The sequence below is a fragment of the Mycobacterium sp. genome (assembly GCF_052144515.1).
Lineage (GTDB): Bacteria > Actinomycetota > Actinomycetes > Mycobacteriales > Mycobacteriaceae > Mycobacterium.
Window position 1 is genome coordinate 1 of the sequence record NZ_JBKQQD010000053.1, and the last position, 46536, is coordinate 46536.

Annotated in this window: 49 protein-coding genes, 1 tRNA gene, 1 other RNA gene and 1 pseudogene; 26 read left to right on the top strand and 26 right to left on the bottom strand. The window is 65.6% G+C overall.

All coding sequences use genetic code 11. The features are described from left to right. The first annotated feature begins 245 nt into the window (after positions 1 to 245). Both ACLP9N_RS02610 and ACLP9N_RS02615 read left to right on the top strand, forming a co-directional pair. Positions 246 to 854 (top strand): hypothetical protein, encoded by a 609-nt coding sequence (locus ACLP9N_RS02610; RefSeq protein WP_442405931.1) that lies wholly within the window; start codon positions 246 to 248, stop codon positions 852 to 854. 58 nt (positions 855 to 912) lie between these two features. Further along, positions 913 to 1500 carry a TIGR03086 family metal-binding protein gene (locus ACLP9N_RS02615; RefSeq protein WP_442405932.1) on the top strand — a complete coding sequence of 196 codons (588 nt, stop codon included), beginning with the start codon at positions 913 to 915 and terminating at the stop codon, positions 1498 to 1500. A gap of 456 nt (positions 1501 to 1956) precedes the next feature. Here ACLP9N_RS02615 and ACLP9N_RS02620 read toward each other — a convergent pair. From ACLP9N_RS02620 to ACLP9N_RS02635, 4 genes and pseudogenes are all read right to left on the bottom strand, one after another. Beyond that, positions 1957 to 2733, bottom strand: a pseudogene (locus ACLP9N_RS02620) (class I SAM-dependent methyltransferase). Between the two features lie 136 nt (positions 2734 to 2869). Continuing rightward, positions 2870 to 3262 carry a DoxX family protein gene (locus tag ACLP9N_RS02625; RefSeq protein WP_442405933.1) on the bottom strand — a complete coding sequence of 131 codons (393 nt, stop codon included), beginning with the start codon at positions 3260 to 3262 and terminating at the stop codon, positions 2870 to 2872. Positions 3263 to 3311: 49 nt separating this feature from the next. Next, positions 3312 to 4688 carry a PE-PPE domain-containing protein gene (locus ACLP9N_RS02630; protein ID WP_442405934.1) on the bottom strand — a complete coding sequence of 459 codons (1377 nt, stop codon included), beginning with the start codon at positions 4686 to 4688 and terminating at the stop codon, positions 3312 to 3314. A gap of 678 nt (positions 4689 to 5366) precedes the next feature. Next, entirely contained in the window at positions 5367 to 5549 is a 183-nt protein-coding gene (locus tag ACLP9N_RS02635) for a hypothetical protein (RefSeq protein ID WP_442405935.1), read from the bottom strand. Between the two features lie 79 nt (positions 5550 to 5628). Here ACLP9N_RS02635 and ACLP9N_RS02640 point away from each other — a divergent pair, with 79 nt between their 5' ends. Then, positions 5629 to 5970 carry an RNA polymerase-binding protein RbpA gene (locus ACLP9N_RS02640; RefSeq protein ID WP_442405936.1) on the top strand — a complete coding sequence of 114 codons (342 nt, stop codon included), beginning with the start codon at positions 5629 to 5631 and terminating at the stop codon, positions 5968 to 5970. A gap of 231 nt (positions 5971 to 6201) precedes the next feature. On the opposite strand, the gene ACLP9N_RS02645 is transcribed toward ACLP9N_RS02640, so the two are convergent. The 5 genes from ACLP9N_RS02645 to ACLP9N_RS02665 all read right to left on the bottom strand — a co-directional run bounded on the left by ACLP9N_RS02645 (position 6202) and on the right by ACLP9N_RS02665 (position 11303). Beyond that, a complete protein-coding gene (locus ACLP9N_RS02645; protein WP_442405973.1) occupies positions 6202 to 7296 on the bottom strand; it encodes a DUF4185 domain-containing protein in 1095 nt (364 codons plus the stop codon). Between the two features lie 55 nt (positions 7297 to 7351). Further along, positions 7352 to 8398, bottom strand: a complete 1047-nt coding sequence (locus tag ACLP9N_RS02650; protein WP_442405937.1) for an aspartate-semialdehyde dehydrogenase — start codon at positions 8396 to 8398, stop codon at positions 7352 to 7354. A 2-nt stretch (positions 8399 to 8400) separates the two neighbouring features. Next, positions 8401 to 9666 (bottom strand): aspartate kinase, encoded by a 1266-nt coding sequence (locus ACLP9N_RS02655; protein ID WP_442405938.1) that lies wholly within the window; start codon positions 9664 to 9666, stop codon positions 8401 to 8403. A gap of 142 nt (positions 9667 to 9808) precedes the next feature. Next, positions 9809 to 10651, bottom strand: a complete 843-nt coding sequence (locus tag ACLP9N_RS02660) for a C1 family peptidase (RefSeq protein WP_442405939.1) — start codon at positions 10649 to 10651, stop codon at positions 9809 to 9811. 298 nt (positions 10652 to 10949) lie between these two features. Further along, positions 10950 to 11303, bottom strand: coding sequence for a VOC family protein (locus ACLP9N_RS02665; RefSeq protein WP_442405940.1), 354 nt, complete (start codon positions 11301 to 11303; stop codon positions 10950 to 10952). Between the two features lie 232 nt (positions 11304 to 11535). Between ACLP9N_RS02665 and leuA the strand changes: the two genes are divergently transcribed. Continuing rightward, complete coding sequence (leuA, locus tag ACLP9N_RS02670) at positions 11536 to 13350, top strand: 2-isopropylmalate synthase (protein WP_442405941.1); 1815 nt, start codon at positions 11536 to 11538, stop codon at positions 13348 to 13350. A gap of 17 nt (positions 13351 to 13367) precedes the next feature. On the opposite strand, the gene ACLP9N_RS02675 is transcribed toward leuA, so the two are convergent. Genes ACLP9N_RS02675 through ACLP9N_RS02685 form a run of 3 tightly spaced genes read right to left on the bottom strand, consistent with a single transcriptional unit; the run spans position 13368 to position 15448 of the window. Further along, positions 13368 to 13931: a TetR/AcrR family transcriptional regulator gene (locus ACLP9N_RS02675; RefSeq protein WP_442405942.1), complete on the bottom strand. Its 564-nt coding sequence runs from the start codon at positions 13929 to 13931 to the stop codon at positions 13368 to 13370. A gap of 22 nt (positions 13932 to 13953) precedes the next feature. Then, positions 13954 to 14421, bottom strand: a complete 468-nt coding sequence (locus tag ACLP9N_RS02680) for a hypothetical protein (RefSeq protein WP_442405943.1) — start codon at positions 14419 to 14421, stop codon at positions 13954 to 13956. Positions 14422 to 14446: 25 nt separating this feature from the next. Beyond that, the gene (locus tag ACLP9N_RS02685; RefSeq protein WP_442405944.1) at positions 14447 to 15448 is read right to left on the bottom strand and encodes a DEDDh family exonuclease; all 1002 of its coding nucleotides are present in this window, start codon (positions 15446 to 15448) and stop codon (positions 14447 to 14449) included. Positions 15449 to 15653: 205 nt separating this feature from the next. On the opposite strand from ACLP9N_RS02685, the gene ACLP9N_RS02690 reads away from it, so the two are divergent. From ACLP9N_RS02690 to ACLP9N_RS02700, 3 genes are all read left to right on the top strand, one after another. After that, positions 15654 to 16907 (top strand): MurT ligase domain-containing protein, encoded by a 1254-nt coding sequence (locus ACLP9N_RS02690; RefSeq protein WP_442405945.1) that lies wholly within the window; start codon positions 15654 to 15656, stop codon positions 16905 to 16907. After that, on the top strand, positions 16900 to 17622 hold the full coding sequence (locus ACLP9N_RS02695) for a type 1 glutamine amidotransferase (protein ID WP_442405946.1): 723 nt from the start codon (positions 16900 to 16902) through the stop codon (positions 17620 to 17622). The genes ACLP9N_RS02690 and ACLP9N_RS02695 overlap by 8 nt, the downstream gene beginning before the upstream one ends. 98 nt (positions 17623 to 17720) lie before the next feature. Beyond that, complete coding sequence (locus tag ACLP9N_RS02700) at positions 17721 to 18383, top strand: C39 family peptidase (protein ID WP_442405947.1); 663 nt, start codon at positions 17721 to 17723, stop codon at positions 18381 to 18383. A 34-nt stretch (positions 18384 to 18417) separates the two neighbouring features. On the opposite strand, the gene recR is transcribed toward ACLP9N_RS02700, so the two are convergent. Both recR and ACLP9N_RS02710 read right to left on the bottom strand, forming a co-directional pair. Further along, on the bottom strand, positions 18418 to 19029 hold the full coding sequence (recR, locus tag ACLP9N_RS02705; RefSeq protein ID WP_085232642.1) for a recombination mediator RecR: 612 nt from the start codon (positions 19027 to 19029) through the stop codon (positions 18418 to 18420). A 12-nt stretch (positions 19030 to 19041) separates the two neighbouring features. Further along, positions 19042 to 19392, bottom strand: a complete 351-nt coding sequence (locus tag ACLP9N_RS02710) for a YbaB/EbfC family nucleoid-associated protein (protein ID WP_442405948.1) — start codon at positions 19390 to 19392, stop codon at positions 19042 to 19044. Positions 19393 to 19526: 134 nt separating this feature from the next. Here ACLP9N_RS02710 and ACLP9N_RS02715 point away from each other — a divergent pair, with 134 nt between their 5' ends. Next, on the top strand, positions 19527 to 20252 hold the full coding sequence (locus ACLP9N_RS02715; RefSeq protein WP_442405974.1) for an Rv3717 family N-acetylmuramoyl-L-alanine amidase: 726 nt from the start codon (positions 19527 to 19529) through the stop codon (positions 20250 to 20252). Positions 20253 to 20280: 28 nt separating this feature from the next. On the opposite strand, the gene ACLP9N_RS02720 is transcribed toward ACLP9N_RS02715, so the two are convergent. Further along, a complete protein-coding gene (locus ACLP9N_RS02720; RefSeq protein ID WP_442405949.1) occupies positions 20281 to 20718 on the bottom strand; it encodes an SRPBCC family protein in 438 nt (145 codons plus the stop codon). Positions 20719 to 20798: 80 nt separating this feature from the next. On the opposite strand from ACLP9N_RS02720, the gene ACLP9N_RS02725 reads away from it, so the two are divergent. Both ACLP9N_RS02725 and ACLP9N_RS02730 read left to right on the top strand, forming a co-directional pair. After that, positions 20799 to 22196: an FAD-binding oxidoreductase gene (locus ACLP9N_RS02725; RefSeq protein WP_442405975.1), complete on the top strand. Its 1398-nt coding sequence runs from the start codon at positions 20799 to 20801 to the stop codon at positions 22194 to 22196. Beyond that, positions 22193 to 23500 carry a class I SAM-dependent methyltransferase gene (locus ACLP9N_RS02730; RefSeq protein ID WP_442405950.1) on the top strand — a complete coding sequence of 436 codons (1308 nt, stop codon included), beginning with the start codon at positions 22193 to 22195 and terminating at the stop codon, positions 23498 to 23500. Before ACLP9N_RS02725 ends, ACLP9N_RS02730 begins: the two co-directional genes overlap by 4 nt. A 5-nt stretch (positions 23501 to 23505) precedes the next feature. Here ACLP9N_RS02730 and ACLP9N_RS02735 read toward each other — a convergent pair whose 3' ends face one another. The 3 genes from ACLP9N_RS02735 to ffs form a co-directional block, all read right to left on the bottom strand. Next, entirely contained in the window at positions 23506 to 25353 is a 1848-nt protein-coding gene (locus tag ACLP9N_RS02735) for a DNA polymerase III subunits gamma/tau (protein ID WP_442405951.1), read from the bottom strand. A 115-nt stretch (positions 25354 to 25468) separates the two neighbouring features. Continuing rightward, positions 25469 to 26746, bottom strand: coding sequence for an aminotransferase class I/II-fold pyridoxal phosphate-dependent enzyme (locus ACLP9N_RS02740; RefSeq protein WP_442405976.1), 1278 nt, complete (start codon positions 26744 to 26746; stop codon positions 25469 to 25471). Positions 26747 to 26775: 29 nt separating this feature from the next. After that, positions 26776 to 26870, bottom strand: an RNA gene (gene ffs, locus ACLP9N_RS02745) — signal recognition particle sRNA small type. 78 nt (positions 26871 to 26948) lie between these two features. On the opposite strand from ffs, the gene ACLP9N_RS02750 reads away from it, so the two are divergent. Continuing rightward, positions 26949 to 27034 (top strand) — tRNA-Ser (locus ACLP9N_RS02750). 93 nt (positions 27035 to 27127) lie between these two features. Next, on the top strand, positions 27128 to 27967 hold the full coding sequence (locus ACLP9N_RS02755; protein WP_442405952.1) for a hypothetical protein: 840 nt from the start codon (positions 27128 to 27130) through the stop codon (positions 27965 to 27967). 6 nt (positions 27968 to 27973) lie between these two features. Here the strand turns inward: ACLP9N_RS02755 and ACLP9N_RS02760 are convergent, their stop codons facing one another. The 3 genes from ACLP9N_RS02760 to ACLP9N_RS02770 all read right to left on the bottom strand — a co-directional run bounded on the left by ACLP9N_RS02760 (position 27974) and on the right by ACLP9N_RS02770 (position 29157). Then, complete coding sequence (locus tag ACLP9N_RS02760; protein ID WP_442405953.1) at positions 27974 to 28528, bottom strand: enoyl-CoA hydratase-related protein; 555 nt, start codon at positions 28526 to 28528, stop codon at positions 27974 to 27976. Next, complete coding sequence (locus ACLP9N_RS02765; RefSeq protein WP_442405954.1) at positions 28492 to 28674, bottom strand: hypothetical protein; 183 nt, start codon at positions 28672 to 28674, stop codon at positions 28492 to 28494. Before ACLP9N_RS02765 ends, ACLP9N_RS02760 begins: the two co-directional genes overlap by 37 nt. A gap of 102 nt (positions 28675 to 28776) precedes the next feature. Further along, positions 28777 to 29157, bottom strand: coding sequence for a hypothetical protein (locus ACLP9N_RS02770; protein WP_442405955.1), 381 nt, complete (start codon positions 29155 to 29157; stop codon positions 28777 to 28779). A 173-nt stretch (positions 29158 to 29330) separates the two neighbouring features. On the opposite strand from ACLP9N_RS02770, the gene ACLP9N_RS02775 reads away from it, so the two are divergent. From ACLP9N_RS02775 to ACLP9N_RS02785, 3 genes are all read left to right on the top strand, one after another. Further along, complete coding sequence (locus ACLP9N_RS02775; protein ID WP_442405977.1) at positions 29331 to 29765, top strand: lipoprotein LpqH; 435 nt, start codon at positions 29331 to 29333, stop codon at positions 29763 to 29765. An 83-nt stretch (positions 29766 to 29848) separates the two neighbouring features. Further along, positions 29849 to 31603, top strand: a complete 1755-nt coding sequence (locus ACLP9N_RS02780) for a hypothetical protein (protein WP_442405956.1) — start codon at positions 29849 to 29851, stop codon at positions 31601 to 31603. Then, positions 31600 to 32970 (top strand): CHAT domain-containing protein, encoded by a 1371-nt coding sequence (locus ACLP9N_RS02785; protein WP_442405957.1) that lies wholly within the window; start codon positions 31600 to 31602, stop codon positions 32968 to 32970. Before ACLP9N_RS02780 ends, ACLP9N_RS02785 begins: the two co-directional genes overlap by 4 nt. A 12-nt stretch (positions 32971 to 32982) precedes the next feature. Here ACLP9N_RS02785 and ACLP9N_RS02790 read toward each other — a convergent pair whose 3' ends face one another. Continuing rightward, the gene (locus tag ACLP9N_RS02790) at positions 32983 to 33399 is read right to left on the bottom strand and encodes a hypothetical protein (RefSeq protein WP_442405958.1); all 417 of its coding nucleotides are present in this window, start codon (positions 33397 to 33399) and stop codon (positions 32983 to 32985) included. An 83-nt stretch (positions 33400 to 33482) separates the two neighbouring features. Here ACLP9N_RS02790 and ACLP9N_RS02795 point away from each other — a divergent pair, with 83 nt between their 5' ends. From ACLP9N_RS02795 to ACLP9N_RS02810, 4 genes are read left to right on the top strand one after another with little or no spacing between them, the layout of a single operon-like run. Next, positions 33483 to 34814, top strand: coding sequence for a hypothetical protein (locus ACLP9N_RS02795; RefSeq protein WP_442405959.1), 1332 nt, complete (start codon positions 33483 to 33485; stop codon positions 34812 to 34814). Further along, positions 34811 to 35956, top strand: a complete 1146-nt coding sequence (locus tag ACLP9N_RS02800; protein ID WP_442405960.1) for a hypothetical protein — start codon at positions 34811 to 34813, stop codon at positions 35954 to 35956. Before ACLP9N_RS02795 ends, ACLP9N_RS02800 begins: the two co-directional genes overlap by 4 nt. Before the next feature lie 30 nt (positions 35957 to 35986). Continuing rightward, positions 35987 to 37045 carry an NAD(P)H-dependent amine dehydrogenase family protein gene (locus ACLP9N_RS02805; protein ID WP_442405961.1) on the top strand — a complete coding sequence of 353 codons (1059 nt, stop codon included), beginning with the start codon at positions 35987 to 35989 and terminating at the stop codon, positions 37043 to 37045. Positions 37046 to 37083: 38 nt separating this feature from the next. After that, positions 37084 to 37719, top strand: coding sequence for a cutinase family protein (locus ACLP9N_RS02810; RefSeq protein WP_442405962.1), 636 nt, complete (start codon positions 37084 to 37086; stop codon positions 37717 to 37719). 3 nt (positions 37720 to 37722) lie between these two features. On the opposite strand, the gene ACLP9N_RS02815 is transcribed toward ACLP9N_RS02810, so the two are convergent. Further along, positions 37723 to 39027 carry a serine hydrolase domain-containing protein gene (locus ACLP9N_RS02815; protein ID WP_442405963.1) on the bottom strand — a complete coding sequence of 435 codons (1305 nt, stop codon included), beginning with the start codon at positions 39025 to 39027 and terminating at the stop codon, positions 37723 to 37725. A 93-nt stretch (positions 39028 to 39120) separates the two neighbouring features. Between ACLP9N_RS02815 and ACLP9N_RS02820 the strand changes: the two genes are divergently transcribed. From ACLP9N_RS02820 to ACLP9N_RS02835, 4 genes are all read left to right on the top strand, one after another. After that, on the top strand, positions 39121 to 39351 hold the full coding sequence (locus tag ACLP9N_RS02820; protein WP_442405964.1) for a CsbD family protein: 231 nt from the start codon (positions 39121 to 39123) through the stop codon (positions 39349 to 39351). Beyond that, positions 39348 to 39521, top strand: coding sequence for a CsbD family protein (locus ACLP9N_RS02825; protein WP_442405965.1), 174 nt, complete (start codon positions 39348 to 39350; stop codon positions 39519 to 39521). Before ACLP9N_RS02820 ends, ACLP9N_RS02825 begins: the two co-directional genes overlap by 4 nt. Positions 39522 to 39794: 273 nt before the next feature. Continuing rightward, the gene (locus tag ACLP9N_RS02830) at positions 39795 to 40445 is read left to right on the top strand and encodes a cutinase family protein (protein WP_442405978.1); all 651 of its coding nucleotides are present in this window, start codon (positions 39795 to 39797) and stop codon (positions 40443 to 40445) included. Positions 40446 to 40505: 60 nt separating this feature from the next. Beyond that, positions 40506 to 41492 (top strand): NAD-dependent epimerase/dehydratase family protein, encoded by a 987-nt coding sequence (locus tag ACLP9N_RS02835; RefSeq protein WP_442405966.1) that lies wholly within the window; start codon positions 40506 to 40508, stop codon positions 41490 to 41492. A 208-nt stretch (positions 41493 to 41700) separates the two neighbouring features. On the opposite strand, the gene ACLP9N_RS02840 is transcribed toward ACLP9N_RS02835, so the two are convergent. Continuing rightward, entirely contained in the window at positions 41701 to 42075 is a 375-nt protein-coding gene (locus ACLP9N_RS02840; protein ID WP_442405967.1) for a hypothetical protein, read from the bottom strand. 142 nt (positions 42076 to 42217) lie between these two features. Further along, the gene (locus ACLP9N_RS02845) at positions 42218 to 42922 is read right to left on the bottom strand and encodes a sensor domain-containing protein (RefSeq protein WP_442405968.1); all 705 of its coding nucleotides are present in this window, start codon (positions 42920 to 42922) and stop codon (positions 42218 to 42220) included. 308 nt (positions 42923 to 43230) lie between these two features. Between ACLP9N_RS02845 and ACLP9N_RS02850 the strand changes: the two genes are divergently transcribed. Next, on the top strand, positions 43231 to 43515 hold the full coding sequence (locus ACLP9N_RS02850; protein ID WP_442405969.1) for a GlsB/YeaQ/YmgE family stress response membrane protein: 285 nt from the start codon (positions 43231 to 43233) through the stop codon (positions 43513 to 43515). Between the two features lie 103 nt (positions 43516 to 43618). Here the strand turns inward: ACLP9N_RS02850 and ACLP9N_RS02855 are convergent, their stop codons facing one another. Continuing rightward, the gene (locus ACLP9N_RS02855) at positions 43619 to 44005 is read right to left on the bottom strand and encodes a PPOX class F420-dependent oxidoreductase (protein ID WP_442405970.1); all 387 of its coding nucleotides are present in this window, start codon (positions 44003 to 44005) and stop codon (positions 43619 to 43621) included. 439 nt (positions 44006 to 44444) lie between these two features. Between ACLP9N_RS02855 and ACLP9N_RS02860 the strand changes: the two genes are divergently transcribed. Together ACLP9N_RS02860 and ACLP9N_RS02865 are read left to right on the top strand one after the other, a co-directional pair. Beyond that, positions 44445 to 45848, top strand: coding sequence for a wax ester/triacylglycerol synthase family O-acyltransferase (locus ACLP9N_RS02860; RefSeq protein ID WP_442405971.1), 1404 nt, complete (start codon positions 44445 to 44447; stop codon positions 45846 to 45848). A gap of 136 nt (positions 45849 to 45984) precedes the next feature. Continuing rightward, on the top strand, positions 45985 to 46536 hold a 552-nt coding region (locus tag ACLP9N_RS02865; RefSeq protein WP_442405972.1), incomplete at its 3' end, for an alcohol dehydrogenase catalytic domain-containing protein.

The window sequence follows — 46536 nt, forward strand, 5'->3', positions numbered from 1 at the left end:
CACGACGTTGAAGTGCGCTCACGGCGACGAAATGCCGAAATCCCCACCCTGACCGCACAATGAAACCGACCATGCCGCGCAGCACCGGTGGACCCGCCGAGCCATTTACCGACCCAGGCTCCTAGGGACTTGCGACCCTAGATCGGCGGGCGGTCCGAAGCGAAAAGTGGTGCTCGGATCCGCAGGCCGGTGTCACTGCGGCCAGCAGGCAGTCTTGGCCCGGAGAGTTACCAGGAGGTCGCACCATGACGAGCCGAACGCCGTTAATCCGTTTTCTACGTATACTTTTGACGCTGCCTGCTATCGTGGCCGGCGCTGTGGCGGCATTGTATCTACTCTTACTCGGCTGGGGGATGCTGATGCAGGTGAGATGGCTCAGTGATCGGACGCGCCAGCTCACCAAGCGGGCGAATCCGTATTTGCGCAAGGTCGCCGGAACCCGGCTGGGAATGCTTTATTTCAATCTCAGCACACTGCACCACGTCGGTCGGCGTAGTGGCCGAGCTTATGTGACGCCGCTGAGTGCCTACCCGCTCGGTGATGGGTTCGTGCTTGCGGCGGCATACCCCTATGTTGACTGGCTCGAAAACGTCTTAGCTGCCGGCAATTGCACCCTCACGTGGAACGGCAAAGAGTATGCGCTCGAAAGGCCTGAATTGTTGCTACGGGCACAGGCAATGGAGGCCTATCCGCTGCTGGTGAAGCCATTTCTCGCAGGCGCCGCTGGGCAGAACAAGTTCGTTTGGCTCCATCGCGCGGGTACGCAAGAAGGCAAACCGGCGCAAGCTGATTCAGCCGTGGCGGAAACGCCTGCGTTTACTGGTGCGCAGCAAACGCGCAGGCCCCGTGGGTGATTCGGGAGAAGCTTGGACCGCGGTAAGGCCGGAAAAGTCGGAGACCTACGATGCGCTCATGAACGACACGACCGCACGGATCGGCGTGATGGCCGCCGAGGCGATCGACCTGCTCATCGACGCTGTGGACCATACGCCACGCGAAAGCTGGGACCAGCCTTCCAACCTCGAGGGTTGGAGCGTGCGTGACCTGATGGGTCACGCCACCGGTAGCGCAGCGAAGATCGTGACACTACTCGAGGACGGGAAGGTGTGGGGTGGCCCCTCCCAACCGGCCGACTGGGTATGCGACGACCCGGCGGCACGGCTTCGTGAGCTGGCTGCGCGGCTGCAGGACGCGCTGCCTGGGGCCGATTTCGATGCGATGCGGCCGTCGCCGGAGGGTGAGGTTCCGCTGCACCGGGCGCTTACCTATCCTGTCTCGGACTTGGCGCTGCACAGCTGGGACGTGCAGTGGTCACGAGGTTGGCTAATCGAGCTGCCCGATGACCTGCTGGCGTTGTGCCGTGGGCTTGTGGAGTCGCTGCCGGAGGGCATGCTGCGGCGACCTGGCGGCTTCGGCCCGGCCCGATCCGCGCCAGAGGGCTCGACGCCAACTGCCCGGCTTATGGCCTATCTCGGGCGCTCAGTCGCCAGCCAGGGCTAAGTGCTGGCTGCCAATGGCAAGGACCTCCGCGAAACCAAAACGAACCGGAGTAGCGATCGTTTGCGGGTATTGCTTCTTCGCGGGGCTGTCCGAGATATGGGTTGGAATCACCGGCAACTGGATGGGATTGCTATCCCAGCCGCTGAAACCTTCCTTCCGGACTGGCCTCGTTGGAACTTTCTACGTTGCCGCAGCCATATCGCTGCTGTCGAATAGAAGAACCGGCACGCTTCTGGGCATCGTCTTCGTCCTACTCGAGGTACTTGGGCGCGTTCACCTCGTACGGATCGGCCTGTACCCGTCGAGGGGCCCGGACTTAGCAAAAATGGTTGTCGGCGGTGCAATTGCAATCCTGATCGTCGTCTACTTGGTTACTCAGTGGAGAAAATCAGATGCGGGGCAAAGTCCCAACGCGCCGCGTAGAGGTGCTGACTAGGCCTATATTTCAGCCCGGGCTCAGAATGCGTAGCGGTGGAGCTGTGACACCGTCCGCAGCGTCGGGACAGCCAGCATGACTTTTCCGAGCGCCCGGTAGATGCCACTCGGCAGTTGTTTGAACGCATCGGTTTCGAAGACAGCGATCGCATCCAGCAGCCGTACACCTGGAACAGCCTGCAGAATGTCGTTGGGCTCGTTGACTGCCCAGTGCAGCGTCGACCCTGTTCGTCGGATGACGGGGTTGATTTTCTGGAGCCTGATTCCAAGCCAGTTGCAGACGTCGAAATGCAGCTCGCCTGAACGGAATTGCTCGACCACGCGGCGTAGCAGCGCGATGCCGTCGTCTCTGGTCAGGTAGTAGGTGAGGCCTTCGGCGATGAGCAGTACTGGACGCCCCGCTGGGATGGCGCTCAGCCATGCCGGATCTGTGACGGAGGCCGCGACGGGGTGGTAGTGCTCACGGGCGGGATACAGTTGCTCCACCAGCGCGATGACTTCGGGCTGGTCGACGTCGTACTACTCGACATCGGGGCCGGGGTCGAGCCGGAGGACGCGATCGTCCAGTCCGCAGCCGAGGTGCAGCACCACCGCGCGGTGGCGCCGTGCGAGGAATTGGCGCGCCCAATTGTCGAATTGCATGCTGCGGACGGTGCCCGCGGAAGCATTGCGTGCTGTGACGCCGGTTTTGCGCCAGTCGTAGTCGATGCGGCTTACCAACTCCTTGGCGAAGGTGTCACCGAGGACTGTTGTGCCGGCGTCTGCGTCCAACGCCCTCGCGTGCAACGTCGCGAGCATCGTTTCCGGTGCTCCGGTGAAATCGATGCGGATCTTCGCCGCGTCAGGCACAAGCGTCAGGCTAACGGTCTGGTGCCTCGCCTGTAGCCCAATGTCACAACGTTAAATCCACTGTCCAGTGGGCACCGATTGCGCGCTAACTGTTGCGCCTGACCTTGAGCGCTGTGGTGATCATCGGAATCTGCAGGGGCAACCGGGCCAGGGCGACAACACGCATCGGCCAGGGCTTGTCCCACCACAACCGGACCATGTTGACGTTTGCCGGGAAGACTCCGACGAACAGCGCGGCGGCCACCAGCGCGCCGAATCGCCGGGTGCCTCGGGCCAGGAGCAGCGCTCCGATGCCTACCTCGGCGACTCCCGATCCGTACGTGTAGAGCCGCGGGCTTCCGGGCAGCTCGGCAGGGACGATCGTGTCGAACGGCTGGGGCGCCAAGAAGTGCGTGGTGCCCACGCCGAGCAACAGCGCCGCGATTCGGTATGCGGCTTTCTGGTTGGCGTCACGCTGAGCTACGGATGTGGTGGTCATGGCTACATTGTGTCGTGGGCCGGTTGCCGCGCTCACGCGGCATTGGTAGTTACCACACCAGGTGGCCTTGGCTGAAGTAAGGGCCACCGTTCGGGTCGAACTGTGAATAGCCCTCGTTGACGATAGGCGTAAGCAGGCTATTCAGGGCACCGACGATCGGGGACGGAACACCCATTTGCTGAAGTGGTATCAGCATTGGGAGCGTCGCGGTTGGGATCATGTACGTGGTCGTGGTGCCGCCCAGCGAGTCCGTCACGGAGGACACCTCCACCGCCTGCGACGGCGAGGCCAACCCGGTAGGTGTGTGTAAGTGGTTCGCGCCCGCCATCGCATTCAGGTCGGCCAGCAGGTGCCAGGGACGGTCGGGAGGATCAGCCCAGCCGTCGTATTGGCGGTACACGACATCGGTGTTGTATTGGCTCACCGGCGCATCATGCACGGTATATCCGGCGCCGGGGATAGTAACGCCGGCGTGGAAGTAGGTGTCGGCCAGGCCGCGCTGAGGGTTGGCGAACTCGACGAACGTCACCATGTTTGGTGGTGGCGCGTTCGGGGCGGTGGCCAAATAGGCTTCCTCGGCGTCGATGACGACCGTGCCCTCCGACAGACCTGTCACAACCACCGGTTGTCCGGTGGCCACGGCGCCGAGGATGTCGGCGTTCAATGCCTGCTGACCGATGGCGACGGACTGGTTGGCGGTGGGCGCGGTAAGGCCGCTGGCCACGCCGGCGGTGGCTGGGTAGTTAACCACCTCTGGGGTCGTGGCGGGGAACCAGTTCTCGCCAATCGCGGCGTTAATCGCCGCGTACTGCTGAGGTGTCTCATGTCCGGTGAGGAGCCCCGGAGCAGCACCGGGCACGGTGATGCGCGTCCCACTGGATGAGGCCGAACCCTGAGCGGGCAAGCTTTGCGGCAGCAGCTGCCACTTCATCAGTTGCCCTTCGGCCGCCGAAGCCGTCGCGTGGTAACCCACCATCGCGGCCACATCCTGGGCCCACATTTGCTCGTACTCGGCCTCGATCGCTGCGATGGCCGAAGCGTTCTGCCCGAACAGGTTCGACCCCGCCAGCGACACCAATTGCGCGCGATTGGTCGCGACCGCCGCCGGATCCACCGTCTCGGCAAATGCCGCTTGGAACGCCTCGGCCATCACCCCGGCTTGGGTGGCCGCCTCCTCGGCCCGGGTCGCCGCAGCCACGAGCCACGCGACATAGCTGGCGGCCGCGTCCACCATCGCCGCCGACGACGGACCCTGCCACCACCCACCCGACAAGCCCGTGGTCACCGACGCGAACGAGGCCGCTGCTGACCGCAGCTCGGCCGCCAACCCATCCCAGCCCGCCGCCGCCGCAAACGTCGAACTCGACCCCACACCGGCATACAGCCGCAGCGAATTGACCTCGGGCGGCAATACCAGAAAATCCATCGCAGCGCCCCTTTCCTGCGGGCCCTCGACAACCACTGCGAACAACGGCCTGGGAGGATGTCCCGAGTTCCGTGGAACTTCGGTGGCGGCCCAGTGAGCATCAGGCTGCGCTTACCAACCTGATCATCATGCCACAGCCGCAGTCAGCGATTTCAGACTCCGGCGAGCCATTAGCTCTTAACCTTTTCTAAAACGCACATGACTGAGGACCGGACCAATATAGACCAACTCCATCCATCCTATAGATTCTCGAACAACAGAACCGCATAGGCAGCGGCTTCGAACAGCACGGCCACGAGCCTTACCCACTCGTTCCGAGCCAACCTCGCAAGCTTTTCGCGATTATGTCCTTCTTTGTTCAATCGCAGGTGAGCGGGAATCTGGACCGCAAATCCCCACGCGAAGGATACGATTAACCCAAGCAGCGCTAGTTCAACCCAGATTCGCTGACTTGCCGTAGCGATCCAATAGAGAACCGGCGTTGCGGCAATCTTGAGAAGGGCAATTGGCACAATCTCAACTATTCCGCGCTCTTCAAGCCGATGGATCGCGTCGAAATCGTCACCCTTTGTCAGCAGGAACGGCCGGATACACGGTGCGCAGCAGAGACCATTCGTAACCAAGACCGACGAATGCCGCGAACGCGCCCGCTGTGAGGCACAGCGCCAGCATCTAGACTCACCTCGATTCCAGGATTACCGCACCGCCTCGCGGCGGCCATGTGTCTGTCTCGATACCCATGAGCCATGAGACCACCCGCTCGTCGCAGTCGACAATCCGCAGCGTCCCGGTGAAGCCGCGGTAGACGTTCGGCACGCCGTCTGTGCCTGTCGGGCCGAGGCACCAGTCCTCGACGCGCACGACGCCAGCGGGCAGGGGGCATGGCCGGGGCGTAACCTGCACAGATATGCGGTGATACGTGCAATGAGGAGTGTTGATGATGGCTGATCGCGCCATGAGGGGCAGTCGCCTCGGAGCCGTGAGCTACGAGACTGACCGCAACCATGACCTGGCGCCGCGTCAGATCGCGCGGTACCGCACCGAGAACGGCGAGGAGTTCGAGGTCCCCTTCGCCGACGATGCTGATATCCCCGGTACCTGGCTGTGCCGCAACGGCATGGAGGGCACCCTGATCGAGGGTGGTGACTTGGCCGAACCCAAGAAGGTCAAGGTGCCGCGCACACCCTGGGACATGCTGCGGGAACGCCGCTCGATCGAGGAACTCGAGGAACTGCTCAAGGAACGCCTCGAGATCATCAAGTCAGGCCGCCGCGGCAGCTAGTTTAGCTCTGGGTGTTTTCATTTAGGGATTGCCGAGGCACCTGGAAACTTCGCCGGATATTTTCTGTGCCGGCGCGTGGCGCCGACTGATTACGTCGCGGAGATCCCGTTTGTGGGCATCCGCGACTCACCTTGGACACCTACAGCCACCTGTGGCCGGATGCGAACGACCGGACTCGCGAGGCCGCCGCGGGGCTGGTCGAGCAGGCGCTCGCCGAAATATGGCCTCTGATCAGGGCTTGAACGGGTTGACGGCGAACTGGATTACCCGGTACGGCGCGCTCACCCGGACCCGGGTGTCCCATTGGCTGACGAAAATTCGCAGCTCATCGAGGGTAGAGCCGGGCGAAATGTACCCGCCATACGGCTGTGCGAGCCGGTTGTCATACGGCGGCGGCAGGCTTTCCGCCGGATCGGGCCACTCGTCGTGCTCTACCACCGTGGTCATCGGGGCATCGCCCAGCGATGTCGGATCGTTGGCGACGCGCACCTCCATATTGCCCGTGTCGGCGTTGAAATAGGACAGCACCGTCTTGCCGTCGATCTGGCGGATGCACATTTCGCCAACCTTGTCCGGCCAGAGTGGCGTTGGTGGCTTGTTCCAACCGCCGCCGGGTCCAGCCGCCCAGCCCTGCCACCGGGACCGGTCGGTGAACGCTTGCGGGGTGGCCCGGTACAACACCACCGGATCTCTGCGGGTGAAGCTGTTGGCGACGATGTACACCCACCCGGTCGGCGAATCGGGGGTAGGGATCGGGTCGTAGTACCCGCTGATCTGGGTCTGCGAGCCATTCTGGTAGGAAGCGGCACGCCGAGACCCCGCAACGGTCTGCCAAGCGGCGCGCGCCGGTTCGGCTAGCACCAGCCGCGAGTTCTGCGGCTCCAGGTTTTTCGTCGTAGTCACCATCAAATAGTTGTGCCGGTTGATCTCCACCACTCCGGCGGGCAGCTGCGAGTCCCCTGGCGGGGTGGGGTCGGCGAGCAGCGGTTTGCCGATTCCCGTGACTCCGGTGTAGCGCACCCCGGACGGGTCGTCGACCGACGACGTGTCGACGTGCAACGCGACCGGCGAGTACCAGCCACCGAACCCGACACCCTGGCCGGCGAAGCTGTCACCGCAGACCTGCAGCAGCTCGGTGGGGAAATCGACGAACTCACACAGATCGGTGGCGCCGATGCCGTAGTCACCGGTGGGCGTTCCGGTCCCGGCCGTCGGCCCGATCCGCAACACCTGACCCGGCGCCAGCGGCTGCAGGATCGGCTCGGGGACGGGCGCCGGCGGATCGGCGCGGGCAACCGAAAGGCACTGCGGCGCAAGCAAACACAGAACCGACGCAGCAAGTATCGAGCGCTGCGCGGTCCGGGCGGATCTCACCCGCGGGTCACAGTTGAGCGGCCAGCAGCTCAGCGATCTGGATGGTGTTCAACGCCGCCCCCTTACGCAGGTTGTCGCCCGAGACGAACAGCGCCAAACCACGCCCGTCCGGTACCCCCGGGTCGCGCCGGATCCGGCCGACCAGCGATTCGTCCACGCCGGCGGCGGCCAGCGGGGTCGGCAGATCAACCAGCTTCACGCCGGGCGCCCCGTCGAGCAGTTCACGGGCCCGCTCCGGCGACAGCGGCCGGGCGAACTCGGCGTTGATCGACAGCGAGTGCCCGGTGAATACCGGAACCCGCACACAGGTGCCGCTGACCTGCAGGTCGGGGATGCCGAGGATCTTGCGGCTCTCGAAGCGCAGCTTCTGGTCCTCGTCGGTTTCCCCGGAACCGTCGTCCACCAGCGATCCGGCCAGCGGCAACACGTTGAACGCGATCGGCGCGACATAGGTCTTGGGCTGCGGGAAGTCCAGCGCGCCGCCGTCGTGCACCAACTGTTCGGCATCGTCGATGACCGCACGCGCCTGCTCGGCCAACTCGGCCACCCCGGCCAGGCCACTACCCGAGACCGCCTGGTAGCTCGAGACCACCAACCGGACCAGCTGGGCGTCGTCGTGCAACACCTTGAGCACCGGCATCGCGGCCATGGTGGTGCAGTTCGGGTTGGCGATGATTCCCTTGGGCCGGTTGGCGGCATCGCGGGTGTAGTTCACCTCCGAGACCACCAGCGGCACGTCCGGGTCCTTGCGCCACGCCGACGAATTGTCGATCACCGTCACCCCGGCCGCGGCGAACCGCGGCGCCTGCACCAGCGACATCGTCTTACCGGCAGAGAACAGCGCGATGTCCAGGCCGGTCGGGTCGGCGGTAGCGGCGTCTTCGACCTCGATCTCCTGGCCGCGGAACGGGAGCTTGCGGCCCTGCGAGCGGGCGGAGGCGAAGAACCGCACCGAAGTCGCCGGGAAGTCGCGCTCATCGAGCAGCGTCCGCATGACCTGGCCCACCTGCCCGGTGGCGCCTACTACGCCTATCGACACGCTATTTGCGCCCATATCTATCTACCCGTCCCCGCATACACCGTCGCTTCTTCCTCGCCGCCGAGGCCAAACGCTTCATGTAACGCAACGACGGCCTTGTCTAGTTCAGTGTCGCGGCACAGCACCGAGATGCGGATCTCGGAGGTGGAGATCAGCTCGATGTTGACGCCGACGGCGGACAGCGCCTCACAGAAGGTCGCGGTGACCCCGGGGTGGCTGCGCATGCCCGCCCCGATCAGCGACACCTTGCCGATGTGGTCGTCGTAGAGCAGCTGGGTGAATCCGATCTCATCCTGCAGCGAGTCCAGCTTGGCCACCGCGGTCGGCCCGCTATCGCGCGAGCAAGTGAAGGTGATGTCGGTCTTGCCGCTTTCGACCTTGGACACGTTCTGCAGCACCATGTCGATGTTCACGTCGGCGTCGGCAACAGCGCGGAAGACCTTGGCCGCATACCCGGGAGTGTCAGGGATGCCGACGACGGTGACTTTGGCCTCGCTGCGGTCGTGTGCGACTCCGGTCAAAAGGGGGCTTTCCATGGTTATGTCCTTGATCGATCCGACGACGACAGTGCCCAATTTGTCCGAATAAGACGAACGGACATGCACGGGAATGTTGTAGCGCCGCGCGTATTCCACGCACCGCAGCATCAATACCCTGGCGCCGCAGGCGGCCATCTCGAGCATCTCCTCGAAGGTGACCGTCTCCAGCTTGCGCGCGTTGAGCACAATCCGCGGGTCCGCGCTGAAGATCCCGTCGACGTCGGTGTAGATCTCGCAGACGTCGGCACCCAGCGCCGCGGCCAGGGCGACCGCGGTGGTGTCGGAGCCACCCCGGCCCAGCGTGGTGACGTCCCGGGTGTCCTGGCTGACGCCCTGGAATCCGGCGACCAGAACGATGCGACCTTCCTCGAGCGCGGCTTGCAGCCGTCCCGGTGTGACCTCGATGATCTTCGCGTTGCCGTGCGTGCCGGTGGTGATCACGCCGGCTTGCGAGCCGGTGAACGAGCGGGCCTGCGCGCCCAGCGATTCGATCGCCATGGCCACCAGCGCATTGGAGATGCGCTCACCGGCGGTCAACAGCATGTCGAGTTCGCGCGGCGGCGGGGCCGGGCATACCTGCTGAGCCAAGTCCAGCAGGTCGTCGGTGGTGTCGCCCATCGCCGAGACCACCACGACGACGTCGTTGCCCTGCTTCTTGGTCTCGACGATGCGTTCGGCGACGCGGCGGATCCGGTCGGCGTCGGCCACCGAGGATCCGCCGTATTTCTGCACGACGAGCGCCACTGTTGCTCTTTCGGGTGCGGAGGGTATTAGGTCGACAACAGAATACGTGTGACGAGCACACGCACGTCGACGAGCCAACCGGTGCGCGCGTGCGATCAGCCGGTCAGCCCCGCAGCGGAGACAACCGCCCAGAGCATCCCGTCTATGAGGAAACCAGCTGAATCGCCCAGAAATCACTGGCCAGATGCGCCCCGTTGATGGGTGAGCTGTTCGAGCTGGCCTGTGACCCCGTCATGTACTGATAGGGCATGTAGAAGTAGTCTTGGTCGCCCCACGACGCTCCCCACGAGTTGCGAACGATCACCTGGTTGGTGGAATCGTTGTAACCGACCGCGACAACCGCGTGGCCGCCGACCGTGGATTCACCCGGTTCGGGCATCGGCAACACGCCCGATTGAGCGACGGCCGGCGACTCGAAGCTCTGGTAGACGGTAAACCCAAACACAACCGACAGATTCGAGGCGATCGCGTCCTTCAAGTCGCCCAGCGTCTGGACCGCCTCGTACTGCACCGCCTTGTCCGTCTCCGCGGCGACGAAGCAATGCTTCGGCGGCTTCACTGCGAACATCCCGATGTCGTACGGCCACAGCGTTTCCGGGCACACGCCGTCGGAATTGACCACCTTGATGCCGTCCCTGATGACGGCACCCGAGTCGCTGGACACGGTGCCTTCCAGCGCGCGTTCGTTGTAGTAGACGAACAACCGCGACGGGATGAAGTCGGATAAGCCCTGCCGATCCCGCTCGTACTCCATTGCGCCGGCGATGGCATTTCCGGTGCACGATCCGAGCTGACCGTGGTCGTAGACCGGCGGCATCGACGGGCGCAGGTCGCACTCGGTGGGTAGCGGTCCCGTGAGTCTGGCCGCATAGAGCTTGTCCCGGGCATCCGGTAGCTGCGGTCGCCAGCCGTAACCACGAACGTGGCCCCAGTCATGTGCCAGCCCATGGCTTGTGACGCGGGTGGGCTCTTGCAGAACGGTCATTGGACCCTCCGATCTCTGTGGTGGGTCGACCGTGCGACCGCCAACCGCGGGTTAGCATGCGTGGTGCGTTCCTAATTTCTCTCCGAGTGGCGCGCGTCCCTATGAGTAGTGCCACTGGGCCGGGTCGCACCTTCGATTCCGCTTTGTCCCGTGCAGGCGAGGAACCGACGGCAGGTTGAGAGGGCGGACGCCGTTCGAAGTGGCGTAGCACCGCTGAGCGAATAGGTCACCGCCGCAGCATATGTCGAGCGGCGATAGCCGTCTTAATGTCGAAGAGGCCCCGTTGATGGCAGTGCGTTCACCGGGCCAGCGGGCTGTAGAAGACCAAGCCGTTGCCCTTGTTGTCGTAGACCACGGCACGACGCTCGTGTGTGTCGTCGTACGGGCCTTTCACGATGCCGCCGCCAGTGGCCTCAACGGCCTTGGCAGCGCCGTCGACGTCAGCGATCTTGATGCCGACGACGACCTGCCCGGGTATGGGATGGTCCACCGCGGTCGCCAACGCGAGAGTGACAGCCCCACCGTCGAGGGCCGCGAAGTGCGCCCCGTCGCGGAACTTCAGCGGCATCCCCAGGGTTTCGCTGTAGAACCGGATCGATTCGTCCAGGTCGTCGGTCGACAAGACGATCATTCGTACTTCGTGCTCGCTCACTGGCGCCTCCTTTGGCTAAATCGCTTCCACATTAGGCCGCACCCGGGAGGCCCGTGTGACGTATGTGACCGCCGTTTTGGCACCGGGCTCAAGCACGGTAAAGTGCACAAACGTGCAGCGGGTGCTCCTCCTCGGACGCCGCGACGGGGTCTGATCCAGACCGGCTTCCCGTCGCGGGTGTTCGCGATGCGCCGGTCTGAGGTCCCTTCTGATATTCCCCGGAGCAACTACCGTGAACAACTTTCCTGAATCCGCAAGCCCCGACGCCTATACCTCCGCGCGGACCATCGTCAAACCCGCCGGCCCACCCGGGCCCGGCCAACCCACGTGGAATCCCCAGCGCGGCACCTCGATGCCGGTCGGCCGCTACCGACCGTTCGCAGAGGAAGTGGAGCCCATCCGGGTGCCCGACCGGACCTGGCCCGACCGCGTCATCGATAAAGCTCCCCTGTGGTGCGCGGTCGACCTGCGTGACGGCAACCAGGCGCTGATCGACCCGATGAGCCCGGCCCGCAAGCGCCGCATGTTCGACCTGCTGGTTCGCATGGGCTATAAGGAGATCGAGGTCGGGTTCCCGTCGGCCAGCCAGACCGACTTCGACTTCGTCCGCGAGATCATCACTGAGGGCGCGATCCCCGACGACGTCACCATCCAGGTACTGACCCAGTGCCGCCCGGAACTGATCGAGCGCACATTCGAGGCGTGCCAGGGCGCGGCGCGGGCCATTGTGCACTTCTACAACTCGACGTCAATCCTGCAGCGCCGCGTGGTTTTTCGCGCCGACCGGGCCGCGGTGCAGGTCATTGCGACCGACGGCGCGCGCAAGTGCGTCGAGGAGGCGGCCAAGCATCCGGAAACGCAGTGGCGGTTCGAGTATTCGCCGGAGTCCTACACGGGCACCGAGCTGGAGTATGCCAAGCAGGTGTGCGACGCCGTCGGCGAGATCATCGCCCCGACGCCGGACAACCCGATCATCTTCAACCTGCCCGCCACCGTCGAGATGGCCACGCCCAACGTGTACGCCGATTCGATCGAGTGGATGAGTCGCAACCTGGCCACCCGGGAGTCGGTGATCCTGAGCCTGCATCCACACAATGACCGCGGAACCGCCGTCGCCGCAGCCGAGTTGGGCTATCAGGCGGGCGCCGACCGGATCGAGGGCTGCCTGTTCGGCAATGGCGAGCGCACCGGCAACGTGTGCCTGGTGACGCTGGGGCTGAACTTGTTCTCCCGCGGCGTGGATCCGCAAATCGACTTCTCCAACATCGACGAGATCCGGCGCACGGTGGAGTACTGCAACCAGCTGCCGGTGCACGAACGTCATCCCTACGGCGGCGACCTGGTCTACACCGCGTTCTCCGGCAGCCACCAGGACGCCATCAACAAGGGCCTGGACCAGATGAAGGTTGATGCGGACGCCGCGGACTCCGACGTCGAGGACATGCTCTGGCAGGTGCCGTACCTGCCGATCGACCCCAAGGACGTCGGGCGCACCTACGAGGCGGTGATCCGGGTCAACTCGCAGTCCGGCAAGGGCGGGGTGGCCTACATCATGAAGGCCGACCACGGCCTGGCCTTGCCGCGACGGCTGCAGATCGAGTTCTCCCAGGTGATCCAGAAGATCGCCGACGGCGAAGGCGGCGAGGTCTCACCCAAGGAGATGTGGGAGGCGTTCTCCGAGGAGTACCTGGCGCCAATCCTGCCGCTGGAACGGATCAAGCAGCGCGTCGATGCCTCCGAGGAGGACACCGGCACCACCAGCATCACCGCGACCGTGAAGATAAACGGCGTGGAGACCGAGATCAAGGGCTCCGCCAACGGCCCACTGGCCGCTTTCGTCGACGCGCTGGGAACCGTCGGGTTCGACTTATCCGTCCTGGACTACTCCGAGCACGCCATGAGTGCCGGCGAAGAGGCCCAGGCCGCGGCGTACGTCGAAGCGTCCGTCCATGGGCGGACGGTCTGGGGTGTCGGTATCGCGCCGTCAATCACCGTCGCGTCGCTGCGCGCCGTGGTGTCGGCTGTCAACCGCGCTTCCCGAAACTAGGGGCGCGGCTGACGGCGTTAGGTGTCTAAGAACGCGCGCACCAGGCGGTCGACCAGCCCGGCTGCGTCATGGGTGCCAGGGATCGTGAACTTGCTGAATACATAGCCGTTGAGCAGGCGGCTCAGCTCGTCCATTTGCTCTGCCGTTGGGGTGAAGCCCCCCGCCTCGAAGATGAGCGTGGCGGACGTCACCGCGGCGCTTTGCAGCTCCTTCAGGAATGGCTGCAGCTCGGGCCGGCGCGTGCCCTCCATGAACAGCTCGAACCGGGCCAGCGTGTACCGGCGCGTCTGATCATCGGGGTCGGAAAGCATCCGCGTCATCAGCGCTTTGACGCCGTCCTGGGTGAGCGGCCCGACTAGCGCCTGCAATGCCTGGACGCGCCGCCAATGCAGATCGACGGTGCGGGCGGCCGTGGCTTCGAGCAAGGCCTGGCGCGTCCGGAAGTAATTCGATGTGGTGCCGGCGGGCACACCCGCCCGGTCGTCGACCTGGCGATGCGTCAGACCCCCGACGCCCACGTCGGCGAGGATGCCGATCGCGGCGTCGAGGATTTGGGCGCGACGTTCGGGGTTCGGGGGCATTTGTCTTTCTAAGATCGTCCTATCAGTCCTGGTAGCGCAGTCGCCAGAACATCGTCAGGAACACCGGATACACCGCGATCAGCAACAGGTAACTGAACCACATCGGAAACCACGTGACGAACGAAAGGTCCTTGACCACATAGTCAAGGTAGATGTGTAGCGGCACGCTGGCCGCGATGTAGACGAGCGACGCGGTAAACAGCGCCCGATGCCGCTTGTTGGCGAACCGTATGCGCCGCCACACCAGGATGCCGGTGATGGCCGCATACGTCATCGGGACGAGCAGGATCCGGTCCGTCGTAAACGTCACCACGTGTCGCACGGCTAGAGCGTCGCCGAAGATCACCCGGTAGGTGTGCATGACGACGCCGATCGAAATGGTTAGCATCGCTGCCTGGCGGAAGTAGTAGCCGTGCCGACGGAACCCGGACCACCAGGCGCCTTTGTCTACTACATCTGTAGTGGTCACCATCGCGCATGACAGTACCACTACAGATATAGTGATTCAAGGGTGGTCAGAAAAGTGCGAGCTGGTCGTCGACTGAGGTGACGTCGACGAACTCCTCCATGCCGGTGCCGCCGACCACCCGACGAACGCAGTCCATGAACTGCGCGTCGGACACCACCGGTACCCCCAATTGCCGGGCCAGGTAGCCCTTGCCCTGCTCGGCGGCGGGTTCGTTGCAGATCACCAGCGAGGTCTCGCGGTCGACGACATCGGTATAGGCCAGCCCGGCGTGCAGGATCCGCTCGACGAGCTCCTCGTGGGTCCGTGCCACCTCGGCCGCCAGGGCCACCCGCATGCCCTGGATCAGCGGCCGGCCGCGGAGATAGGGCCCCGGGTTGAGATAGGGACAGGGCATTCGGGACGCCAGCACCTTCAACGGTCGCAGTTCATCATGGGTCACCCGGCCGTTGGGCCAGCAGCGCCGCGTCACCGGATGCACCGGCAGCCAGACGTCACGTTCGCGCGCCCCCTGCAGGGCCGCTGCCAGCACCCCGGTCAACACCATTGCGTCGTCGAAGGCATCGTGCGGCCGTTGCTGGATCACGCCCCAATGGGCGGCGAGCGTCTCCAGCCGCAGATTGTCGACGCCGAGGTCCAGCCGCCGGGCCAGCTCGACGGTGCACATGACGGTGTCGACGGGGAGTTCGGCTCCGGCGATCTCGGCCTCCGCGGCCAGGAATGCGTAGTCGAACGCGACGTTGTGCGCCACGAGCGTGCGGCCGCGCAGTACCTCGACCACGTCACCGACGATGTCGGCGAATTGCGGCTGATCTTCGAGCATGGCGGCCGTCAGGCCGTGCACGTGGGTGGGACCCGGGTCCACGCCAGGATTGAGCAGGCTGACCACGGATTGCGCTACTCGACCGGCGGCGTCGAGGCCGAGTGCGGCAACGCTAATTATTCGGGCCTGACCTGGCCGAAAGCCCGAGGTCTCGACATCGATGACGGCCCATCCCCCATCCGGCTCGCTGGCCGGCCGCCCCCAAGACTTCGGGTTCACGGCGTTCATACGCAGAGGATGGCACGTCAGACCGACATCGCCTGTTCGCTCACGCCTCGTGTCGGCACTTAATCAGATCGCCTTGAACTCGACGAGGGCGACCCGCTGCACCCGGCAAAAAGCGCCGCGCTTGCGATCGCCCTTAACTCGACGAGGGCGACCCGCTGCACCCGGCAAAAAGCGCCGCGCTTGCGATCGCCCTTAAACTGCCCGGGTGGTTACCACCCGTGCGCGTCTAGCCCTGGCCGCCGGGGCGAGCGCACGCTGGGCGTCGCGTGTCACCGGACGCGGGGCCGGGGCCATGATCGGCGGCCTGGTCGCGATGACGCTGGATCGCACGATTCTGCGTCAGCTCGGGGCGGGCCGGCGCACCGTCGTCGTCACTGGAACCAACGGCAAGTCCACCACCACCCGGATGACCGCGGCCGCGCTGAGCACGCTGGGACGGGTGGCCACCAACGCCGAGGGCGCCAACATGGATGCCGGCCTGGTGGCCGCGCTGGCCGCTCACCGCGACGCGGGGCTGGCCGCCCTGGAAGTCGACGAGATGCATGTGCCGCACGTCTTGGACGCGGTAGACGCCGACGTCGTCGTCCTGCTCAACCTGTCGCGCGACCAGCTGGACCGGGTCGGTGAGATCAACGTCATTGAACGCGCGCTGCGGGCCGGCCTGGCCGGGCACCCCCAGACGGTCGTGGTCGCCAACTGCGACGACGTGCTGATGACCTCGGCCGCCTACGACAGCCCGAACGTGGTGTGGGTGGCCGCGGGCGGTGCGTGGGCGAACGACTCGGTCAGCTGCCCACGCAGCGGCGAGGTGATCGTCCGCGACCCCCCCTTTAACGAAGGCCACTGGTATTCCACCGGCGCCGACTTCAAGCGGCCCAGTCCGCACTGGTGGTTCGACGACGACAACCTCTACGGACCCGACGGGCTGGCCCTGCCGATGGGGCTGGCATTGCCCGGCTCGGTGAACCGCGGCAATGCCGCCCAAGCCGTGGCCGCCGCCGTCGCGCTGGGCGCCGATCCAGGGAAAGCAGTAGCTGCGGTTTCCGGCGTCGACGAGGTCGCCGGGCGCTATCGGACCGTGCGTATCGGCGCGCACCAAGTGCGGATGCTGCTGGCCAAGAATCCGGCCGGCTGGCAGGAGGCGCTGTCGATGGTGGACAAAGACGCGGCCGGGGTGGTCATCTCGGTTAACGGGCAGGTACCCGACGGCGAGGACCTGTCCTGGCTGTGGGATGTGCGCTTCGAGCACTTCGAAGACACCGCCTCGAAGACGCCCCTAGTTGCCGCCGGCGAACGCGGCACCGACCTGGCGGTGCGCCTGGGGTATGCCGGCGTCGGGCACACCCTGGTGCACGACACCGTGGCGGCCATCGCATCCTGCCCGCCCGGGCGGGTTGAGGTCGTCGCCAATTACACCGCTTTCCTTCAGCTGCAGCGCAGATTGGCGCGGCATGGCTGACTCGACTTCAACGGTGCGGATCGGGCTGGTGCTGCCCGACGTGATGGGCACTTACGGCGACGGCGGCAACGCTGTGGTGCTGCGCCAGCGGCTACTGCTGCGGGGCATCACCGCGGAGATCGTCGAGATCACGCTGGCCGACCCGGTCCCGGAGTCGTTGGACCTGTACACGCTGGGCGGCGCGGAGGACTACGCGCAGCGGCTGGCCACCAGGCATCTGATCAAGCATCCGGGACTCCAGCGAGCGGCGGAGCGCGGTGCGCCGGTGCTGGCGATCTGCGCGGCCGTCCAGGTGCTGGGGCACTGGTACGAGACGTCGGCGGGCGAACGGGTCGAGGGCGTGGGCCTGCTGGATGCGACCACGTCACCGCAGGATGCGCGCACGATCGGCGAGCTGGTCAGCAAGCCGTTGCTGGCCGGGCTGACCCAACGCCTCACCGGTTTCGAGAACCACCGTGGCGGCACCGTGCTCGGCCCCGCGGCGGCGCCGCTGGGTGCCGTGGTCAGGGGCGCGGGTAACCGCCGCGACCCCCCCGGCAATGGCTTTGACGGAGCGGTTCAGGGCAGCGTGGTCGCGACCTACATGCACGGGCCATGTCTGGCCCGCAACCCAGAGCTCGCTGACCTGCTGCTCAGCAAGGTGGTGGGTGAGCTAGCGCCGCTGCAGCTGCCCGAGGTGGAGCTGCTGCGCCGCGAGCGACTCGCGGCGCGCTGAGTCGCCTTCAAGAATCCTTTGAGAATCCGTAAAGGGCTATCGCTGAGTCTTTTCTCAATACACCCACGCGCCGCACGCTGGCAGAGAGAATGGACCTGATGACTAACACGTCAAACACCAGGGTCACCGCGGCGGCGCGCATCGCCGGGCTCGCGGTCGCCCTGAGCGTCGCCGGGGTCGGATTCGCCGGCGCGGCCCAAGCCGCTCCGGCCGCTCCCGCCCCGCACATCAACGCCGAGGGGATGCACGGCGACCCGGCTGCCGCCGCGCCGTATTGGCGCTACCAGCAACAGGATTACGACTGCGGCGAGATGGCGGTGGCCGATGTGGTCGGCGAGATCACCGGCAACCAGCCCACCGAGGACGAGGTCACCGCCGCGGCTGAAAACGTCCCGAGCGTGAACCACTCCGGACCGATCTACCGCCCGGCCAGCAGGACTAGCAACAACGACCTGCCAGTGCTGATGGCGCACTACGGGATTCAGGCCTCCGCGGTCCAGACCAACACCGACTCGCTCATCCAAGATCTGGATCAAGGGCGCAAGGTGATCGTCGGACTCAACGACAAAATCATCTGGAACAAACCCGGTGACCGCAGTGTGGAAAACCACTTCGTGGTTGTCACCGGCATCGACACCAGGACCGGCGTGGTGCATCTCAACGACACCGGTTCCTCAGCCGGCCGCGACGAGCAGGTGTCCATGGCCAACTTTGAACAAGCGTGGGGTACCAGCAACAACCTCGCCGTCGTGACCAAATAAAAGACGCGGACGCCCACACGGCGTCAGAGCCCCGTTAGACCATCGCGCGGCGGCCGCTGAGCGCGCGGCCCAACGTCAATTCGTCGGCGAACTCCAGGTCCCCGCCCATCGGCAGCCCGGACGCGATCCGCGTGACGGTCAGGCCGGGGATGTCGCGCAGCATCCGGACCAGGTAGGTGGCGGTCGCCTCGCCCTCGGTATTGGGGTCGGTGGCGATGATCACCTCGGTGATGTCGACGTCGTCGACGCGCTCACCGATGCGGCTCAGCAGCTCGCGGATCCGCAGTTGATCGGGACCGACTCCGGACAGCGGGTCAAGCGCACCACCCAGGACGTGATAGCGGCCGCGGAATTCGCGGGTGCGCTCGACGGCCTGGACATCTTTCGGCTCCTCGACGACGCACACCTGCGAGCCGTCCCGGCGCGGATCGGCGCAGATCCGGCAGCGCTCCTCGTCGGAGACGTTGCCGCACACGGCGCAGAACCGCACGCCGTCGCGGACCTTTGCCAGCACGGCGGTCAGCCGGTCGATATCCGGCGGTTCGACCGACAGCAGGTGGAACGCAATACGCTGCGCGCTCTTGGGTCCGATACCGGGCAGCTTGCCAAGCTCGTCGATCAGATCCTGGACGGGTCCCTCAAACATGTTGGGTAGGAGTCATAACCCCGGCGCCGGAGGTGGCGGGGGCCCCGGGGGCTGAGGAGGCGCCAGCGCGCCGGTCAGTGCCCCCAGCTGTTCCTGCGCCATTTTGGTGACCTGCCTCGAAGCATCGGCCATCGCGCCGACGATCAAGTCCTGCAAGGTCTCGACGTCGTCGGGGTTGGCGACCTTGGGATCGATCGTCACACCGACCACCTCGCCGCTGCCTTTGACGAGGACCTTGACCAGGCCCCCGCCGGCTTCACCATGCACCTCGGCATTCGCGAGTTGCTGCTGAGTTTCCAGTAGCTTCCGCTGCATCTGCTGCGCCTGGGCGAGCAGCGCCGACATATCGCCTCCGGGTTGCATGACAGTCCCCTCGCGTTTTGATACCGACTTCGTCTCGCCTGTGGATATCGGGCGATTCGAGACACCCAGCGTAGACCGCGTAACGTTACCTTGGCGCAGTGAGCGTACGAGTCAGCCTACGTGTCAGGATCAGGATGGTCGTTGGCGTACTCGTCGCAGCCTCAACAGCAACCATGCCCGCCGCGACCGCAACCCCCTCCAATATCGCCGGCATGGTCGTGTTCATCGATCCCGGCCACAACGGGGCCAACGACGCATCCATCAGCCGTCAGGTGCCCACCGGTCGCGGCGGCACCAAGGACTGCCAGGCCAGCGGAACGTCGACCAACGACGGGTATCAAGAGCACACGTTCACCTGGGACACCGCGCTGCGTGTCCGCGCTGCGCTGAACGCCCTGGGTGTACGGACCGCCATGTCACGCGGCAACGACAACGCGCTGGGACCGTGTGTCGACGAGCGCGCCAACATGGCCAACGCGTTGCGCCCCAACGCGATCCTGAGTATTCACGCCGACGGCGGGCCCGCAACGGGGCGAGGGTTCCACGTCAACTACTCGGCCCCACCGCTTAACGCAGCGCAGGCCGGACCGTCTATCCAGTACGCGAGGATCATGCGCGACCAGATGCAGGCCTCGGGCATTCCGCCTGCGAATTACATCGGCCAGGATGGCCTGTATGGCCGCGCAGACTTGGCCGGTCTGAACCTCGCGCAGTATCCGTCGATTCTGGTCGAGTGCGGCAACATGAAGAATCCCGTGGATTCGGCGTTGATGGAGTCCGCTGACGGGAGGCAGAAATACGCCGACGCGCTGGTTCGCGGTGTCGCGAGCTTTCTGGCCAGCCAGGGCCAGGCGCGCTAGCGCGCAGACGCAAAGTGTGCTCAGCGGCCTAGCTTTCCAGTTCCTTCTTGAGGTTGGCTAGCACCTCGGCCTGGATCTTCTTCAGCCCCAGCGGAGCAAAGGTCTTCTCGAAGAAGCCACCGATGCCGCCCGCGCCGGTCCACGAGGTCTTCATGGTGACGCTGGATCCGGGGCCAGCCGGAGCCACCGTCCAGTTGGTCACCATGGAAGAGTTCGCGTCCTTCTCGATGACGGTGTGGCCGCCGACGTCGACGTTGACCTGCACGTCGCGGACACGTGATTTGGTCGCCTGCAGCTTCCACTTGGCAACCGTGCCCGCCCCCTGCCCACCCTGCAGCACTTCGTATTCGCTGTACTGCGGCGACAGAATTTTCGGCCGGACCTTCTGGTAGTCGGCCACCGCGTCGAGTGTGGCCGCGGGCTCGACGTTGATCAATATCGTGCTGGCCGCGCTCACCTGTCCCATCAGGCGCTACTCCTCCGTCGTTGATGTGCGGTGTCGCCCGTGCGTAGATGCAGGGGGCGTTATCCGGGACTAGGGTATATCTGGTGCCTGTCCAAGCTTCTGCACTGGCCATACACACGGCGGGCGTCGAGCGGTTGTTGGCGAGCTATCGATCCATCCCCGCTACGGCGGCCGTCCGCCTCGCCAAGCCCACCTCAAACCTGTTTCGCGCCCGCACCAAACGCGATGCGCCCGGCCTGGACACCTCGGGGTTGACGAATGTCATCAACGTCGATCCCGAAGCCCGCACCGCCGACGTGGCCGGCATGTGCACCTACGCAGACCTGGTGGCCGCGACTCTGCCGTATGGACTTTCACCACTGGTGGTTCCGCAGTTGAAGACCATCACCCTCGGCGGTGCGGTCACCGGCCTGGGGATCGAGTCGGCGTCGTTTCGCAACGGTCTGCCACACGAATCGGTGCTGGAGATGGATATCCTCACCGGCGCTGGGGAATTGATCACCGCGACTGCCGACCAACACGCAGATCTGTTCCGCGCCTTCCCCAATTCGTATGGGACGCTGGGGTATTCAACCAGGTTACGGATAGCGCTGGAGCCTGTCGCGCCTTTTGTAGCGTTGCGGCACATTCGATTCCACTCGTTGACCGAGCTGATCGCGGCGATGGAACGCATCATCGACACCGGCGGACGCGACGGCGTCCCAGTGCACTACCTCGACGGTGTGGTGTTCAGTGCCGACGAGAGCTATTTGTGCGTCGGCACGCGCACCACGACCCCGGGACCGGTCAGCGACTACACCGGGCAACGCATCTATTACCGGTCGATCCAGCACGACGGGGGCAGCCCCGGTGTTGAAGGCGTCAAGGAAGACCGGCTGACGATCCATGACTACCTCTGGCGCTGGGACACAGATTGGTTCTGGTGCTCACGCGCGTTCGGCGCACAGAACCCGCGACTGCGGCGCTGGTGGCCGCGCCGCTACCGACGCAGCAGCGTCTACTCGAAGCTAATAGCCGCAGACCAGCGCTTCGGCATCGCCGACCGGATCGAGAGGCGAAACGGCCGGCCGCCGCGTGAGCGGGTGGTGCAGGATGTCGAGGTGCCAGTCGAGCGAACCGGCGAGTTCTTGCAGTGGTTCTTAGACAACGTGCCAATCGAGCCAATCTGGTTGTGCCCGTTACGACTTCGCGATCATGAGGGCTGGCCGCTGTATCCGATTCGGCCGGACCGCACGTACGTCAACATCGGGTTCTGGTCCTCCGTGCCGGCCGGGGACAGCGAGGGCGAGACCAACCGGCGCATCGAGGCCAAGGTGAGTGCGCTCGACGGGCACAAGTCGTTGTACTCCGACTCCTTCTACACCCGCGAAGAGTTTGACCAGCTCTACGGCGGGGAGACTTACAACACGGTGAAGAAAACCTACGATCCCGATTCACGTCTCCTCGATCTTTACGCAAAGGCGGTGCAACGGCGATGACGGCAATCAGAGAGTCCGCGCGCGCATCACACAAACTGAGCATGGCCGAGATCTTGGCGATCTTCACCGCGACCGGCCAGCAGCCACTGAAGTTCACCGCCTACGACGGCAGCAGCGCCGGAGACGACGATGCCGAACTGGGCCTGGATCTTCGGACCCCCCGCGGCGCCACCTACCTGGCCACCGCTCCCGGCGAACTCGGCATTGCCCGCGCGTACGTATCGGGTGATCTGCAGACCTACGGCGTGCATCCCGGCGATCCGTACGAGCTACTGAAGACGCTGACCGACAGGGTCAAATTCAGACGGCCGTCGGTATTGGTACTGGCCAACGTCGTGCGTTCGATCGGCGTCGAACATTTGTTGCCGGTCGCGCCGCCCCCGCAGGAAACCCCGCCCCGGTGGCGCCGGGTCGCCGCCGGCTATTTGCACAGCAAGACCCGCGACGCCGAGGCCATCCACCACCACTACGACGTCTCCAACACGTTCTACGAATGGGTACTTGGACCCTCGATGACCTACACCTGCGCGGTCTATCCGCACGCCGACGCGACGCTGGAAGAGGCGCAGGAGAACAAGTACCGGCTGATTTTCGACAAGCTGCGGCTACGGCCGGGTGACCACCTGCTCGACGTCGGCTGCGGCTGGGGTGGCATGGTGCGCTACGCCGCCCGACGCGGTGTGCGGGTCATCGGTGCCACGCTGTCGGCCGAGCAGGCGAAGTGGGCGCAAAATGCGATCGAGGACGAAGGGCTCGCGGGGCTGGCTGAGGTGCGGCATTGCGACTATCGCGACGTGCGCGAGGCGGGATTCGACGCTGTGTCTTCGATCGGGCTGACCGAGCACATCGGCGTCAAGAATTACCCTGCCTACTTCGGCTTCCTCAAGTCGAAATTGCGCACCGGCGGTCTGCTGCTCAACCACTGCATCACCCGCCACGACAACAAATCGACTTCCTTTGCCGGCGGATTCACCGACCGCTACGTCTTTCCCGACGGCGAGCTGACGGGCTCGGGACGCGTCGTCACCGAGATCCAGGAAGCCGGCATGGAGGTTTTGCACGAGGAGAACCTCCGCCATCACTATGCGATGACGCTGCGCGACTGGTGCCGCAACCTCGTTGAGCACTGGGACGAGGCGGTCAGCGAGGTCGGTGTGCCGATCGCCAAGGTGTGGGGTTTGTACATGGCGGCATCACGAGTGGCCTTCGAACGCAACAACCTTCAGCTGCATCACGTATTGGCCGCAAAGGTCCACGCGTGGGGCGACGACAGCCTGCCGCTGCGGCCTTGGTGGACGGCCTAGCGTGATTAGCCGTTGTCTATCCGGCGCGCACCCAGCTCGTTTTGTAGCAGCTCAAGTGCGACCTCTTCCGGGTCGCGGCGCGGCGCCTGCGGGTCGCCGCGGCCCGCTTCGGCCAGCATGTGTTCCTCGTCGTCTTCGTCCTGCTGACCCGAATCCACTACAGCGGGGACATCCGTCGGCGCTGGAATCGCTTCGGGAATCGGCGGCTTCACTCCCCCGCCCGCGGGTGGTGGCGCTGGGATTGAACTGGCGGGCTCCGCTGCGAAGGTCTCACAACGCACCCGCCAGTTCACCCCCAGCGCGTCTTTGAGCGCTTCGGCGATGACGTCGGCGTTGCGCTGTTCGGACAGCCGCTTGGCCAGTGGTGCCGAGCTATGGGTCAACACCAACGTGTTGCCCTCGATCGCCAGGACGGTTGCGCCCGCCAGCATCACCTCGGTAGTCCGGCTGCGCTGGCGTACCTTGTCGCGCACTGTCGGCCACATCGTTCGCACCGCAGCCGCATTGGGTTCACCCGGTATGGCGACCGGTTCAATGGCCGGCTCGGCGGCGGCCGGCACCGGAGTCGGTTCGGCCGGCGGCACTGGAGTCGGTTCGGGGCTGGGCTTCGACTCGGCAGGCGCGGCCCGCCGCGGCGACCGGCTGGGCTGGGCGGCCGGCAGGGGTGTCGGCTCGGCCGGCGCAGGCGCGGGGATCGACATGTCCAGCCGGGTCTCGATCCGCTCGACGCGTTGCAGCAGCGCCGACTCGGCATCGCTGGCCGAGGGCAGCAGCAGTCGCGCGCAGACCACTTCGAGCAGCAGGCGCGGCGCGGTCGCCCCGCGCATCTCACCCAGCCCGGCCTGCACCACTTCGGCGTAGCGCGTCAGGGTCGCCGGCCCGATACGCGCCGCCTGCTCCCGCATCCGGTCCAGCACGTCCTCCGGGGCGTCTACGACGCCGCGTGACGCCGCATCGGGAACTGCTTGCAGCACGATGAGGTCGCGGAACCGCTCCAGCAGGTCGGTGGCGAAGCGCCTTGGGTCGTGACCGGCGTCGATCACGGATTCGACCGCGCCGAACAGCGCCGCGGCGTCTCCTGCGCCGAGAGCGTCGACCGCCTCGTCGATCAAGGAGACGTCGGTGGCGCCCAGCAACCCCAGCGCCCGCTGGTAGGTGACGTGATTGTCGTCGGCTCCGGCCACCAACTGGTCTAGCACCGAGAGGGCGTCACGCGGCGAACCACCCCCGGCACGGATCACCAGCGGATACACCGCATCGTCGACGACGACGGCCTCCTGCTCACAGATCCGCGCGATCAACGCCCGCATGGTGCGCGGCGGCAGCAGCCGGAACGGATAGTGATGGGTGCGCGACCGGATCGTCGGCAGCACCTTCTCCGGTTCGGTGGTGGCGAAGATGAAGATGAGGTGCTCGGGCGGCTCCTCCACGATCTTGAGCAGCGCGTTGAACCCCGCGGTGGTCACCATGTGCGCCTCGTCGACGATGAACACCCGGTAGCGCGACTGCGCGGGCGCGTAGAACGCACGATCCCGCAGTTCGCGGGTGTCGTCGACCCCGCCATGGCTGGCGGCGTCGAGTTCCACCACGTCGATGCTGCCGGGCGCATTGGGCGCCAATGCCGTGCAGGAATCGCAAACCCCGCACGGTGTTGCCGTCGGTCCCTGGGCACAGTTCAACGACCGGGCCAGGATGCGCGCGGACGACGTCTTTCCGCAGCCACGCGGCCCGGAGAACAGGTATGCATGGTTGATCCGCCCGGCGTTCAGCGCGATCGACAGCGGTTCGGTGACGTGCTCCTGCCCCACCACTTCGGCGAAGGTTGCCGGTCGATATTTGCGGTAGAGGGCCACGGTCAGCCAGGCTACTCAGGCCCGGTGACGACGCGCGCCGCGGAGTGGCGCGAGGAGGAGGCGGGCAATCAAGCCTGCGGTGTGACGATGGCAGGGCGGGTCAGCGCACGCTCGACTACGCGGACGCCAGCAGCGACTCGGACGCCGCCCGCAGCGCGCAGGTCGCCAGCCCGTCGACCGCGTTACGCAGGTCCGGCACCGACGGGAAAGTGGGCGCGATCCGGATGTTCTTGTCGTCCGGATCCTTCCGATACGGGAACGACGCGCCCGCCTCGGTGACCGCGATACCGGCGTCCTTGGCCAACGCGACGGTTCGCCGGGCGGTGCCGGGCAACACATCGAGGCTGATGAAGTAGCCGCCCTTGGGCTCGGTCCAGGACGCGATCTTGGAATCGGTGAGCCGTTGATCCAGAATCTCGAGCGCCAGCGCGAATTTCGGCGCCAATATCTGCTGGTGCCGCAGCATGTGCAGGCGCACCCCGTCGGCATCGCCGAAGAAGCGCAGATGCCGCAGCTGGTTGACCTTGTCCGGGCCGATCGACTTCTTCGCCGCGTACTGCAGATACCAGGCGATGTTGCCCAGGGAGCCGCCCAGGAAGCTGACACCGCCGCCGGCGAAGGTGATCTTCGATGTGGACGCGAAAACGTACGGCCTGTTGGGGTTGCCGGCCTTTGCGGCCAGCCCCAGGACGTCGACCTGGCGGACGAAGTCATGCGTCAGCGTGTGCACCGCATACGCGTTGTCCCAGAACAACCGGAAGTCGGATGCCGCGGTCCGCATCTGTACCAGCCGGCGAACGGTTTCCCAGGAGTAGGTCACTCCGGTGGGGTTGCCGAACACCGGAACCGTCCACATCCCCTTGATTGCGGGGTCCGCGGCGACCAGCTCCTCGATCAGATCGACATCCGGGCCGTCGTGAAGCATCGGGACCGGGATCATCTCGATGCCCAGCGTCTCGGTGATGGCAAAGTGCCGGTCGTAGCCCGGGACGGGGCAGAGGAATTTGACGCTCGGCTCATCCTTCCAGGGACGCGTCGAATCCATGCCGCCGTACAACATCGAAAAGACGACGAGATCGTGCATCAGCTCGAGGCTGGAGTTGTTACCCGCGATCAGGTTCTGCACCGGGATGCCGAGCAGCTCGGCGAATATGGCCCGCAATCCGGGCAGGCCGTGCAGCCCGCCGTAGTTGCGGGTGTCGGTGCCCTCCTCGTCGCGGTAATCGTCTCCGGGCAGGCTCAGCAGCTGGTTGGACAGGTCCAGCTGCTCTGTGCACGGTTTGCCGCGCGTCAGGTCCAGGGCCAGCTTCATGGCCTGCAGCTGCACATAATCCTGCTGGTGGCGTCCGTGTTGAGCGGCCAACTCGTCGGGGGTGAGGGAATCGAGCGACACCATGTTGCTAGCGGGGCACCTTTCGAGCATTAAGGGGACCCCGCGCACCCGACAGAGCCCATTGACCCTTGCTGCCTTCCGGCCCTGGGGGAGTTCACAGGATAGACGCCGCGCGGGGTCCATGGCGAGTCTAATACCTGGGTTCGACCGAACGTCGGCGACCACATCACAGCCGGCCTGAGTCAGCCGCTACCATGGCCACGGAGGATTCGCCTAGTGGCCTATGGCGCTCGCCTGGAACGCGGGTTGGGTTAACAGCCCTCGCGGGTTCAAATCCCGCATCCTCCGCAATCGTCCGGCGCAGGAACATGCACGATATTTGGTTGGGAATCGAGCTGGTCACCTTTAGGCTGGCGGGAACTGACCAACGCGAGGAGGGGTATGGGGCGCAAGATTGCCGTGCCGTGGCACGTAGTGTTCTTCCTCGTTGCCGGCGCCCTCTACTTCTATTTCGTATTGCCGCGCTGGCTGGAGTTGATGGGCGACACGTCGCAAACTCTGGGTACGGCGCTGCGGATCGTGACGGGTGCACTGATCGGACTGGCCGCGCTACCGGTGGTTTTCACGCTGTTGCGTACCCGCAAGCCCGAGCTGGGCACCCCGCAGCTGGCGCTGTCCCTGAGGACCTGGTCGATCGTGGCCCACGTGCTGGCCGGGGTGCTGATCATCGGCACCGCGATCAGCGAGATCTGGCTCAGCCTGGACGCCGCGGGACAGTATCTGTTCGCCGTTTACGGGGGCGCCGCCGCCATCGCGCTGCTCGGGCTTTTCGCCTTCTACCTGTCGTTTGTCGCCGAGCTGCCGCCGCCACCGCCGAAACCGATCAAGGCGAAGAAACCCAAACAACGTCGCATTGGCCGCCGCAAGAAGCGCGACGAGGCTGACCTGGAGTCGCAAGAAGAGACGCCAGAAGCCACGGGAGAGCCTGAAGACGCCGAAGAAACCGAGGAAGCCGCGGTCGGCGAACCCGACGAGACCGAGACGCTGGAGCCGGCGGAGGAGACCCTAGAAGAGGGGGCAGCGGCGGTGGCTCCCACCGCAGAACCTGAAAGCCCCGACAGCGCCGCGGCTGACGACAGCGAAGACAGCGAAGGCACCGAAGACACCGAGGAGCCCCGGGGTGGGTTGCGTAACCGCCGCCCGACCGGGAAGGCGTCACATCGCCTTCGGCGCAGGAGCACGCGGGGCGCGGTCACCTTGGATGAACCACGAACGGAGTGACTCCGGTCAGCCGCGGCGCCGCAGGCTTTCCATGGAGTCGGCGAGGCGCTGTCGCGTGTGGTCGGTGCTCCACAACCGGCTGACTTCGCGGTCGATCTCGCCGCCCTCGCGGATCCGCGCCAGGGCGGGCGCTCTCAGCTGACCTTTCGTGTGGGCGTAGGCCTCGGCGGAGATGCCGCCCAGGTCCAATGCCTCCGCCTCCGCCGCCTCGAGGAGATCGTCGGCGACGACGCGGTGCGCAAGTCCGCTGGCGACGGCGTCATCCCCTCGATAGAGGCGACCGCCGAGCAACACTTCCTCGGCGCGGTCTCCGCACGCGTAACGCACCACCTCCAGTGCGGCGACCGGAAACGGCACTCCGACGCGGACCTCTGATGCCCCGATCTTCGCGTCGGGGCTGATCAGGCGGCGGTCGCAAGCGCACGCGAGCACGCACCCGCCCGCGATGGCGGCACCGTTGATTGCGGCCACCGTAGGTCCCGGATAGCAGAACAGCGCGTCGAACGCGTCGGACAGCGCCGGGATCAGCCGATCGGTGTAGTCAGCCCCGCCCTGCAGCACCTGGTCGAGGTCGACCCCGGCGGAGACACCTTGCCGGCGCCGGTGACAACGAGCGCGCCGGCGCCCGAGCTCTGCAGCTCGCGAACGGCGCCGGTGAACTCTTGCAGCACCTCGACATCGAGGGCATTGACACGCCCAGATGACACGGTCAGCACCTGCACCGTGACTGGCCCAGTTTTCAAGGCCTCGATCTCAATCACAGAGACACTCGAGCACTGAGCACAGTCGGCCTCACGTCGGGGCTCCTGTTACTGGCTCAACGCCACGAGGACGACGGGAATGTCGGTGTTTTCGTCGGTGTAGTAGCTGGCGCACACCCGGTGATAGCCGTCGGCGATCTGGAGCGGAACACCGGTCGCATAGTCACCGCGGATCAGCAGAATCGGCGACAGCGGCTGCCCCTTTTTGATCTTCGCGAGATCCGCGGTCACGTGCGGATTGTCACTGGGCAGCAGGTTCAGCTGCGCCGCCCGAAGGATGTCTTTGGCCTTCTTGTGCACGACAGTCCCGGCCTGCAGCTTCTCGGTCAATTGCTTGACGATATGCGGCTCCGCAAGCATGTCCAAGTAGTCGGACGCGGCCGGAAAATCATGGGGCTCAGGCCCTTCCAGCCATTTCACCTTGGTCATCGGCAATCTCCCTTCGTCGGGTTACGTCGAGGCAGCCTACCGGTTGCACAAGAAAATTGGGATCGGTAGCAACGCGGCCGGTCTCTACTTGCTCCCATGACGCCGCCAACCGGGCGGCGACATGAATGGAAGGAAGTCCAGTGAAACGTCTTCTCGCGACAGCTATTGGAGCCATTGGCTGTGCGTCGGCCCTGATGGCATGCTCGAGCGGCGGCCACACGGCCAGTCCCGCGTCCAGCGTCTCCACCGGCGGCGGGGGCGCGCAGGTTCTGGTGGGCGGCAGCGCCCTGGCGGGCGTGGACCCAGCCACGGTGACCTGCGTCAAGCAGGGCGGCAAGATCGACATCGGCAGCGGATCCACCGCCGGCAAGCAGGCATTGGCCGTCGTGATGACCGACGAGACCACCCCGAAGGTGGAGTCGCTGGCGATGGTAGTGGACGGCAACGCGCTGTCCGTCAGCAACATGGGCGCAAAGGTCGGCTCGGCCAACGTCTCCGTCGATGGCAAGACCTACACCATCACCGGTCAGGCGCAGGGCGCCGACATGAAGAACCCGATGGCCGGGATGATCACCAAGGACTTCAACATCAAGGTGACCTGCGGCTGATCGGTCCGACTCCGGGCGGCGGACGTGCGTCACTCACGCGTCCGCCGCTCCGGTTTGCCCAGCAACAGACTTATGATTCAGCCGTGTCGATCCCTGGCGAATTGGAGCGCACCCGTCGCCTGATCTTTGCCGCCGACGAGGTCGCGGCCCGGGATATGCTGTTTTCGCTGGTCCCACAGATCGTACAGGCCGACCGAGACGACTTCATGCTGGAAGTCTTTGCGCAGCTTGGTGAAATCTACCTCGTTCGGGGTGCCAATGACGGCGTGCGAGAGTTCATCCGGCGCATCCGCGACTGCCTGGCGATCTATTCGGGAATTGCCGCCGGCATGATGCCGAGGGCCGCCACGCAAGTGCGGATGTCCGGCACCGAAGTGGCGCAGATGATCTGCCGATACTCACGGCGAGCGCAGTTCCTGGAAACGGGTCTGGCCGCGGCGCAGGGCGATCACGTGGGCGCCGAGACAGCCCTGAAAGCCTTGGGCGATGCGGACTCCGATGAGGAGTTCCCCGCCCTCGCCGACGAGCACGCCTTCTTGCTCACCTACGCGCAGATCCTCTGCGCGACCGCGCTCTGCGACGACGACCTACATGCGCGGTCGGTTCCGTTGTGGGAGAAGGCACTCGCGGCCACCGACCAGCCTGCCGGCCGCACCGAGGCCGGCTACTTTCTCCAGGTGGTCGCAGCCACCGCGTACGGCAGATTCTGTGTCGAGACGGGGCGGTTATCGGAGGCCCAACCCTGGCTCCGGCGCGCCGGGGCCCGAGCGCAGGCCAACGGATGGGAATTAGCCACCGCCAGAACGGAATTAGAGCGAGCCGCTGCGTCCTGGTCGGTGCGCGACTGCGAGACGACCGAACGGCTAGTCTCGCAGGCGTATCCCGTCATCGCGCGGCACGCCCGGGCTCACGACGTGTCGCGCTGCTGGCTCTATCTCGGCCTGACCCGGCTGGCGCGCGGTGCCCTGCAGGCCGCCGACGAGTGCTGGGAGCACGCCGAGCGGCACTGGCGGAAACTGGCCAAACCGCTGCACATTCACCGTATTCTGTTGCAGCGTAGCTGGATAGCGATCTTCCGCGGTCGCTTCGCCGAAGCGGTCGAGCTGATCGCCCAAGCCCGGGAATGGCTGGACTCGTCGCCCCGCAGCAGTTGGCTGCAGTACGCGCAGCTCGACAACCACCTGGGCACGGTGTGGCGGGCGGACGCGTTGACTGACCTGGGTTTCGACGCCGCGGGTGATCCCTCAGAGACGTGGGAAGAAGCCCAAGCCCGGCAAGCCCGAGCGCTGGGCGTCATCCGGGCCGCGGTCGACAGCCCGGAATTTCGGCGTGCGGCGGCCAAACTCGGGCAGGCCGCGGAGCTCAAGGTGCCGGCGGCGCTGGCCGTCGACTCGGTGCGGTATTCGATCGCCGACGCCGACGCGAGATCGAGGTGGGCCACTTACATTTCGGCACCGATTTTGGCCAGCGCCTTCGCCGTCGCCTGGGAGTGGGCGAACACCGAACTGATCAGTGAGCTGGTCGAGTACCACAGTGCGCGAGGAACTTTCAGCACCGAACCAGCCCAACGGAACCCGGAGCGCGACATCGGCGAATGGGCGTCAACCGCGACCGCACCCGTTCTTTTCGACGGCGAGCCAGAGCCAGCCACAGCCGCGGCCGGGCCAGCCGGATCCAGAGCGGAAGAAGGCATTTCGCTAACCCGGCTCGGCCCGTTGCCACCGTTACAGATGCAGCCGGATGCGCCGCCGATCATGAGTCACTATTGCGCGCTGGCGTTGCAGCGATACGGCCGTGACGTCACAGCCGCCGAACCCGCGTGGTCGACTTGGCCATGAGCGACCCGGACCGGCTGACCCTGGTCTTAAGATTCGCCGACGTCGGGATCGCCACGTACGCCAGTTTGCGGGTGGTCGGCCAGCCGTCGCGAACCGTCACGTGGGTGGTGGAAGAGCCGCTCCTGCTCGCGGCCCTGCAGGAGTTGGATGATGCGTTGCCCGAGCCGCGCGAATCCGAGAGCCGGCGCGACGCCATCGAACGAGCCTTGACCAGGGGGCCTTTCGCCGCCCCACACACCGAACTGATGGTCGCCTACATCCTGGGTGTGCTTCTGATCGGCTCGCCCGGGTGGCAGTTATTGGCCGAGTGCACGGCTTCGCCGCGCGCGCTGCTGTTCGTCTCCCCCAGCGCCCGACTGGCACGTGTGCCCTGGGGATTGTTGGCGCTGCCGAAGTCGGGACCTACCGCAGAGGAATTGCTGCGCGCCCGCGCGGATGCGATCACGACCGCCGGCCGGGTGGCCGCCCGAATCCCTTGGCAGCTCACCGATATCAACGACCACACCGACGGCTATCGCCTGATGGAGTTGGCCGACGTGTTGATGGCGGTACCGCAGAACATCGTGCACTCGCCGCGGACACCTGCCGCATGGGACGCAAGGCAAGACGGTCCTCCTCTGCTGGTCCTCGACCCCCGGGTGCCGGGGCAGCTCCCGGACTCCGCGCTCGGGTCAGTGCTCGGGAGGCCGTCAGCGCGGACGCGAGTGGCGCAGCACTTCGCCGAACTGATGCAACGCCGTCCGGTACTCCCGAACGTCGATGCGGCGGTGGAGCTGTTCCGGCGTCAGGATGCCGACCGCAGGTGGCTCGCCGAGCTGCTGGCCCAGCAGCCGAGTCGGGTCCTCTACGTCGGACACGCGAGCTCGGCAGACGGCGACCCCGAGCGCGGAAGCCGAGCCGACCGGGCCGCACTTCACCTCGCGTGTACGGCGCGGATTCCCGGCGATGCCAACTCCATCGGCGACCATCGTCCGCTCACCGCGTCGGACCTGATGTCGTTGCGGTTGCCGATGCCGCCCCGGGTAGCCCTGCTGGCTTGTGCGTCGGGCGGTGATTACCAATTCGACGAGGCGGCCGGCCTGGTGGCGGCGATGATCCTCGGCGGCGCACAGTTGGTGACTGCCACGTTGTGGTCGCTGCCCACCACGGCGGCCTATCGGCGATTTACGGCAACCGGTGCCGAGGCGACCGATCCGATGTCTGAGGTGATCGTCGCTGTCGATCGGGCACACGAAGCCGCCGATGCGGGGTGCGCGGTTAATCGTTGGCAACGCGAACAGATGCGGCGGTGGCGCGGTGGTGACATCACCGCCAACCCGCTGTATTGGGCCGCGCTGGTCACGTTTACCGTCGACGGCGCTCACTGACGTTCACGTCGCTCACGTTGAGCACACGTCCGTCGCACGGACGGCCAACATGTCGTCAGGTAACGAAAGCCGTTCGCGGGCAGTGGGATCAAACGCGACCAAGAGAATCGCTCCGGGACGCAACCATGAAGCGACCGCATCGCCGCCGTAATGAACCAAGCGGCCGATGAACTTCTCTCCGTGCACACTGGTCACCTGAATGGTGATCTGGCGGTCGCCGGCAGCGCAGACGGTGCCGACGCCGACGGTCCGGCCGTCGGCGGACTTCTCGGTTGGTGCAAAAACCAGCCAGCCAACCAACACCAACGCCACCACCACACAGGAAACGCCGATCAACGTGTTCCACAAATTTTGAAAGGCGAGGAACAGGACGGCGGTTGCGAGCAGCACGATCTCGGCGCCAACCAGCAGCAGCGTTGGCTTCTTCATGCGTCCAGCCTCTCGGCGCCGGCCGGCTACCAAACCCAACTTTTTCGATGTCCAATTTTTTGCGATGCCCCTATCCTGTGCTCATGAACGCGGGATCGCACGTGACGGCTGACGTCGCGGTGGGCCACCCACGCCGGGCGGTGATCGAGCAGGCTTGGCGGGCAATCGGTCCCGGCGTCAACGTGCTCAGTAGCGACGACGGCGGTCCGCTCAGCCGCACCGTCAAGCGCATCATCGACCCGTTGGTGCTGCGCTTGCGCTCGAATCCGCAGTATTCGCTTCTCGTCGTGACGCCTGAAACGGCCGCGGCGATGCACGACTTGATCGTGCGCAACGGGCCCGAATTATGCGCCGCCTCAGCATGGTTCGAGACACTCAAACTCGAACGCCGCCGGCTGCGGATTCGCACCGGAAATGCACAGGAACTCTATTTCCCGGTTTGCTTCGAGCTCGCGGTGACGAAAGGCGCACCGACGCCACACGATCATCAAACAGCGGTCGCGGTGCTGCAGGATATCCACCAGGGTCGGGACCGCACCGCAATCGAGGTACTCCAGCAGTACGTGGCAAGCCAGGACGTCGTCGCGATGCTGGCCGACCAACTCGATCGAAGTTGGCGCGACGTGCGGGCCGGCGACACAGTGACGGGTCCGTTTTTGGCCGAGCTCAGCACCGTGCTGGGACCCGCCATCAGCCCCGCCAACAGACACCGTGCAGCCGCAGCGCGCCAGCATGTCTGGTCCGCTATGATCGCCGACGCCACGCCGTACAACCTGGGCGCCCTGGCCCGCATCGAATGGGCGCAGCTGCCGTGGTCGATCGTCGAGCTCGGATTGAGTTCTTCTGCGCCACAACGACAACCGAAGGTCTGCGGAGAGTCCGATAGCGACCGTCCGCTGGACCGCAGCGTGGTGGACCGGGTGCGTTCGACATTGCGCCGTGCCCTGGACCGCGACGCATTGCCCGACATCCCGCTGCTCTGCGAAGAGGAAGTCGATCGGGCCGCTGCACCGTGGGGGCTGTTGAGCGAGGACAAACAGGCCACGCTGGTGGCCGGCATCGAGGTCGCGGTCGAGCTCGCACCGCTGGACCGATCCGTCGCTGGCCGCTACGCGTTGGCGGCGCAGATCCAGGCCCGGCTGCGTAAGGAGGCGTACGTCCTGCACGCGCGGCGCTACCTGGCCGAGGGCGGCCCCATCCATCCGCGCCAACGGCAAGTGATCGACGACCTCGCCGCCTACCCGCAGCCGTACCTGAGCCGACTGTGGGCGCGCCTGCACGGACGCGACGTCTGGCAGGAGCCCTGCGACGACGTCGACGACGTGCGCTCCCTGCTCGAGGGCGTGGCCAGGTCGGTGAGCCTCGACCACCGGCAACGGATAAAGGCGATGCTGGAATTGCAGGTGGCCGGTTGAGACTGATCGCCGATTCGGGCCTATGGATTGCGGGTCAGGAAACCGAGGCTCCGCCGCTGGCCGCGGTGCTGGAGATCAGCGGCGCGGTGCTGTCCTGGACGATCGACGGCCCGCCCGAGGCCAGCCAGATCACGCTGACCGACCCCTCCCGCGCCGACTGGATGTGGCACATTCTCGGCGAGGCTGGGCACGTCATGCTGGCTTCGACGCTCGAGGCCCTCGAAACGACCAAAGACCCGCACACCATCGAGCTCACCGGTGTCGACATCGTCCCGGGATCGCTAGACCCGTTGCGCAGGCTCGCCGTGGGCCATTGGTTGCGGCGCTGGTGGCCGGCCAGTCGACGCGACGGCATCGCCGGCCTCGACCGCGCTCTTCTCGACGTCGAAGTCGCGCTGCTGACCGTCGGGGCGCAAAGCTTCTTCACCGACGACACCCTGGATTCGGATGTGGCCGAGTTGCTGCAGCCGCACGCCCCGGGCCTGATCGTGCATGTCCGCGATGACGATGCGCGCATACGCGACCTGGTGCGGGCCGGCGCCGAGCTTGCCGACGAGATGGGCGTCGACGGCATCGGATGGACGGAACTGGTTGCCGTTATTGATGATTCGAGTGTGCCTCTGGATCTGCCGACCGGACGCCGTGACGACTACGCGCTGGCGGCCGGTGCTGGCGCAGGTCTGCGGGGCGCGGCCCCGATCGCCCGCGGCGTCGCGTCCATCAACTGGAGCGGGGTCCCTCCCGGGATATTCGATGCGGCCGAGGACACCGTCGACTGGTACGTCGAGGCGACAGGTACGGCGGTGGTGGCCGTCGTGCAGGCGGCCGTCATCGGGCCGGACCCGGCGACCGGCGTCACGGTACTGGTGCGGTCCGGGGCCGTCGGCGCCAGCGGCGCCCTGGACGCCGACGGCCACGCCACCCTGCCCCTGCTCGATGCGCAGCAGCGGCCACTCACGGAATCGGCTGCCTGGGACCACGATTGGACGAACACCTCGGTGATCATCGGCGCCGACCTGTCCGAGTCACGCGAAACGCGAGCGCGGGTCCGTCGCTGGGCGCGGACACGGCTGGACGCGGCCGCGGACCCCGCGAATCAAGCCTTCCTGGCCGAGATCCTGGCCGGCGAATCCAGCTACTGAGCCTCGGCCTGCTCCCCTTATGCTGAGCGAGTGCCAAACAGCTATCGCGTAGTGCAGTGGAACACCGGAAACGTCGGCAGAAGCTCGTTGCAATCGATCGCCGACCACCCCGATCTCGAGCTCGTGGGGTGTTATGCCTGGTCGAAGGAGAAGGCCGGCCGTGATGCGGGCGAGCTGGTTGGCCTCGCACCGCTCGGGGTGGCCGCGACCAATGACGTCGACGCGCTGCTCGACCTGAAACCGGATTGCGTGGTCTACAACCCGATGTGGATCAACGTCGACGAGTTGGTCCGCATCCTGTCCGCGGGCGTCAACGTGGTGACAACGGCGTCGTTCATCACCGGGCACAACCTGGGCGACGGTCGCGACCGGATCCTGGAAGCCTGCGAGAAGGGCGGCTCGACGATCTTCGGGTCCGGCGTCAGCCCCGGGTTCGCCGAGCTGCTGGCCATCGTGTCGGCGATGGTGTGCAACCGGATCGACAAGGTCAGCGTCAACGAGGCCGCGGACACCACGTTCTACGACTCGCCGGAAACCGAGAAGCCGGTGGGCTTTGGCCAACCGATCGACCACCCGGAGCTGCAGCAGATGGCGGCAAAGGGGACGGCCATTTTCGGTGAGGCCGTCCGGCTGGTGGCCGACGCGCTCGGCGTCGAACTCGACGAGGTGCGCCCGGTTGCCGAGTTTGCCCAAACCACAGCCGATCTCGACCTCGGATCGTGGACGATACCCGCGGGATGCGTCGCGGGCGTTTTCGTGAGCTGGCAGGGCATCGTCGGCGGCAAAACCGTGATCGACCTCAACGTCCGGTGGCGCAAAGGACAGACCCTCGAACCCGACTGGAAGATCGAGCAGGACGGCTGGGTCATCCAGGTCGACGGGCAGCCGTCGGTAACGACCAAGGTCGGCTTCCTGCCGCCGCCGTATTTCCAGGCCGAGACGATCGCCGACTTCATGGTGCTCGGCCACATCATGACGGCGTTGCCGACCATCAACGCGATCCCGGCCGTCGTCGCCGCTGCACCCGGCATCGTCACCTATGCCGACCTGCCGCTGACGCTTCCCCGCGGGCACATCCCGACAAGCTGACCGGAGCGCCGCTGCGGGCGATGTGTCAGCATTGAGCCATGAATGCATCCCACATCGCTCGCGTCTTCGGCGCTGCGATCGCGATGATGTCGGCGCTGCTGATCGGCCCGGCGGTCAGCCCTCCCGCTCACGCCGATCCGTGCCCCAACGTCGAAGTGACGTTCGCACGCGGCACGAGCCAGCAGCCCGGCGTCGGCAATGTGGGCCAGGCATTCATCGATTCGCTCAGATCGCAGATCGGTGGGCGCTCGTTGGGGGTCTACGCGGTCAACTATCCTGGGACCTTCCAATTCGCCCAGAGCGCGCCCATCGGCGCCAACGACGTGACCGGTCACGTCCAGGACATGGTCGGGCGCTGCCCCAACACCAAACTGGTGCTCGGCGGAATGTCTCAAGGCGCGGGCGTCATCGATATGGCTTCCACAATGATCCCGCCTGAAGCGGCCGATCACGTCGCGGCGGTCGCGCTCTTCGGCAATCCGAAGAGCATGCTTGCGACTGCCCTATCGGGCGGCTTCCCCGACATCAGTCCGCTTCTCGCCCCGAAAACCATCGACATGTGTGCTCCCGACGACCCGGCATGTTCGGGTGGCATGAACCCACAAGCGCACGGTTCTTATGTTGAATCCGGCATGGCGGCTCAAGCCGCAACGTTGGTCGCGAGTCGGCTGTAGCCGCTAACGGTTCCCCGACGCCGCTGTCTCGCCGACGGCCGCGCGTCGCCGAGCGGCTTTGGGATAGGTAGCGCCCAGTTGCGGCACCTCGAGCGGGCCCTGGTGACGGGCGGCTTCGATGGCATTGCGCAGCGGGCGGGCCAGGCCCGCGAACGATCCCATGTCGAACAGCAACGGCGTCAAGAGCCGGTTGTGGATGAAGCCGAACGAACTGCCGGCCTCCGGGTCGGCCCAGCCGAGGGTTCCGCCCAGGCCGACGTGACCGAACCCGCGAAGTAAGCCGGGCACCGGCGATTCGTGGTAGCCGAGGTGAAAAGGCATGGGCACCACCATGTTCGCGTCCGGCCACTTCCGTCGCGACTCACCCGTCAGGCCGCTCGCCAGCTTTTCCGACAGGTACTTCTTGCCGTCGATGCGGCCGTTGTTGGCCAGCACGCCGTACATCTTGGCCAAGCCGCGACCGGTCACCACGCCGTTGGCGCCCGGGACCTCACCGTCCAGGAACGGGGTGTCGCCTTTGACCAGCGATATGACGCCGGGGAAGTACATGGCGCCCAGGGCACCCGAGAACGGCAGACCGGCCACTTTGGGAGCGATGAAGTTGAACACGGGGGCGCGCAGCCTGCCGTGCGGGATCAGGATCTGCGCCGCCTTGGTCGGCGAGCCCTCGGGAGGCCGGCCCAGGTGCACGCCGTCGGTGTTGAGCGGGCGCGCGACCTCCTGGCGGATCAGCTCGCGCATGCCTTTACCCGTGACCGCTCGGGCCAGACCGGACAGCAACCACCCGTAGGTCAGCGCGTGATACGCCTGCACGCCACGCAGGTGATCGACGGGCGCGGCGGCCAGGCGCTCCTCCATAAGGAAGTGATCCATCAACTCCGTTTTGGTGACGCCCCTCAGATGCGACAGCCCGGATCGATGCCGCAGAACATCGCGAACCGTGATGTCGGCCTTGCCGTTGGCCGCGAACTCCGGCCAGTATTCGGCGACGGGTTCGTCGTAGGACAGCAGACCCCGGTCGGCCAGCCGGTGGATCACCGTCGACGCAACGCCCTTGGTCGCCGAGAACACCATCGCGCCGGTGTCGGCGGTCCAGGGCTCGGTGCCGGCTCGGTCGGACCATCCCGTCCACACGTCGACGACGGGTTGCCCGTCGATATAGACGCTCAGGGCTCCGCCGCCGAAGCGGCGCCCCGGAAACAGCTGCGCGAAGAGCTTGACGACGTTGGCGAAATGCGGGTCGGCGGCACCGGACACACCGCGCGGCAGCCCATCATCGGTTGCCAGCAGCGTTGCCGGGGCCTTCACGACACGAACGTATCACCCGCGCAGCGGCCCGTTTTACGATCCCGCGTCGTCGGGTACTCACCCCTGACAGTCGCAATCAGAGGAGTGCAAGCGATGAGCGCCAGAAACAAACTGAGCAACAAGGCCCAGTACTGGGGCGGCAGGGCCAAAGAGACCGTGGGCAGGATCACCGGGAACCGGCGCACCGAGTCCGAGGGCAAGCGGGATCAGGTCAAGGCCAATCTGAAAGATGCCGGCGAAAAGGTCAAGGACGCGTTCGGGCTGTCGGGCAGCCAACGCAGATACCAACCACGTATCCAACAACGAGGGAGCAGACGCGCATGAGCGCTGAAGACAAAGTGAAGAACAAGATCGAGGACTTGGGCGGTAAGGCCAAAGAGGCCATCGGCAAGGCCACCGGCGATCACGACACCAGAAACGAAGGTAAGGCGGACCAGGCCAAATCCAGCATGAAAGATGCCGGTGAGAAAGTGAAGGACGCCTTTAAGAAGTAACGCGTTGCGCTGACCCTTACGGACCAGCAAGCTTGCGAGCAATACCGGCGGGCTTGCTGGTTCGTTTGGTTTTCGCGGTCCGAGCGCGGCCGGTTAAAGATTGAACCTTTCGGCAATCCGTACCGTGATCAGCGTCGAATAAAGGTATCGGGCAACTTGAAGCGACTTGAAGTGATGTGGGCGCGATACAAGGCGGGATACAGGATGGACGTCTTCAAATTGATCCAAGCTAGCAAGGCGCGGCGGCTAGCGGGCGCCGTCGTCGGGGCGGCGATGTTGAGTGCGTCGGTCCTGCTCAGCGCACCCATCCCGGCGGTGTCGGCCGATCCGTGCCCCGACGTCGAGGTGGTCTTCGCCCGCGGCTCCGGGGAGCCACCAGGCCTGGGCAGCGTCGGGGGACCCTTCGTCGACGCCCTGCGCTCACAGATTGGACCCAAATCACTCGGGGTGTATGCGGTCAACTACCCCGCCAGCACTGACTTTTCCAACGCCGCTTTTCCAATGACGGTCATCGACGGCATTCGTGACGCCGGTGCGCACATTGAGTCCATGGCCTCCAACTGCCCCAGGACCCGCGAGGTACTGGGCGGATACTCCCAGGGCGCCGCCGTGGCCGGTTATGTCACCTCGGCCGCCGTGCCGCCGGGCGTGCCCGCTGCCGCGGTACCGCCGCCGATGCCGCCGGAGGTCGCGAATCATGTCGCCGCGGTCGCGCTCTTCGGAACGCCGTCCGCTCAGTTCCTGCAGCAGTACGGCGCACCGCTGATCACCATCGGTCCCCTGTATCAGCCCAAAACCCTCGAGTTGTGCGCTGACGGCGACGCGATCTGCGAATCCGGCGGCAGCCCGGGCGTCGCGCACGTCCTCTACGCGGTGAACGGCATGACGGGTCAAGCCGCCGGCTACGCCGCGAGTCACCTGTAGCTCGCTTGTAGCTCGAGCCCCAGCGGCGAGCGGGCCGATGCGCCGGGGCAGAATCGCACCATGCGCGTTTTGGTCACGGGGGGTACGGGATTCGTAGGCGGGTGGACCGCCAAAGCCATTGCCGACGCGGGTCATTCCGTTCGGTTTCTGGTGCGAAACCCGGCACGGCTTGACACATCTGTCGCCAAGTTGGGGGTTGATACCTCGGACTTCGCCGTCGGAGACATCTCTGATCGCGTCTCGGTGCGCGACGCGTTGCAGGGCTGCGACGCCGTCGTGCACAGCGCCGCCCTGGTCGCAACCGACCCGCGGGAGACGCCCCGGATGCTGAGCACAAACATGTGCGGTGCGCAAAATGTCCTCGGACAGGCCGTCGAACTCGGACTGGATCCGATCGTTCACGTGTCGAGCTTCACGGCGCTGTTTCATCCGAACTTGGAGACGTTGCGGGCGGATCTGCCGGTGGTCGGCGGGACAGATGGATACGGACAATCCAAGGCGCAGGTCGAAATCTATGCTCGGGGGCTGCAAGACGCCGGCGCACCGGTGAACGTCACCTATCCCGGCATGGTGCTCGGCCCTCCGGTCGGCGATCAATTCGGTGAGGCCGGCGAGGGCGTCAGATCGCTATTGAGTCTGCACGTCGTTCCCGGGCGCGGTGCGGCATGGTTGATCGTCGACGCGCGGGACGTGGCAGCCTTGCACGTGGCGTTGTTAGAGCCCGGGCGCGGACCGCGCCGCTACATGGCGGGGGGTCGCCGGGTTCCGGTGGGTGAGCTCGCGAGCATGTTCGGCGAGATCGCCGACACACCGATGCTGGCGGTGCCGGTTCCCGACGCCGTGATTCGCGCCGCGGGCGCAGTACTGGACAAAGCGACGCCGTTTCTGCCCTTCGACACGCCGTTCACCTCGGCGGGAATGCAGTATTACACGCAGATGCCGTCGTCGGATGATTCGCCGAGCGAGCAAGAACTCGGCATCACCTACCGCGATCCACGCGAAACCGTGGCCGACACCGTCGCGGCCCTTCGCAGCCTCAGCACCTAATCCTGTTCGGGAGGTGCTGCGGCGTCCTCACCAGGGGGCGCACTCGGGGGCGAATTTTTCAGCCACCTCTTCAGCCGAAGAAGTTCATTGACAACGATGCCGATGCCCAGGAGCACTAGCGTCGTCACCACAATCGCGGTGGTCACGTAGTCAATCGTGACAGCCGGGGCAAAAAAAGTCCGAATAGGGCGCTCGGCCCGTCAAGACGTCAGGCGCTTTTCTGACTCCGGACGAAGCCGAGCACGGCCGCGCCCACGAACGGCACGGGGGCCAGGGTGGCGATCAGCGCGCTCCTGGTACCGACGAGGGGCCTGCTGCGTAGTCCGAGAAGAAGGTCGGCGCTGTCGCTGATCAAACCAACAGTCGCCCAGCCCCGGAAGTCTCCGCCGTGCACCCAGGCGGCACAGGCACCCGACCCGAGGACAAGATCGCGGATCCCGATCGTTTGCATAAGTAGCGTCTCGGTACCGGATCCGGGCTTGAAGAACCGGCCCGGCGCCAGGAGCATCGCGGCTCCCACCCCAACGCGGGCCGCCGCCACCAACGCCAAGATCGACGGTGTCCGGTTCGCCTCCTGCGTCACGGGTCAAGCGTAATCAAATGGTGGTGACGAACCCGCCGTCGGTCCGGTAACGTCCCTCGTCCATCTCTGTGCTCGAACCGGCGCGGGGAGTCTCTCCAGAGGCCCCATGCCGACCATCGCGGTCGCCATAACTGGTGGCCCATTATGCGGGCACTTTGCCAGCGATCTGGTTCGCGATGTCGATGGCTGAGGTCTTGGGGTCGGCGCTGCAGGTGTTGACGTCGACAACGACGTTGTTTTTCACGGCGAGCGCGCGTCCGCAAGCTTTCCAGCCCGTGGAAGGAGGGTTCTGCAGAGTTGAGATCGTGCTCAGGACGCCGTTGGTGTTGGATGTCGCCCCCACAGTCCACTGCGTCTTGGACTGGATGTGGGTGTAGTCGTGGCACGCCTGCCACTGCTGCGCGGAGGCGGTGAAGAAGTCGCTGGCTTGTTTGGCGGTTGGGAATAGCACGACTGCCTGCTCGACGAAATGAGTCAAGTTATCGCCCTCCTGGCGGTCGAGTGTCTGGTCGCGCTCAGCCATGAAACCGCTGCCGGCATAGACCTGGGCCTGCGCCGAGCCGTCGACGGCTAAACACTCCTTGGGCGTCATCGTGGCGCTGTCATCAGACATCGCGATGCGGCTGTTCGTGACCTTCATGTCGGTTGCCCCCATAGCAGCGTTGATCTCCTCGGGGCTCAGGAGAAATCCCTTCAGCGCAGCCTCTGCAACCGGAGGCGGAGGTGGTTTCGTTTTGGTGGTCGACGTGGTGGTCGACGCTTTAGTGCCTTGGTTGGCTTGACTGTGACAGCCGGCGGCGAAAATGCAGATGCCGACAACGGCTACTTCGGCGATTAATCGGCGCATGTTTTCATCCCCTATTACCGCGTAACCCGCTTGGAATCCATGCGAACAATTATCTCGCCTCAGCCGCGACGGTTTGCCCTCTCAAGTCGACATTTCGGCTCGGCGGCGCCCGCTGCAGCGCGCCCGACTGCTTTCGGGGTGCCTAACACTTGAGGGGTGGCCGCTTCTCGGGCCAGCTGCACCTGGCCGTTACCGCTGCAACGGTCATCACAGCGCTGCCCTGCTCAACTTGTGTGTTACAAGCCCGCCGGTGCGGGAACCCGTTGAAGACGGCGCCGATCACGGGCGCCGCTACGACAGGAGCTGCAATGATTGGATCAATAGCTCTCGCCATCATCGTGGGCGCGATCATCGGTGTGGTTGCGCGTCTCGTGATGCCGGGCAAACAAAACATCGGCATGATCATGACGGTTGTACTCGGGGCCCTAGGTGGGTTGATCGGCTCCTGGGCGGCTAGCAAGTTCGGATACCACAATGCCAATGGGGGGATCGCCTGGATTCCGTTTTTCGTCGGAGTCGGTGCTGCCGTCATCCTCATTGCGATCTACGAATCCGTGACGGGTCGCCGTACCCGGACCGGTTTGCCTCGGTAGCTCACGCCGCCTGAAAGCGCACCGGTCGCCGATAGCCGGGCGAACAGTGCCCGCGAACCCCGTCATCACCGTCAACTAGTCGAGGCGTCCGAGGTGCCGGGCTCTAGCCGGCGGGTTTGATCTCGAGGCCGATGTGCACCTTGTCGATGCCACCGCGCACGATCGAGTGCGCATAGAACCACCAAGCGTGATACCAGTACCGCTTGAGCACGGCGTTGTAGACCCGCCGCGTCTCCGACTTCGGCAGGACCCGGGCGACCCCCTCAACCGGGTCACTTTTGGGCTTGCCCAACGATCCACTCCTGGCGATCGTCACCCTGGGTGTGTTGCGAATGCGCCTGACTTTCCACGACCCGTCGTCGGTGATGACAAGCAGCCGGTCACCCTCGGGCACCCCCCAGATCGCCGTCGGTTTGGGGCGGCCGTCCTTTGTGAATGTCGTCAACAGCAGGTACTTGGATCCGATGACGTCGTTGAAACTAAGAGCCACGCTTCTCCTTCCTTTCTGCCCCCGCCGATGAGGTCAGCGGCAATCCGTTGCAGAGTCTCACACTGGGCGCTTTAGTCACCGCCAAAGCCATTGCCGACGCGGGACACTCCGTCCGGCGACCACGGTGTCCGACACCGTCGCGGCTCTTCGCGGATAAACCACTAAGCGTTGCCGACGCTCGGCAGGCAACGGCGATGCAACACACGTTCCGGTCCGAAAGCCGTGCATCAGGGGTCGCACTAGCGGACAGTTGAAAGCGGCTTAGGAAGCAACTTCGAGCAGCAGATCTTGCTGAGGGACTTACGACTGCCGTAGCGGGGCCTTAATCCCCTCGTCGACTCTGATCTGCTGAGAGACCATCCTCTCACGGTTCGGATTCTTGAGCGCCCAGTCTGAATGCCGGTCAACGGCTGCCTGAAGTTCGGATAGGAGATCTACCATGAGCAAACCGATTCCGCCGCTGGACCTTTCATGGCTGCTGATCGAGTCACCGGCCGGCACGACGCACGTGGGTGCGATGCTGCTGTTCAAAAAGCCGGCCGGCCGCGCGTCCATCGTGCGCGAGATCGTGGAGGCGTCACGGGCCTACCCGCCGGCGCCGCCGTTCAACTATGTGCCGGAGCTCCTGGGTCGCGGCGGGCCGCATTTCCGAGAGGTGGCGAGCTGGGACCCGCACTACCACATCGGGCACCTGGCGCTGCCCGCCGGAGCCTCCTACGACGACCTGCTGCGGCTCGTCGCCGACCTGCACGAGCCGATGCTCGATCGCGACCGGCCGCTCTTTCGAAGCTGGATGATCGACGGGGTACCGGACCGAATGTTCGCGATCTACACGAAGACTCATCACTCCATCATCGACGGTGAATCCGGCCTGAAGCGGATATATGCAGGCCTGAGCACGTCCGATCGGCGCACCGTCCCCACGCCCGGCTTTGCGCTCAGCGCGCCGGCACCCGCGCCGCACCCGCCGACGCCGCTCGCAGAGCGAATCGCCGACTCGATCCGTGGGGCAATCACGCAGGTCGAGGCGCTCAACCAGGTTTCGGTCGGCGCGCTGCGCAAGGTGTTCGCCGGTCTCGTGGGGTCGCATCTCGAGGGCAGCCTGCCGTTCGCGGCGCAGCACGCCCCGACCAACGAGCCGCTCCAAATCGGGCGAAGATTCGCAACGCTCTCGTTGCCGCTCGAGGAGATGCGCGAGGTCGGTCGGCACTTCGGGGCGACGCTCAACGACGTGGCGGTCACCGTTGTCGATGGGGGGCTGCATGTCTACCTGCGCGAGACCGGCCGCGCCTTCGCGCACCAGTTCATCGCGATGTGTCCGGTGTCGCTGCGTGCCGACGACGACACGGCGATCGGCACGCGGGTGTCGGCGATGTTCGTACGACTCGGCGAGCCCGGCGCGAGCATGCCGGGGCGGATCCGCCAGGTGGCAGACTCGGTCGCCACGTGCAAGAAGGAACTCGGCGGCATGTCGACCGAGGCGGCGATGACCTACGCGGTCGGACTCGTGGCGCTCGCGGGCCTGGGTGCCTCCACGCACCTGGATCGCGTCGGGCACCCGGCGTGCAACCTCGTCATATCCAACGTGGCGGGCGCCAAGGAGCCCCGATACCTCAACGGTGCACGCTTACTTGGTGTCTACCCGGTCTCCGCGCTCGCGGCCTCGATCGGGCTGAACGCCACGTTGGCGTCCTACGACGACAGCATGGACTTCGGGTTCGTTGCCAACGCCGCGGCGCTCGACGACCTACCGCGACTCGCCCACCACACTCTGCAGGCCTACCAGGAGCTGAAAGAAGCGGCGGGAACGCAGTCGGCGCGTCCGAAGCGCGCGTCTTCCTGAACGACGGCTATCTCGAGCCTCTAGCTACTCCGGACCGGCCAAGCCCGCCGCCGTGTAGGAAGATCGCCATGGGAATGAACATCGACCTGACCGGAAAGACCACGACCGGCGTCGGATCGAAGAGAGGCGAGGCGAGATGAAGGCGGTGACTTGCACCAATGCGAAGCTCGAGGTAGTCGACCAGCCGAGCCCGACACCGGCCAAGGGTCAGTTGCTGATCGATGTCCTGAAGTGTGGCATCTGCGGATCGGACCTGCATGCGCGCCACCACTGCGACGAACTCGCCGACGTGATGGCCGAATCGGGCTACCACGCCTTCATGCGATCGAATCAGCACGTCGTATTCGGACACGAGTTCTGCGGCGAGGTGGTCGACTACGGCCCCGGCACACGCAAGACCCCGCGGACCGGCACACCGGTCGTTGCCATGCCGCTGCTGCGGCGCGGCAAAGAGGTGCACGGGATCGGACTGTCGACAATGGCACCCGGCGCCTACGCCGAGCAGCTTCTCGTCGAGCGGTCGCTGACGTTTCCGGTCCCGAACGGGTTGGCGCCCCAGATAGCCGCGCTGACCGAGCCGATGGCCGTCGGGTGGCATGCCGTGCGGCGCGGCGAGGTGGGCAAGCGGGACGTCGCGATCGTGATCGGCTGCGGACCGATCGGCCTGGCGGTGATCTGCATGCTGAAG

Bases quoted from the DNA above. Each gene is read 5' to 3' on its own strand.
- ACLP9N_RS02610 (WP_442405931.1), top strand. From the start codon at position 246: ATGACGAGCCGAACGCCGTTAATCCGTTTTCTACGTATACTTTTGACG.
- ACLP9N_RS02615 (WP_442405932.1), top strand. From the start codon at position 913: ATGAACGACACGACCGCACGGATCGGCGTGATGGCCGCCGAGGCGATC.
- ACLP9N_RS02625 (WP_442405933.1), bottom strand. From the start codon at position 3,262: ATGACCACCACATCCGTAGCTCAGCGTGACGCCAACCAGAAAGCCGCA.
- ACLP9N_RS02630 (WP_442405934.1), bottom strand. From the start codon at position 4,688: ATGGATTTTCTGGTATTGCCGCCCGAGGTCAATTCGCTGCGGCTGTAT.
- ACLP9N_RS02640 (WP_442405936.1), top strand. From the start codon at position 5,629: ATGGCTGATCGCGCCATGAGGGGCAGTCGCCTCGGAGCCGTGAGCTAC.
- ACLP9N_RS02650 (WP_442405937.1), bottom strand. From the start codon at position 8,398: ATGGGCGCAAATAGCGTGTCGATAGGCGTAGTAGGCGCCACCGGGCAG.
- ACLP9N_RS02660 (WP_442405939.1), bottom strand. From the start codon at position 10,651: ATGACCGTTCTGCAAGAGCCCACCCGCGTCACAAGCCATGGGCTGGCA.
- ACLP9N_RS02675 (WP_442405942.1), bottom strand. From the start codon at position 13,931: ATGCCCCCGAACCCCGAACGTCGCGCCCAAATCCTCGACGCCGCGATC.
- ACLP9N_RS02685 (WP_442405944.1), bottom strand. From the start codon at position 15,448: ATGAACGCCGTGAACCCGAAGTCTTGGGGGCGGCCGGCCAGCGAGCCG.
- ACLP9N_RS02695 (WP_442405946.1), top strand. From the start codon at position 16,900: ATGGCTGACTCGACTTCAACGGTGCGGATCGGGCTGGTGCTGCCCGAC.
- ACLP9N_RS02700 (WP_442405947.1), top strand. From the start codon at position 17,721: ATGACTAACACGTCAAACACCAGGGTCACCGCGGCGGCGCGCATCGCC.
- recR (WP_085232642.1), bottom strand. From the start codon at position 19,029: ATGTTTGAGGGACCCGTCCAGGATCTGATCGACGAGCTTGGCAAGCTG.
- ACLP9N_RS02710 (WP_442405948.1), bottom strand. From the start codon at position 19,392: ATGCAACCCGGAGGCGATATGTCGGCGCTGCTCGCCCAGGCGCAGCAG.
- ACLP9N_RS02715 (WP_442405974.1), top strand. From the start codon at position 19,527: ATGGTCGTTGGCGTACTCGTCGCAGCCTCAACAGCAACCATGCCCGCC.
- ACLP9N_RS02720 (WP_442405949.1), bottom strand. From the start codon at position 20,718: ATGGGACAGGTGAGCGCGGCCAGCACGATATTGATCAACGTCGAGCCC.
- ACLP9N_RS02730 (WP_442405950.1), top strand. From the start codon at position 22,193: ATGACGGCAATCAGAGAGTCCGCGCGCGCATCACACAAACTGAGCATG.
- ACLP9N_RS02755 (WP_442405952.1), top strand. From the start codon at position 27,128: ATGGGGCGCAAGATTGCCGTGCCGTGGCACGTAGTGTTCTTCCTCGTT.
- ACLP9N_RS02770 (WP_442405955.1), bottom strand. From the start codon at position 29,157: ATGACCAAGGTGAAATGGCTGGAAGGGCCTGAGCCCCATGATTTTCCG.
- ACLP9N_RS02785 (WP_442405957.1), top strand. From the start codon at position 31,600: ATGAGCGACCCGGACCGGCTGACCCTGGTCTTAAGATTCGCCGACGTC.
- ACLP9N_RS02790 (WP_442405958.1), bottom strand. From the start codon at position 33,399: ATGAAGAAGCCAACGCTGCTGCTGGTTGGCGCCGAGATCGTGCTGCTC.
- ACLP9N_RS02795 (WP_442405959.1), top strand. From the start codon at position 33,483: ATGAACGCGGGATCGCACGTGACGGCTGACGTCGCGGTGGGCCACCCA.
- ACLP9N_RS02810 (WP_442405962.1), top strand. From the start codon at position 37,084: ATGAATGCATCCCACATCGCTCGCGTCTTCGGCGCTGCGATCGCGATG.
- ACLP9N_RS02820 (WP_442405964.1), top strand. From the start codon at position 39,121: ATGAGCGCCAGAAACAAACTGAGCAACAAGGCCCAGTACTGGGGCGGC.
- ACLP9N_RS02825 (WP_442405965.1), top strand. From the start codon at position 39,348: ATGAGCGCTGAAGACAAAGTGAAGAACAAGATCGAGGACTTGGGCGGT.
- ACLP9N_RS02830 (WP_442405978.1), top strand. From the start codon at position 39,795: ATGTTGAGTGCGTCGGTCCTGCTCAGCGCACCCATCCCGGCGGTGTCG.
- ACLP9N_RS02835 (WP_442405966.1), top strand. From the start codon at position 40,506: ATGCGCGTTTTGGTCACGGGGGGTACGGGATTCGTAGGCGGGTGGACC.
- ACLP9N_RS02845 (WP_442405968.1), bottom strand. From the start codon at position 42,922: ATGCGCCGATTAATCGCCGAAGTAGCCGTTGTCGGCATCTGCATTTTC.
- ACLP9N_RS02850 (WP_442405969.1), top strand. From the start codon at position 43,231: ATGATTGGATCAATAGCTCTCGCCATCATCGTGGGCGCGATCATCGGT.
- ACLP9N_RS02860 (WP_442405971.1), top strand. From the start codon at position 44,445: ATGAGCAAACCGATTCCGCCGCTGGACCTTTCATGGCTGCTGATCGAG.